Source organism: Mesorhizobium maamorense (assembly GCF_044998965.1).
Classification (GTDB): Bacteria; Pseudomonadota; Alphaproteobacteria; order Rhizobiales; family Rhizobiaceae; genus Mesorhizobium.
Genome location: NZ_CP173356.1, coordinates 6,062,774 through 6,120,077, shown reverse-complemented (window position 1 = coordinate 6,120,077; position 57,304 = coordinate 6,062,774). Strand labels below are relative to the sequence as shown.

General features: G+C 64.2%; 48 protein-coding genes, 1 tRNA gene and 1 pseudogene (2 of these 50 cut by a window edge). 27 read left to right on the top strand and 23 right to left on the bottom strand.

From position 1 onward, the window contains the following. Together ACIU1A_RS30555 and ACIU1A_RS30550 are read right to left on the bottom strand one after the other, a co-directional pair. A protein-coding gene (locus tag ACIU1A_RS30555; protein ID WP_404926025.1) for a hydantoinase B/oxoprolinase family protein crosses the window boundary here: on the bottom strand, positions 1-148 show its beginning. 2,048 nt of this gene lie to the left of the window's left edge; the window shows 148 of its 2,196 coding nt (coding positions 1-148); its start codon is at positions 146-148; its stop codon lies beyond the left edge, outside the window. A 13-nt stretch (positions 149-161) separates the two neighbouring features. Further along, positions 162-2,327 carry a hydantoinase/oxoprolinase family protein gene (locus tag ACIU1A_RS30550; protein ID WP_404926024.1) on the bottom strand — a complete coding sequence of 722 codons (2,166 nt, stop codon included), beginning with the start codon at positions 2,325-2,327 and terminating at the stop codon, positions 162-164. Between the two features lie 86 nt (positions 2,328-2,413). On the opposite strand from ACIU1A_RS30550, the gene ACIU1A_RS30545 reads away from it, so the two are divergent. The 4 genes from ACIU1A_RS30545 to ACIU1A_RS30530 all read left to right on the top strand — a co-directional run bounded on the left by ACIU1A_RS30545 (position 2,414) and on the right by ACIU1A_RS30530 (position 7,207). Beyond that, positions 2,414-3,193 (top strand): helix-turn-helix transcriptional regulator, encoded by a 780-nt coding sequence (locus tag ACIU1A_RS30545; protein ID WP_140497217.1) that lies wholly within the window; start codon positions 2,414-2,416, stop codon positions 3,191-3,193. A gap of 185 nt (positions 3,194-3,378) precedes the next feature. Next, positions 3,379-4,131, top strand: coding sequence for an SDR family NAD(P)-dependent oxidoreductase (locus ACIU1A_RS30540; protein WP_404926023.1), 753 nt, complete (start codon positions 3,379-3,381; stop codon positions 4,129-4,131). Positions 4,132-4,344: 213 nt separating this feature from the next. Beyond that, entirely contained in the window at positions 4,345-5,688 is a 1,344-nt protein-coding gene (locus ACIU1A_RS30535) for a glucoamylase family protein (protein WP_404928039.1), read from the top strand. Next, positions 5,678-7,207, top strand: coding sequence for a mercuric reductase (locus tag ACIU1A_RS30530; RefSeq protein ID WP_404926022.1), 1,530 nt, complete (start codon positions 5,678-5,680; stop codon positions 7,205-7,207). Before ACIU1A_RS30535 ends, ACIU1A_RS30530 begins: the two co-directional genes overlap by 11 nt. Positions 7,208-7,238: 31 nt before the next feature. On the opposite strand, the gene ACIU1A_RS30525 is transcribed toward ACIU1A_RS30530, so the two are convergent. Both ACIU1A_RS30525 and ACIU1A_RS30520 read right to left on the bottom strand, forming a co-directional pair. After that, on the bottom strand, positions 7,239-7,820 hold the full coding sequence (locus ACIU1A_RS30525) for a DUF1349 domain-containing protein (RefSeq protein WP_404926021.1): 582 nt from the start codon (positions 7,818-7,820) through the stop codon (positions 7,239-7,241). A 57-nt stretch (positions 7,821-7,877) separates the two neighbouring features. Next, the gene (locus ACIU1A_RS30520; RefSeq protein ID WP_140512893.1) at positions 7,878-9,317 is read right to left on the bottom strand and encodes an aldehyde dehydrogenase family protein; all 1,440 of its coding nucleotides are present in this window, start codon (positions 9,315-9,317) and stop codon (positions 7,878-7,880) included. A gap of 266 nt (positions 9,318-9,583) precedes the next feature. On the opposite strand from ACIU1A_RS30520, the gene ACIU1A_RS30515 reads away from it, so the two are divergent. The 5 genes from ACIU1A_RS30515 to ACIU1A_RS30495 all read left to right on the top strand — a co-directional run bounded on the left by ACIU1A_RS30515 (position 9,584) and on the right by ACIU1A_RS30495 (position 15,294). Beyond that, positions 9,584-10,243 (top strand): TetR/AcrR family transcriptional regulator, encoded by a 660-nt coding sequence (locus ACIU1A_RS30515; protein ID WP_404926020.1) that lies wholly within the window; start codon positions 9,584-9,586, stop codon positions 10,241-10,243. A 69-nt stretch (positions 10,244-10,312) separates the two neighbouring features. Beyond that, entirely contained in the window at positions 10,313-11,566 is a 1,254-nt protein-coding gene (locus tag ACIU1A_RS30510) for a sarcosine oxidase subunit beta family protein (RefSeq protein WP_404926019.1), read from the top strand. A 71-nt stretch (positions 11,567-11,637) separates the two neighbouring features. Beyond that, positions 11,638-11,904 carry a sarcosine oxidase subunit delta gene (locus ACIU1A_RS30505; RefSeq protein ID WP_140685096.1) on the top strand — a complete coding sequence of 89 codons (267 nt, stop codon included), beginning with the start codon at positions 11,638-11,640 and terminating at the stop codon, positions 11,902-11,904. Further along, on the top strand, positions 11,901-14,783 hold the full coding sequence (locus tag ACIU1A_RS30500) for a sarcosine oxidase subunit alpha family protein (protein WP_404926018.1): 2,883 nt from the start codon (positions 11,901-11,903) through the stop codon (positions 14,781-14,783). Before ACIU1A_RS30505 ends, ACIU1A_RS30500 begins: the two co-directional genes overlap by 4 nt. Beyond that, positions 14,776-15,294 carry a hypothetical protein gene (locus ACIU1A_RS30495; RefSeq protein WP_404926017.1) on the top strand — a complete coding sequence of 173 codons (519 nt, stop codon included), beginning with the start codon at positions 14,776-14,778 and terminating at the stop codon, positions 15,292-15,294. Before ACIU1A_RS30500 ends, ACIU1A_RS30495 begins: the two co-directional genes overlap by 8 nt. On the opposite strand, the gene ACIU1A_RS30490 is transcribed toward ACIU1A_RS30495, so the two are convergent. From ACIU1A_RS30490 to ACIU1A_RS30480, 3 genes are all read right to left on the bottom strand, one after another. Continuing rightward, positions 15,284-15,769, bottom strand: coding sequence for a hypothetical protein (locus ACIU1A_RS30490; RefSeq protein WP_140512885.1), 486 nt, complete (start codon positions 15,767-15,769; stop codon positions 15,284-15,286). The two genes, ACIU1A_RS30495 and ACIU1A_RS30490, sit on opposite strands and share 11 nt — an antisense overlap. Positions 15,770-16,058: 289 nt before the next feature. After that, a tRNA-Ala gene (locus tag ACIU1A_RS30485) sits at positions 16,059-16,134 on the bottom strand. 173 nt (positions 16,135-16,307) lie between these two features. Next, a complete protein-coding gene (locus ACIU1A_RS30480; RefSeq protein ID WP_140497238.1) occupies positions 16,308-16,697 on the bottom strand; it encodes a TIGR02300 family protein in 390 nt (129 codons plus the stop codon). A 207-nt stretch (positions 16,698-16,904) separates the two neighbouring features. Here ACIU1A_RS30480 and aroA point away from each other — a divergent pair, with 207 nt between their 5' ends. From aroA to rpsA, 3 genes and pseudogenes are all read left to right on the top strand, one after another. After that, a complete protein-coding gene (aroA, locus tag ACIU1A_RS30475) occupies positions 16,905-18,263 on the top strand; it encodes a 3-phosphoshikimate 1-carboxyvinyltransferase (RefSeq protein ID WP_140630142.1) in 1,359 nt (452 codons plus the stop codon). A 261-nt stretch (positions 18,264-18,524) separates the two neighbouring features. Next, positions 18,525-19,174: pseudogene (gene cmk, locus ACIU1A_RS30470) on the top strand ((d)CMP kinase). Positions 19,175-19,375: 201 nt separating this feature from the next. Next, on the top strand, positions 19,376-21,073 hold the full coding sequence (gene rpsA, locus ACIU1A_RS30465) for a 30S ribosomal protein S1 (RefSeq protein WP_140497246.1): 1,698 nt from the start codon (positions 19,376-19,378) through the stop codon (positions 21,071-21,073). A 111-nt stretch (positions 21,074-21,184) separates the two neighbouring features. Here the strand turns inward: rpsA and ACIU1A_RS30460 are convergent, their stop codons facing one another. The 4 genes from ACIU1A_RS30460 to ACIU1A_RS30445 all read right to left on the bottom strand — a co-directional run bounded on the left by ACIU1A_RS30460 (position 21,185) and on the right by ACIU1A_RS30445 (position 25,198). Further along, a complete protein-coding gene (locus ACIU1A_RS30460) occupies positions 21,185-21,892 on the bottom strand; it encodes an SDR family NAD(P)-dependent oxidoreductase (protein ID WP_140512879.1) in 708 nt (235 codons plus the stop codon). A 212-nt stretch (positions 21,893-22,104) separates the two neighbouring features. Next, positions 22,105-23,685: a 5-guanidino-2-oxopentanoate decarboxylase gene (locus tag ACIU1A_RS30455; RefSeq protein ID WP_404926016.1), complete on the bottom strand. Its 1,581-nt coding sequence runs from the start codon at positions 23,683-23,685 to the stop codon at positions 22,105-22,107. Next, entirely contained in the window at positions 23,685-24,356 is a 672-nt protein-coding gene (locus ACIU1A_RS30450) for a TetR family transcriptional regulator C-terminal domain-containing protein (protein WP_140497252.1), read from the bottom strand. Before ACIU1A_RS30450 ends, ACIU1A_RS30455 begins: the two co-directional genes overlap by 1 nt. Beyond that, complete coding sequence (locus ACIU1A_RS30445; RefSeq protein WP_404926015.1) at positions 24,326-25,198, bottom strand: dimethylarginine dimethylaminohydrolase family protein; 873 nt, start codon at positions 25,196-25,198, stop codon at positions 24,326-24,328. Before ACIU1A_RS30445 ends, ACIU1A_RS30450 begins: the two co-directional genes overlap by 31 nt. 210 nt (positions 25,199-25,408) lie before the next feature. Here ACIU1A_RS30445 and ACIU1A_RS30440 point away from each other — a divergent pair, with 210 nt between their 5' ends. From ACIU1A_RS30440 to ACIU1A_RS30410, 7 genes are all read left to right on the top strand, one after another. Further along, positions 25,409-26,224 carry an ABC transporter ATP-binding protein gene (locus tag ACIU1A_RS30440; protein WP_140497256.1) on the top strand — a complete coding sequence of 272 codons (816 nt, stop codon included), beginning with the start codon at positions 25,409-25,411 and terminating at the stop codon, positions 26,222-26,224. A 53-nt stretch (positions 26,225-26,277) separates the two neighbouring features. Then, the gene (locus ACIU1A_RS30435) at positions 26,278-27,078 is read left to right on the top strand and encodes a transporter substrate-binding domain-containing protein (protein ID WP_140685099.1); all 801 of its coding nucleotides are present in this window, start codon (positions 26,278-26,280) and stop codon (positions 27,076-27,078) included. A 368-nt stretch (positions 27,079-27,446) separates the two neighbouring features. Continuing rightward, positions 27,447-28,112, top strand: coding sequence for an ABC transporter permease (locus tag ACIU1A_RS30430; RefSeq protein WP_140497260.1), 666 nt, complete (start codon positions 27,447-27,449; stop codon positions 28,110-28,112). Continuing rightward, a complete protein-coding gene (locus tag ACIU1A_RS30425) occupies positions 28,112-28,921 on the top strand; it encodes an ABC transporter permease (protein WP_140497262.1) in 810 nt (269 codons plus the stop codon). Before ACIU1A_RS30430 ends, ACIU1A_RS30425 begins: the two co-directional genes overlap by 1 nt. Positions 28,922-29,023: 102 nt before the next feature. Further along, complete coding sequence (locus tag ACIU1A_RS30420; protein WP_404926014.1) at positions 29,024-30,025, top strand: Ldh family oxidoreductase; 1,002 nt, start codon at positions 29,024-29,026, stop codon at positions 30,023-30,025. A gap of 237 nt (positions 30,026-30,262) precedes the next feature. Beyond that, positions 30,263-30,544: a hypothetical protein gene (locus ACIU1A_RS30415; RefSeq protein ID WP_404926013.1), complete on the top strand. Its 282-nt coding sequence runs from the start codon at positions 30,263-30,265 to the stop codon at positions 30,542-30,544. 258 nt (positions 30,545-30,802) lie between these two features. Then, on the top strand, positions 30,803-31,777 hold the full coding sequence (locus tag ACIU1A_RS30410; RefSeq protein WP_140559777.1) for a complex I NDUFA9 subunit family protein: 975 nt from the start codon (positions 30,803-30,805) through the stop codon (positions 31,775-31,777). A 21-nt stretch (positions 31,778-31,798) separates the two neighbouring features. Here the strand turns inward: ACIU1A_RS30410 and ACIU1A_RS30405 are convergent, their stop codons facing one another. Beyond that, entirely contained in the window at positions 31,799-33,169 is a 1,371-nt protein-coding gene (locus ACIU1A_RS30405) for a cytochrome P450 (RefSeq protein ID WP_140657792.1), read from the bottom strand. A 231-nt stretch (positions 33,170-33,400) separates the two neighbouring features. On the opposite strand from ACIU1A_RS30405, the gene ACIU1A_RS30400 reads away from it, so the two are divergent. From ACIU1A_RS30400 to ACIU1A_RS30390, 3 genes are all read left to right on the top strand, one after another. Further along, positions 33,401-33,970, top strand: coding sequence for an NADPH-dependent FMN reductase (locus tag ACIU1A_RS30400; protein ID WP_140497272.1), 570 nt, complete (start codon positions 33,401-33,403; stop codon positions 33,968-33,970). 345 nt (positions 33,971-34,315) lie between these two features. Next, positions 34,316-36,787 carry a DNA topoisomerase (ATP-hydrolyzing) subunit B gene (gene gyrB, locus ACIU1A_RS30395; RefSeq protein WP_140512864.1) on the top strand — a complete coding sequence of 824 codons (2,472 nt, stop codon included), beginning with the start codon at positions 34,316-34,318 and terminating at the stop codon, positions 36,785-36,787. Between the two features lie 227 nt (positions 36,788-37,014). Beyond that, a complete protein-coding gene (locus ACIU1A_RS30390; RefSeq protein ID WP_404926012.1) occupies positions 37,015-37,932 on the top strand; it encodes a hypothetical protein in 918 nt (305 codons plus the stop codon). Between the two features lie 70 nt (positions 37,933-38,002). Here ACIU1A_RS30390 and ACIU1A_RS30385 read toward each other — a convergent pair whose 3' ends face one another. From ACIU1A_RS30385 to ACIU1A_RS30340, 10 genes are all read right to left on the bottom strand, one after another. Next, positions 38,003-39,403: an NAD(P)(+) transhydrogenase (Re/Si-specific) subunit beta gene (locus ACIU1A_RS30385; protein ID WP_404926011.1), complete on the bottom strand. Its 1,401-nt coding sequence runs from the start codon at positions 39,401-39,403 to the stop codon at positions 38,003-38,005. Between the two features lies 1 nt (position 39,404). Continuing rightward, positions 39,405-39,830, bottom strand: a complete 426-nt coding sequence (locus ACIU1A_RS30380; RefSeq protein WP_140512858.1) for an NAD(P) transhydrogenase subunit alpha — start codon at positions 39,828-39,830, stop codon at positions 39,405-39,407. Continuing rightward, positions 39,830-41,161 carry a Re/Si-specific NAD(P)(+) transhydrogenase subunit alpha gene (locus ACIU1A_RS30375; RefSeq protein ID WP_404926010.1) on the bottom strand — a complete coding sequence of 444 codons (1,332 nt, stop codon included), beginning with the start codon at positions 41,159-41,161 and terminating at the stop codon, positions 39,830-39,832. Before ACIU1A_RS30375 ends, ACIU1A_RS30380 begins: the two co-directional genes overlap by 1 nt. Before the next feature lie 87 nt (positions 41,162-41,248). Then, positions 41,249-41,473 carry an aa3-type cytochrome c oxidase subunit IV gene (locus ACIU1A_RS30370; protein WP_140501115.1) on the bottom strand — a complete coding sequence of 75 codons (225 nt, stop codon included), beginning with the start codon at positions 41,471-41,473 and terminating at the stop codon, positions 41,249-41,251. A 213-nt stretch (positions 41,474-41,686) separates the two neighbouring features. Continuing rightward, on the bottom strand, positions 41,687-41,836 hold the full coding sequence (locus ACIU1A_RS30365; protein ID WP_140501117.1) for a DUF3096 domain-containing protein: 150 nt from the start codon (positions 41,834-41,836) through the stop codon (positions 41,687-41,689). Positions 41,837-41,950: 114 nt separating this feature from the next. Continuing rightward, positions 41,951-42,718 carry an N-acyl amino acid synthase FeeM domain-containing protein gene (locus ACIU1A_RS30360; RefSeq protein ID WP_404926009.1) on the bottom strand — a complete coding sequence of 256 codons (768 nt, stop codon included), beginning with the start codon at positions 42,716-42,718 and terminating at the stop codon, positions 41,951-41,953. Positions 42,719-43,067: 349 nt separating this feature from the next. Then, positions 43,068-45,383 (bottom strand): putative bifunctional diguanylate cyclase/phosphodiesterase, encoded by a 2,316-nt coding sequence (locus ACIU1A_RS30355; RefSeq protein ID WP_404926008.1) that lies wholly within the window; start codon positions 45,381-45,383, stop codon positions 43,068-43,070. Between the two features lie 136 nt (positions 45,384-45,519). Beyond that, positions 45,520-48,996: an indolepyruvate ferredoxin oxidoreductase family protein gene (locus tag ACIU1A_RS30350; protein ID WP_404926007.1), complete on the bottom strand. Its 3,477-nt coding sequence runs from the start codon at positions 48,994-48,996 to the stop codon at positions 45,520-45,522. 220 nt (positions 48,997-49,216) lie between these two features. After that, a complete protein-coding gene (locus ACIU1A_RS30345) occupies positions 49,217-49,756 on the bottom strand; it encodes a hypothetical protein (protein ID WP_404926006.1) in 540 nt (179 codons plus the stop codon). Beyond that, on the bottom strand, positions 49,743-50,357 hold the full coding sequence (locus tag ACIU1A_RS30340; protein WP_140525588.1) for a CGNR zinc finger domain-containing protein: 615 nt from the start codon (positions 50,355-50,357) through the stop codon (positions 49,743-49,745). The genes ACIU1A_RS30345 and ACIU1A_RS30340 overlap by 14 nt, the downstream gene beginning before the upstream one ends. Before the next feature lie 151 nt (positions 50,358-50,508). Between ACIU1A_RS30340 and ACIU1A_RS30335 the strand changes: the two genes are divergently transcribed. From ACIU1A_RS30335 to ACIU1A_RS30320, 4 genes are all read left to right on the top strand, one after another. Next, on the top strand, positions 50,509-51,414 hold the full coding sequence (locus ACIU1A_RS30335; RefSeq protein ID WP_140501129.1) for a branched-chain amino acid ABC transporter permease: 906 nt from the start codon (positions 50,509-50,511) through the stop codon (positions 51,412-51,414). A gap of 291 nt (positions 51,415-51,705) precedes the next feature. Then, on the top strand, positions 51,706-52,290 hold the full coding sequence (locus ACIU1A_RS30330) for a TRAP transporter small permease subunit (RefSeq protein ID WP_140501131.1): 585 nt from the start codon (positions 51,706-51,708) through the stop codon (positions 52,288-52,290). Then, entirely contained in the window at positions 52,287-54,083 is a 1,797-nt protein-coding gene (locus ACIU1A_RS30325; protein WP_404926005.1) for a TRAP transporter large permease subunit, read from the top strand. The genes ACIU1A_RS30330 and ACIU1A_RS30325 overlap by 4 nt, the downstream gene beginning before the upstream one ends. A gap of 19 nt (positions 54,084-54,102) precedes the next feature. Then, positions 54,103-55,131 carry a zinc-dependent alcohol dehydrogenase family protein gene (locus tag ACIU1A_RS30320; RefSeq protein ID WP_140512844.1) on the top strand — a complete coding sequence of 343 codons (1,029 nt, stop codon included), beginning with the start codon at positions 54,103-54,105 and terminating at the stop codon, positions 55,129-55,131. A 147-nt stretch (positions 55,132-55,278) separates the two neighbouring features. Here the strand turns inward: ACIU1A_RS30320 and ACIU1A_RS30315 are convergent, their stop codons facing one another. Further along, positions 55,279-56,388 carry a TRAP transporter substrate-binding protein gene (locus ACIU1A_RS30315; protein WP_140525590.1) on the bottom strand — a complete coding sequence of 370 codons (1,110 nt, stop codon included), beginning with the start codon at positions 56,386-56,388 and terminating at the stop codon, positions 55,279-55,281. Positions 56,389-56,632: 244 nt separating this feature from the next. Between ACIU1A_RS30315 and ACIU1A_RS30310 the strand changes: the two genes are divergently transcribed. Then, positions 56,633-57,304 carry the 5' portion of a gamma-glutamyl-gamma-aminobutyrate hydrolase family protein gene (locus tag ACIU1A_RS30310; RefSeq protein WP_404926004.1) on the top strand. It continues 120 nt past the right edge of the window, so the window shows 672 of its 792 coding nt (coding positions 1-672); the start codon lies at positions 56,633-56,635; the stop codon falls past the right edge of the window.

Below are 57,304 nucleotides of genomic sequence, written 5' to 3'. Positions count from 1 at the left end.
TGGTGTGCAGCGTCTCGAACTTCAGCGGATCCTGGTTGCGCAGTTCGAGATCGGTAATGCCGTCATAGCAGCCGGTCTCGTCCATGAGCCGTTCGGATTCGATCAGCCGCTCGCGGAGGCGCAGGGCGGAGGCGGGTTTGTCCAGCATGGCGTTCGCCCTCTCAAGCGTGGGAGTAGTGGAGCAGCGTCCATTCGTCGACGAAGACACGGTCCCGCGGATGGACGACGAGGGTGGTGGCGGGGTGTTCGATGATGGCCGGGCCGGTCACCTCATGCCCCGGCAGCAGAAGATCCATCTCGTAGAGATCGGCCTTGTGCCAGCGGCCGCCAATATAGGCCTCGCGCACGCCCTTGTGCGCGGATGCGGGGCTTGAGGGGCCGAGCGGCCGCTTGAGCAGCACGGGCTTGACCTTGTCGGCGGTGGCGATCAGGCCGAGCTCGGTGATCGAGAAGCCGGCTTCGCCATAACGCGAGACGCGATGGTTGACCTTGGCGTAGACCGCCTCGAACTCGTCGATGACCTTGCGCATGTCGCCGGCCGAATTGATGGCCGAGAGCGGCGCCATCACCTCGACATCCTCGAGCTGGCCGGTATAGCGCATCATCAGGAACGGCACCGTCCTGATCTTGTCCAGCGCATGACCGTCGGCCACCATCTCGTCGACCGCGGCCCTGGTGAGATCGTCCCAGACCGCGGTCACTCTGGCACCGAAGGCCAGCAGTTCGGCCTCACTCGCCCGCGCGCCGATGTCGATCTGGGTCGATACCGAATGCCGGCGCATGAAATCCGCCGTGGTGCAGCCGAACGCGGAGAAGGCGGCGGCGAACTGGAAGGTGATGATATCCTTGAAGCCGATGCCCCTGGAGCAGCCGGCCAGATGCAGCGGCCCCGAGCCGCCATAGGAAAGCAATGTGAACTCCGAAGGGTGGATCCCCTGGCCGGAGATGACGCGGCGCAGCGCGTTGTTGGCGTCGGCCTCCAGCATATCGATCATGCCTTCGGCGGCTTCCTCCACGCCGACGCCGAGCAGACGGGAGCACTTCTCCTCGAAGGCCTTGCGCGCCTTCTCGACCTGCAGCACGACCTTGCCGCCGAGGAAATAATGCGGGTTCAGCCGACCGAGGATGGCGTCGCAATCGGCGATGGTCGGCTCGGTGCCGCCCCTGGCGAAGCAGATCGGGCCGGGATCGGCACCGGCGCTTTCCGGCCCGAGCGAGACTTTCTTCGTCAGCGGATCGACCTTGAGGATCATGCCGGCGCCGGCGCCGATCGTGTCGAGATGCAGCGTCGGCACGTTCAGCTTGAACCGGTCCATCAGCGGCTCGTTCTCGATCCGTGTCTGGCCGCGCGTGATGACGCCCATGTCGAAGGAGGTGCCGCCCATATCGGAGCAGATCAGCGAGTCATTGCCGATCAGCTTGCCGACATAAGCCGCGCCCAGAATGCCGCCGATCGGACCCGAGATCATGGTTTCGTGCAGGCGCGGATGATTGATCGAGGTGAGGCCGCCGAAGGAGAGCAGCGTCTGGACGCCATATCTGAAGCCGTATTTCTTCGAGACGTCCTCGATCCCCTTGAGCTGCTTGCGGCCGCGCGAGGTGGCGTAGGCCTCGATCAGCACCGAGTTCAGCCGCGACTGCTCGCGGATGACCGGGCGCACCTCATGGCTGCTGTAGACGAGGATGTCGGCTCCGGCGGCGGCGATCTCCTCGCGGCAGATCTCGGCGATGCGCTTCTCATGCACCGGATTGACATGCGAGAAGATCGTCATGATGCAGACCGCCTCGACCTTGTCGGCGATCAGCTTTTTCGCCGCGGCACGGACCTCATGCTCATAGAGCGGCAGGATGATGTCGCCGAACTGGTCGATGCGCTCGGTGACGCCGTGAGTGCGTCGGCGCGGCACCAGCGGATCGGGATGATGATGCGTCACAGCGTGCAGCCGGTCGGCATAGGAATAGTCGGCCCAGGCCTGCAGGCCGCGACCCATCAGGATCATGTCCTCAAGGCCCTTGGTGGTGATCAGGCCGAGTTTCCTGCCGGTGCGCGACAGCAGCGTGTTGAGCATGCCGGTGCCGGAATAGAGCACCACATTGACGCCCGAAAACAGGGCCTCGAGCGAGATGCCCCAGGCGTCCGCCGCGTCCTCGGCCGAGGCGAGGAACCCCTCGGCCTCGTTCTTCGGCGTCGTTGCCGACTTGCCGATCTTGAAGCGGCCGTCCTGATCGACAAGGATGGTGTCGGTCATGGTGCCGCCGGCGTCGATGCCGATGACGATGGGATTGGTAGAGATATGGTCCACGGGTCGCCTTCCCTTGCCGAGCATGACCACAGGCTAGATTCGCGGGACCGGATCGCGCCATATGCCTAAAGGCACAATGACGGACGGGAGCTCGTCGCCGAAAAAGAGGCATGCGCATGGGCAACATCTGGGCGCCGCTCGCCATGGCGATCGCCGCCACCGGCACCGACAGGCATGTCGACTGCCTGATCGACCTGATCGGCGCCGACATCGCGCATGACCTGGTGACGGTGACGCGCTATTCGGCGACGCAGACGCCGCAATTCGTCAAGCACCGGCGCTTCTCCGACGAGATGGTGCGGCGCTATCTTGATAATTACTACGTGTTCGACCCCTTCTACGCTTCCTGGCGGCGCGAGCGCCGGTTGGGCATCATGCCGCTCAAGCGGCTGGCCGACGACGAGGCCAAACGCGGCCAGTACATAGCCGGCTTCCTCGCGCAATCGGAGATCTGCGATGAAGTCGGCATCATGCTGGCCGATGGCGGCGACTGGTGCCTCGGCATTTTCCTCGATCGTTCGACCACGGCGTTCAAGGACAACGAGATCGCCCTGCTGGCTGAGCGGCTGCCGGTGTTCGAGGCGCTGCACGCGCTCGACATCAAGACGCGCGGAAGCGATTTCTCGCGCAGCTCGGCGCCGTCCAGCCCCGGCGCCTCACCGCGCCAGCAGCCCACAATCCCGGCGAGCCTGTGGCCGGAACTGTCGCTCAGGGAAAGGGAGCTCGTGCAACTGATCCTGGCCGGCCATCCGACCGCCAACATTGCCGAGCGGCTCGGCATCACCGTCGGCACGGTCAAGAACCATCGCCGGCGCATCTATGAGAAACTCGACATCACCACCGAGCGGGAATTGTTCCTGCAGTTCTTCCTGTACCGCTCGGACAAATAGGCCTGGCGCTGGTGCAAGCGCTGGACAGGCAGATCGAGGGGAGCCCGGCATAACGCGCCTCAGGGATTGGCCCAGACGATCGAGGTGCATGCCGGCTTGAACTTGGCCGGCGGCGACCTCACAGTCACCCCCGAACATTGTTTCGCCGAGCGGAGCCGATTTGCGCCAGGACAGGGGAAAATGAGATGCCGACGATTTTCGCGGAACGGTTTGCCGGACGCTCGGCGGTGATTACGGGCGGCGCATCCGGCATCGGCCTCGCCGTCGCACAGAGGCTGATCCAAGAAGGCGGGCGCGTTTCGGTTTGGGACCGCGATCCCGCCCAGATCGAAGCGGCCAGGGCTTCGATCCCGGCGCTGCATGGCCAGACCGTCGATGTCGCCGACCCGGCGGCGGTGGATCGGGCGGCGCGGTCGACGATCGAGGCGCATGGCGGGGTCGACATCCTGATCACCAGCGCCGCCATCACCGGTCCCAACATGACCGCCTGGGACTATCCGGTGGAGGACTGGCGTCTGGTCATCGACATCAACATCAACGGTGTCTTCTACTGCAACAAGGCGCTCGTCCCGCACATGCTGGAGCGCAATTACGGCCGCATCGTCAACATCGCCTCGATCGCCGGCAAGGAAGGCAATCCCAACGCTTCCGCCTACAGCACATCCAAGGCCGCGGTGATCGGCCTGACCAAGTCGCTCGGCAAGGAACTGGCCAAGACCGGCATAACCGTGAACTGCGTCACGCCGGCAGCGGTGCGCACGGCGATCTTCAAGCAGATGAGCCAGGAGCACATCGATTTCATGCTCTCCAAGATACCGATGGCGCGCTTTGGCGAGGTCGACGAGGTGGCGGCGCTGATTTGCTGGATCGCCTCGGAGGAATGTTCGTTCACGACGGCTGCCGTCTTCGACGTCTCCGGCGGCCGCGCCACCTACTGATGTGGTGCGGCGCTTTCCGGCTGGCGGCAAGCAACTACAATTGCGCGTGAGGAAGCAACCAACGGAGCTGGACAAGCGTACAATGGCCGAAGCCGGAACCCGGCAACGGCAACAATGAGGGTGAAGACATGACCAGGCGTGACAGTTCGGCCCGCGCGCAATTCCTGCACCTTTCTCCGACAATCGCGACGACCGGACCGGAGCTTGCCGCATTTGCTTAAGGTCGAGCCTGCCATCCTGTCGGACGACGACCTTCTGGATCGTTTCCAGCGCGCGGCCTTCGGCTATTTTCTGGAAAACGTGAACCCCGAAAACGGGCTGGTCGCCGACACGTCGCGGCCGAATTCACCGGCCAGCATCGCGGTCGTAGGCTTTGCGCTCTCCTGCTATCCGATCGGGATCGATCGCGGCTGGATGGAGCGGGAAGCAGCGGTGGAGCTGACGCTCGCCGCGCTGCGTTTCTTCTGGACCAGCACGCAAGGCAGTGGCGCTGATGTCACCGGCCACAAGGGTTTTTACTATCATTTCCTCGACATTCGCACCGGACTTCGGGTGTGGCGCTGCGAACTGTCAATGGTGGATACGGCATTGCTGATGGCCGGCATTCTCGTGGCGGGCGCCTATTTCCGGGGCGACAATGACGAGGAAGCCGAAATCCGCCGGCTGGCCGAGGCGCTCTACCGGCGCGTCGACTGGCGATGGGCGCAAGGCAGTAGTCCGACGTTGCGACAGGGCTGGAAACCGAAGAGCGGCTTTCTCCACTATGGCTGGGAAGGCTACAATGAGGCGACGATCCTCTATGTCCTGTCGATGGCCTCGCCCGACAGCCCGACGTCCGACGACAGCTACGCGGGCTGGACGGCGACCTATCAGTGGGAAAACATCTACGGCTACGACGTGCTTTATGGCGGTCCGTTGTTCATGCACCAGTTCTCACACGCCTGGATCGACTTCGCCGGCATCCGCGACGCTTTCATGCGCGAGAAGAATTCGGACTATTTCGAAAACAGCCGCCGCTCGACCTACCTCCACCGCGACTATGCTCGGCACAACCCCCATGGCTATGATGGATACGGAGAGAACCTCTGGGGGCTTTCGGCCGGGGACGGACCGGGCGGCTTTCGCAGCAGCATACAACGGCGGCGGCGCCGGTTTTCCGGCTACGTCGCGCGCGGTGCGCCCTTCGGGCCGGACGACGGCACGATCGCGCCGTGGTCCTATCCGGCGTCGCTGCCTTTTGCGCCCGATATCTGCATGGCGGCGCTGCGCCATCTCGCGGATCGCTACCCCCAGGTGATCGACAATTTCCGGCTGCCGAGCGGCTTCAACCCGACGCTGGCCAACCGGCGAAAATTTGGCCGCGACGGCTGGGTGTCGGAAGGCCATTTCGGCCTCGACCAAGGCATCGTGGTGATGATGATCGAGAACCACCGCTCGCGCCTGGTGTGGGAGCTGATGCGTTCCAACCAGTACATCCGCCGCGGCCTGAACAAGGCGGGGTTCACAGGCGGATGGCTGTCGCAGTCGGCAAGCCCGGATGGCCGCGATGTCGCTTGAAGGGACGAAAGCTGCCGGTTTTCCGGCCGACCACAATGATGTCGAGCTGGTCAGGGGCGCCCATCCGCCGCATTGGCGAAACCCGCCGCCCACCGGACCATACAATCTCGTCGTCGTCGGCGCCGGGCCGGCCGGCCTGACGGCGGCGAGCGAAGCGGCAAGCCTCGGCGCGAAAGTGGCGCTGATCGAACGCGGGTTGATCGGCGGCACGTGCATCAACACCGGCTGCATCCCGTCCAAGTCGATCATCCGCACATCCAGGCTCTATGCCGACATGCGCGATGCCGAGAATTTCGGAGCCGATGCGCCGGACCATCTTCGCGTCGATTTCCAGCGCGCGATGACCAGGATGCGGCGCATCCGGCAACGGATCAGCCATGCCGACAGCGCAGAGACGCTTGCTGCGCTGGGCATCGACGTTCATTTCGGCGAAGCCCGGTTCGACGGAAGCGATTGCGTGACCGTCGCGGGAACGACGCTGCGCTTTCGCAAGGCGCTGATCGCGACAGGCGCGAGGCCGGAGTTTCCATCCATTCCCGGCCTGATCGAGGCCGGCTATCTCAGCAATGAGACGATGTTCGACCTTATCGATTGCCCGAAGCGGCTGCTGGTCATCGGCGGCGGGCCGCTTGGCTGCGAGACAGCGCAGGCCTTCTGCCTGCTCGGCGCGAAGGTCATCCTGGCGCAGAGCGATCCGATGTTCCTGCCCGGCGAGGAACGCGACGCCGCGCAGATCCTTTCGGAAGCGCTGGCGCGCGAGGGGGTCGAGGTCCGACTGAACACCGAAGTGGTGGCGGTGCGCAGGGACGGCGACAAGAAGCTCGCCGACCTGGTGCGGGACGGCGACACGACGACGATTTCCGTCGACGAGATCATCACCGGCATAGGCCGCTCGCCCAATGTCGACGGTCTTGGCCTCGACGAGGCGGGGGTTGCCCACGATGCCAAAGGCATCAAGGTGGACGACTATCTCAGGACCTCAAACCCGCGCATCTATGCGGCGGGCGATGTCTGCCTCGACTACAAATTCACGCATACCGCTGAAGCAACAGCCCGCATGGTCGTGCAGAACGCCCTGTTTCTCGGGCGCAAGAGGCTGAGCGAATTGGTGGTTCCGTGGTGCACCTACACCGATCCGGAAATCGCCCATGTCGGCCTCTATCCGGTGGAGGCGCGCCGCGACGGCATTCCGGTCAAGACCTATACGGTGCTGATGCACGATGTCGCCCGCGCGGTGATGGACGGCGAGGAAGAGGGTTTCGTCAAAATCCATGTCAGGGAAGGATCAGACCGCATCCTCGGTGCGACCGTGGTCGCCGCCCATGCCGGCGAGATGATCAACGGGGTGTCGCTGGCCATCAGGTCGGGCATGGGATTGCACGCGCTGGCCGACGTCATCCATCCCTTCCCGACACAGGCGCAAGGCATCAAAATGGCCGGCGACGCTTACCGGCGAACGCGGTTCACCCCTTTGTGGAGGCATCTGGCGGCACGCTGGCTGGCGTGGTCCAGGCGATGACACTTGTGTCCCGTCGGCGTTGGCGCGGGCTTCAGCCGTGCAGGTCCCGCGAAATCGGCGGGCCGACCGAAAAGCCGGTGAAGGTGACCTCGAAGCCTTCGCGCTGCGGCGAACAGCACATCATGCCGACATCGACCGCCTTCGAGACCGGGAAGTAGGCGAGCCGCACCGGCTTCCAATGACCGTCGGACACGTCCAGATACTGGACGCGGATAGTCTCGGCATGGCGGGTCACCCGGATCCTAACGCCATCCGGACCGGCTGGAATGGTGGCCAACGACCAGTCCGAGGCATCGTTGGTGACGACAACCGAGAAATACATCACGCCGTCGGTGTATTCGATGCCGGCCTTGATCCAATGCGTTTCGCTGAGGCGGAGCATCAGCCCCGCCTGGTCGTAGAGCGCCTCATAACGTCCGGTGACGGTGACTTCCGCGGTGAAATCGCCCTCTACGCGCTTGTAGAGGAAATGGCCGTTGTCGCGCCAGAAATCATAAAAAGTCTCGCGCCAGAAATCCGTCTCCTTGCCGGTGCGCACATGAACCGCATCGCCGTCGATGGAATGATGCGGCGGCGGATTGAGCCAGGTTAGATCCTTGTCTTGAACTGTCATCGCCTTGTCTCTTGGTGCACGCGAAGGCTTGGCCGGCCCGGTCAGCCGGCGCCCCGATCAGCCTGCAAACGTGTAGGCGGTCTTCACGGTGGTGTAGAATTCCATGGCGTATCGGCCCTGTTCGCGCGGACCATAGCTCGAGCCCTTGCGGCCACCGAAGGGAACATGGAAATCGACACCCGCCGTCGGCAGGTTGACCATCACCATGCCGGCCTCCGAATTGCGCTTGAAATGCGTGGCGTGCTTGAGGCTTGACGTGCAGATGCCGGACGTCAGCCCGAATGGCGTATCGTTGGCGACGGCGAGCGCCTCGTCGTAGTCCTTGACGCGGATGACGCTGGCGACAGGTCCGAAAATCTCCTCTCGCGAGCTGCGCATGGCGTTGGTGGCATCGGTCAGCAGCGCCGGCCGCAGGAAGAAGCCCGGCGTCTTGCGGTCGAGCCGCTCGCCGCCGAAGGCGAGCGTGGCGCCTTCCCTGACGCCGATGGCGATATAGTCTTCGTCCTGCTTGAGCTGTGTCGCATCGACAACGGGACCGATCTGGGTCTGCGCGTCGAGCGCATCGCCGACGACCAGTTTGTCCATCCGTTCCTTGAGCGCTTCGACGAAACGGTCATGAATGCCGTTCGTCACGATCAGCCGGGACGAAGCCGTGCAGCGCTGGCCGGTCGAAAAGAAAGCGCCGTTGATCGCGCAATCGACAGCCGTAGCGAGGTCGGCATCATCGAGCACCACCAGCGGGTTCTTGCCGCCCATTTCGAGCTGGAACTTGCGCATGTGCTCGACGCTCGCCGCGGCGACGCGCTTGCCGGTGCCAACCGAGCCGGTGAAGGTGATGGCGTTGATGTCCGGGCTGTCGAGCATCGCCTGGCCGACCACCGAGCCCTTGCCCATGACGAGGTTGAGCACGCCCTTGGGCAGGCCGGCACGGTGCAGTATGTCGACGATGGTCCAGGCGCTCTCGGGAACGAGATCCGCCGGCTTGAAGACGATGGTGTTGCCGTGGGCAAGCGCCGGAGCGATCTTCCAGGCGGGAATGGCGATCGGGAAGTTCCACGGGGTGATGATGCCAACCACACCGACCGCTTCGCGCGTGATCTCGACACCGACGCCCGGCCGCACGCTAGGCACGACTTCGCCCGAGAGGCGCAGTGTCTCACCGGCGAAGAAATCGAAGATCTGGGCGGCTCGAATGGTCTCGCCAATGCCTTCGGCCAGCGTCTTGCCTTCCTCGCGCGCAAGGTTGCGGCCGATCTCGTCCTTGCGCGCCAGGATCTCGTCCGACGTCTTCTTCAGCACCGCGTGACGGACCAGCAGACCCGAGCGCGACCAGGCGGGAAAGGCCGCCTTGGCCGCGGCGATCGCCTGTGCCGCCTGTTCGACACCTGCGGAAGCGTATTCGCCGACGATGTCGCCGGTATCGGACGGGTTGATGTTGCGGGAGCCGGCATCGCCGACCCACTCGCCGTCGATGAGGTTCTGTCGAAGCGGTGCCATGTCGTGTCTTTCCTGCTGGTTCGCCGCGCGGCGGCATCTGTGTAATTTGTATTTGCCAGACAATTGCTCTGCGGGAAAGCACGCTTTGCGCGGACGGCCGCGACAAAGTCTCTCGGTTCGCGGCCCCGGGCGACCTGCTGCCCGCAGGGCATCGCCCTTGGCCCAACAGCTTCGGCGACACATCGTTCCAATCACCGCGAAACGGGTCTGTACATATATGTCCATAGTCTTGATTTGCCCGGGGCGGCGTGTCATGCGTCGTGCCGATGGAAGCCACCGACACGACAACCCAGCGCGCCGGCGCCACCGGCAACATCAAGGTCACCCGGGAAGACTGGCTCAAGCTCGCGCTTGAAACGTTGATTTCGGACGGCGTCGAAAGCGTCCGTGTGCAGACGCTCGGCCAGAAGCTCGATGTGTCGCGTTCCAGTTTCTATTGGTACTTCAAGAGCCGCCAGGACCTGCTCGACCAATTGCTGGATTATTGGCGGCAGACCAATACAAGGTTCATCGTCGAACGCGCCGCGCGGCCTTCCGCGACCGTCATCCGCGGGGTGATGAGCATCTTCGAGTGCTGGGTGGACGAGAAGCTGTTCGATCCGCAGCTGGATTTCGCGATCAGGGCGTGGGCCCGGCGATCGCCCGCCATCAGGCGGGCTCTCGACGAGGCCGACGAGGAGCGCGTCGACGCCATTCGCGACATGTTCAGGCGCCACGGCTATGACGAGGAAGACGCCTTCGTGCGCGCCCGCGTGCTCTATTTCATGCAGATCGGCTACTACTCGCTCGAGCTCGACGAACCGATGAGCAGCCGCCTGCCGCACGTCGCGTCTTATCTGCGCAGCTTCACCGGCCAGGAGCCCACGGCGCAGGATGTCGAGGATTTTTCACGCTATGTCGAGGCAACGCTTTCGCGCAGCCGTTAGCGACAGCCGCCGCTTTCACACCACGGCACGAACTAGACATATATGTACAATCGCGTTACGCCTCACGCCATGACCAGACGCTATTCCGCTTTGTCGCTCTTGAAGGAAGGCCTCGCCGGCCAGACCGGCTGGCAGCCGGCCTGGCGCTCGCCCGAGCCGAAGCCGTCCTACGACGCGATCGTCATCGGCGGCGGCGGTCACGGGCTGGCGACGGCCTATTACTTGGCAAAGAATCACGGCATCGCCAGAGTAGCGGTTTTGGAAAAGGGCTGGATCGGCGGCGGCAATACCGGCCGCAACACGACCGTGGTGCGCTCCAACTATTACTATCCGCAGAGCGTCGAGCTCTATGGGCTGGCGCACCGGCTCTATGAGGGACTGTCGAAGGACCTCAACTACAACGTCATGCTGTCGCAGCGCGGCATGGTCAGCCTGTGCCACTCGACCGCCGAAATGGAGATCGGGGCACGCACAGTCAATGCCATGCAGATCAACGGCATCGATGCGGAGCTGTTTTCGCCCCAGGATGTGCGCCGGGTGGCGCCGATCTACAATTTCACGGCCAATGCGCGCTTTCCCGTGTTCGGCGGCATCTGGCAAAGCCGGGCCGGCACCGCGCGCCACGACGCGGTCGCCTGGGGTTATGCACGGGCCGCGAGCCGACTCGGCGTCGACATCATCCAGAACTGCGAAATCACCGACTTCATCGTCGAGGGCGGGCGCTGCCGCGGCGTCCAGACGACGCGTGGCGCCATCCGCGCGGACCGCATCGGCATGGCCGTGGCAGGACATTCCTCGGTGCTGGCGGCCAAGGCCGGCTTTCGGCTGCCGATCAATTCCTATGCGCTGCAGGCCTGCGTAACCGAACCGGTCAAGCCGATCCTCGACACGGTGGTACTGTCGCCCGGCACGGGCGTCTATGTCAGCCAGTCCGACAAGGGCGAGATCGTCATCGGCGGCGGGCTCGACCGCACTCCCTCCTATGCCCAGCGCGGTAACCTGCCGACGCTGGAGGGGGTGATCGCGGGGCTGTTGGAAATGTTCCCGATCTTCGGCCAGTTGAAGCTGATGCGGCAATGGGCCGGGATCGTCGACGTCGTGCCCGACTCCTCGCCGATCATCGGTCAATCGCCACTGCCCAATCTGTTCCTCAATTGCGGCTGGGGCACGGGCGGCTTCAAGGCGATCCCCGCCGGCGGCACGCTTCTGGCGAACCTTTTGGCAACGGGCAGGCACAACGACATCAGCCGCCCCTTCGATCTCGACCGCTTTGCCAGCGGGCGGCTGATCGACGAAGCGGCTGGTTCCGGCATCGCGCATTGATGCATGTCGCGCAAAAGCGCCGAGCGGCCTTAGGGCGACGACATGCATAAAGACGAAGACTGAGGTTTGCCATGCAGCTTTTCCCTTGCCCGTTCTGCGGCCCGCGCGACGAGACCGAATTCCACTATGGCGGCGATGCCGGCAATGTCAGGCCTGAGGGCGCCGAGGTGCCGATCGAGCATTGGGCCAACTATCTTTATCTGCGCTCCAACCCAAAAGGCGCGGCGCGCGAGATATGGGTGCATATGAACTGCGGCGAATTCTTCGTCATGGAGCGGGACACGGTTACGCACAAGGTGCTGTCTTCGGCTGCCCTGGGCGGGGAGCACGCGGCGTGACCGCCTCGCGCCTTAGCACGGGTGGCAGCGCCATCGACCGCTCGCGCCCGATCCGCTTCAGCTTCGACGGCGCCACCGTGCAGGGATTCGCCGGCGACACCATCGCCTCCGCGCTGCTGGCCGCCGATGTCGCGGTCGTCGGCCGCAGCTTCAAATACCATCGGCCGCGCGGCATCTGGGGCGCGGGCGTCGAAGAGCCGAACGCGCTGGTGGATATCAGCGGCCCGCAGACGACGCCGAACACGCGCGCGACGACCGAGCCGGCGCGCGACGGGCTGGTCGCCAAAAGCGTCAACGCGACACCCAATGCGCTGGCCGACCGCAACGCCTTCCTCGACCGCTTTTCCCGCTTCATTCCGGCCGCCTTTTACTACAAGACCTTCATGTGGCCGGACTGGCACATGTTCGAGCCGCGCATTCGCGCCATGGCGGGACTGGGTCAGGTCGACAAGGACTGGGCGTCGCCCGGCCCGGCCGACCAGATCAACCATCATTGCGACGTGCTGGTGATCGGCGCCGGACCGGCCGGGCTGGCAGCGGCAAGGCTGGCGGCCGGCGCGGGCCGCTCCGTCATGCTGGTCGACGACCAGCCAAAGCCCGGCGGGTCGCTCGGGCACCGCGCCGGCGAGGTCGACGGCAAGCCGGCGGCCGTGTGGGTCGAGGAGACGGTTGCGGGGCTTTCCGCCGGCGGTCACCTGGTCCTGCCTTCGACCACCGCATTCGGTATCTACGACCATAATCTGGTCGGGCTTAACCAGCGTCATTTCGACGGCCGGCCGGACACGCTGTGGCGGGTCAGGCCGCGCCGGATCGTGCTGGCGACGGGCGCCATCGAGCGGCCCCTGCCATTCGCCAACAATGACCTGCCGGGCATTCTCTCGGCGGACGCGGCGCTCAGCTATCTCAGGCGCCATGCGGTGCTGGCCGGCCGCCATATCATCGTCGCCGCAAACAATGACAGCGCCTATGAAGTGGCGGAGGCGGCCGCCGAGGCCGGCGCCGACGTCACGCTTGTCGACATCAGGCGCGACGGTATGCCCGCCGCGCCCGCCAAGGTGCGAATGCTCAAGGGCCGCGCGCTCACCGCCGCGGCCGGCAAGCTGCGCGTCGAGGGTGTGATGCTGGACGACGGCACCAGGCTCGACGCCGATTGCGTGCTGGTGTCGGGCGGCTGGACGTCGACCATCCATCTCTTCGGCCAGGCCAAGGGCAAGCTCGCCTGGAGCGAGGCGCGCGCGGCCTTCCTGCCGGGCGACCCGGTCGAGGCCATAGCGGTGGCCGGAGCTGCCGCCGGCGCGGTTTCGTTGTCGGAGGTATTCGCCGGTTCGCAGAAAGCCGTCGCGTCGCTCGGCCCGACGAAGGCAGCAGTGCCGCGCAGCAGCGGAACGGAGGCGACCAGCGGGATAGTAGCGGCATGGCCAACGCCGGGTTCGAAGGGACGCATCTGGATCGATTACCAGAACGACGTGACGGTGAAGGACATAGAGCTGGCGGCGCGCGAAAATTTCGTCTCGGTCGAACATCTGAAGCGCTACACGACGCTCGGCATGGCGACCGACCAGGGCAAGACCTCCAACCTGCCGGGCCTGGCGCTGATGGCCGGGATCACCGGCCGCACGGTGCCGGAAGTCGGCACCACGACCTATCGTCCGCCGTTCACGCCGGTTCCGCTGGCGAGCTTCGCCGGCGCGCGCAGCGGCGAACTGATGGCGCCGGTGCGGCGGCTGCCGCTGGAGAGCGTGCATCGTGCCAGCGGCGCCGTGTTCCAGGAGTATGGCGGCTGGCTGCGCCCGGCCCACCACGGCGGCGGCGGCGATGCGGATCGCTCGATCCAGGACGAGGCCCGCCGCGCCCGCCAGTCCGTCGCATTGTTCGATGGCTCGACGCTGGGCAAGATCGAGGTGATCGGACCCAAGGCGGCCGCGTTCGTCGATTTCGTCTATTACAACACGATGTCGACACTGAAGCCGGGCCGCTGCCGCTACGGCTTCATGCTGTCCGAGAACGGCGTGGTCTTCGACGACGGCGTGCTGCTGCGGCTGGACGAGCATCGCTTCGTCGTGTCGTGCTCGTCCTCGCACGTGGCCGCCGTGCATGCGCGGCTGGAGGAGTGGCGCCAGGACCGGTTCGGGCGCGGCGCGGTCTACATCCACAACGCCACCGCGGAAATGGCGACCGTGACCGTTTCGGGACCGAACGCCCGGAAACTGCTCGAGACGGTTGATCTCGGCCTTTCGCTCGAGGATGGCGAGCTGCCGCACATGGCGGTCGGCCAGGGCAGCTATGACGGCGACGAGGTGCGCATCACCCGCGTCAGCTTCACCGGCGACAGAAGCTACGAGATCTCCATCCGGGCCGATCGCGCCGAGCCTTTGTGGGCGCGCCTGCGCGACGCCGGGCAGGCGTTCGATGCGGTTGTCATCGGCCTCGAGGCGCTGATGATCCTGCGCGCCGAGAAAGGCTTCATCGTGATCGGCAAGGACACCGACGGCACCACGCTGCCGCACGACCTCGGCGTCGAGGGCCCGCGGGCAAAGCGCCAGACCGAATTCGTCGGCCGCCGCTCGCTGTTCACCGAAGAGGCTTCGCGCGGCGACCGCATGCAGCTGGTCGGGCTGGCGGTCCCGTCCGGCGAAGCGCCGCTGCCAACTGGCGCGCATGGCATCAAGCGTAGCGGCGGCAAGCTGCGCAGCCAGGGCTTTGTCACATCGAGCTACCGGAGCCCTACGCTTGGCCGGCCGGTTGCGCTCGGCCTGATCGAGCGCGGTGCGGCCCGCCACGGCGAAACGATCGAAATCCAACATCTCGGCAAGGCGATGACGGCGACGATCGCCGCTCCTTGCGCCTTCGACCCGGCAGGAGACCGGTTCAATGCGTGATCTCGCCCAAAAATGGCCGGTAGCGCCGGACTGGCAGTCGGCAACCATCGGTGCACCGGGTCTCGAGGCGCGCACGATCCCCGGCCTTCACCAATTGCTGGTCAGCGGCGATCTCGACGCCTGGGCGCGGATATCCGGCATGGATGGCAACGGCGTGGGCGCCTTTGGCAGCGCGCAAGGTGACCGCTATGCGGCGCGTCTGGCGCGCGACCGCCTGCTCGTCGTGTCGAGCACGCCGCTCGCCATCGCCGCGGGTTGGCACGCGGAAGGTTTCGCGGTGACGGCGATCAGCGCTGGACTTCATGTGTTCGAGGTCAAAGGGTCGGCCATCGACGCTTTCATCGCGCGCGGATCAACGCTTGACCCAAAGCAGGAAAGCGCCAGTGCCGCACTTTCCTTCGCCGGCGTCAGTGCCATCGTCTACCGCCACCGGGACAGACTGCGCATCCATGTCGATCGCGGCCTGGCATCCTATCTCTGGACGTGGATCGAAACGGCTCTCAGAGCGTGAACGACCAGAACAGGCAGGCCAGCGTGGCCGCCGCGAAGACAACGAAAAACAGACTGCGCAAGAGCACGTTGCGGCGAAGCTCGTTCATGACGAAGTGGCAACCGACGATAGCCGCCGCAAACAGGAACCGCCAGTTCAGAAGCGCCCATAGGGCGTCGCGCTGGCCGAATGCCCATCTGGCGACGAGACAGCCTACGATGGAGGCAAGGAGCACGATCACGGTCCAGAAGATGGCATCGGCTGCATGGGTGAGCACGATGCTGGCGGCCCTGATCGGCAGGATCATCATCAGCAGCGCGCTGAAGAAATAGACGGCGGCGAGTGGTATGAACATCCCGGCATCGGCAATGCCGTCGAGGCGCCTGACGCCGATCGCACCGTAGGGGTAGCCGTGCCTGGCCACCACCAGGCTCAAGGCCATGAGCAGCGCTGTCAGCACCGCGACCAGGGCGAAGGACGTGAGGGCTTTGCTCATGACGGTCCCGTTCAAAGCGAATCAAACAGGAACCGTTTTAGTCAATGGCCGCATATTGCGTAAGCACCGGCGCGCCCGACGGCAGCGAAATCGGCAGCCGGCACCGCGCTGCGCCGCCGGCTCATCCTCACTTGCCAATCTATTCGGCGACGACGCTGCCCCTGGAGCGGGCGGCCAGAACGAAATCGACCCGTCGACCACTTGAGCGGCGCGCATCAGCCTACCGCGCGCAGCGATGTCCGACGCTAAATCCGGTTTCTAAAACCTGAAAATTGGAAAAGAGACTGTTTGGTGGAGCCAATCGGAATCGAACCGACGACCTCTTGAATGCCATTCAAGCGCTCTCCCAACTGAGCTATGGCCCCACTTCCGGCAGTCAACCGGCGCCGTTTCCGGCGAAGAGATCCGGCGCGGGTTGGAGACCGCGCCGTTAGTGCAGGCGGCTTCTAACCCCGCCCTTCGTCAATATCAAGCCTTCATCAGCGGCTTTTTCTTCACAAGCTGCGAAAGCCGGCAAACGCTTGCGTTCCCGGCCTTGTCAGACCTCGTCGTCGTCGTCGCCGACGCCGATCATGTCGGCGACATCGTCGTCCTCTTCCTCTTCGTCGGCGAGGAACGTATCGTCCTCGTCGTCGCCCAGGTCGACATCATCCTCGTCGTCGCCGAGATCGGGCAGATCGTCGCCCTTGACGTCTTCGTCAGCCTCTTCGAGCGAGACGACTTCAACGCCCTCCTCGTCCTCGGCGTCCACTTCCTTCTCGGCCACTTCCTCTTCCTCCTCGAGGGCGGCGATCTTGCCTTCCTCGAAATAGGAACGCGGATAGGTCTTGCCGGTATAGGGCGAGACGATCGGGTCCTTGTTCAGGTCGTAGAATTTTCGACCCGTTTCAGGGTCGATACGCTTTGTGCCAAGTTCGGTTTTTGCCACGGCAAGCCTCGTCGATAAAAGAGTGGTCCCCTTAACCACTGTTTGCAGCGCTGTCAAAGCCAAAAGCCGGCGTCACAAAACCATGCGTTGAAAGGCCTAGCGTCAAGTGACGACCATGGGGGATGACCATTTCGGCCCACCGTGATACGAGACCGCCGCAACAAATGAAAAGCGCCGGCCCGCCGGCATTCCGTCCAGGGAAATTCCATGTCTCACGCCGCCGCTTCCAAGCCGGCCACCGCCCGCAAATGTCAAGCGCTTTCCGGTACGGCGCGCGTGCCGGGCGACAAGTCGATCTCGCACCGCTCCTTCATGTTCGGCGGGCTCGCCTCCGGCGAGACCCGCATCACCGGCCTGCTCGAAGGCGAGGACGTGATGCGCACCGGCGCCGCCATGAAGGCGATGGGCGCACATATCGAGAAGCGCGGCGACGAATGGGTGATCCGCGGCACCGGCAACGGCGCGCTGCTGCAGCCGGAAGGGCCGCTCGACTTCGGCAACGCCGGTACCGGCTCGCGGCTGACCATGGGGCTGGTCGGCACCTATGACATGGAAACGACCTTCATCGGCGATGCTTCCTTGTCAGGCCGGCCGATGGGCCGCGTGCTGGAGCCGCTGCGCCAGATGGGCGTGCAGGTGCTGAAGGCAACGCCCGGCGACCGCATGCCGATCACGCTGCATGGGCCAAAGCATGCCGCCCCGATCACCTATCGCGTGCCGATGGCCTCCGCGCAGGTGAAATCGGCGGTGCTTCTCGCCGGCCTCAACACGCCCGGCATCACCACCGTCATCGAGCCTGTCATGACGCGCGACCACACCGAAAAGATGCTGAAAGGCTTTGGCGCCAATTTGTCGGTCGAGACCGACGAGCGCGGCGTGCGCCATATCTTCATCGAGGGCCAGGGCAAGCTCACCGGCCAGACGATCGCCGTGCCGGGCGACCCATCCTCGGCCGGCTTCCCGCTGGTGGCCGCGCTGATCGTGCCGGGTTCCGACATCGTGATCGAAAACGTGCTGATGAACCCGACCCGCACCGGGCTGCTTTTGACTTTGCAGGAGATGGGCGGCCAGATCGAGATCTTGAACCTGCGTAACGCCGGCGGTGAGGATGTCGCGGACCTGCGCGTGCGTTACTCCGAACTCAAGGGCGTCACCGTGCCGGCCGAGCGGGCGCCGTCGATGATCGACGAGTATCCGGTGCTGGCCGTTGCCGCCAGCTTCGCCGAGGGCGAGACCCTGATGCAGGGGCTGGAGGAACTCAGGGTAAAGGAATCCGACCGGCTGTCGGCGGTCGCCAATGGACTGAAGCTTAACGGCGTCGACTGCACAGAGGGTGAGGCATCGCTCGCGGTGCGCGGAAAGCCCGGCGGCAAGGGGCTCGGCGGCCATCCCAATGGCCCGGACACGACCGTGCAGACGCATCTCGACCACCGCATCGCCATGAGCTTCCTGATCATGGGGCTGGCGACCGAGAAGCCGGTGACCATCGACGACGCCAACATGATCGCGACAAGTTTCCCGGAGTTCATGAGCCTGATGACGGGGCTTGGGGCGGAGATCGGGTGAGAGTTGATGGGTTGGGGCCAAACTGAAATGCCGGCAGGACAGCGCCCCCCTCTGTCCTGCCGGACATCTCCCCCACGAGGGGGGAGATCAGCCGTCACAGCGGCCTTCGCAAATCGCCCGCGTTGCAGAAGTGAGCGAGGCGTCGGAACTGCCAATCTCCCCCTTGTGGGGGAGATGTCCGGCAGGACAGAGGGGGCGCGACGGATCGCAAGCTCTCTCCGGACCGCTACGCTGTTCGGTTTCAGGTATGCTGGCCTGCCAATGACACACGTCTTCACCATCGCCATCGACGGTCCGGCCGGAGCCGGCAAGGGCACCCTCGCCCGGCGTCTGGCCGATCACTACCGACTGAACCTGCTCGACACCGGCCTCACCTACCGTGCCGTCGCCCATGCCTTGCTGCGGCTTGGCTTGCCGCTCGACAATGTCTCGGCGGCCGAGACGGCCGCGCGCCAAGTCGACCTGGCGAAGCTCGACCGGGCCGTGCTGTCGGCGCATGCGGTTGGCGAAGCTGCCTCGAAGGTCGCGGTGTTTCCGACCGTGCGGCGCATCCTGGTGGAGAAACAGCGCGAGTTTGCCAAATCCCCCCGGGCGCCGTGCTCGACGGTCGCGACATCGGCACCGTGGTGTGCCCCGATGCCGACATCAAACTCTATGTGACCGCGAGCGCCGAGGTGCGGGCGAGGCGCCGGCTGGCGGAGATCGAGAGCATCGGCGGCACGGCTGATTTCACCGAAATCCTCGCCGATATCCGGCGCCGCGACGAGCGCGACATGGGCCGCGCCGACTCGCCCTTGAAGCCTGCCCCCGACGCGCACTTGCTTGATACCAGCGAAATGGCTATAGAAGCCGCGTTTCTCGCGGCCAGAGCTGTCATCGACGACGTCCTGGCCAAGAGAAACAAGGCCTGATCCGGGTTTCTCTCGAGTTTCCGTTGCCGGAAGCGCAGAAAATACCCATATCGGGCACGAACCAGCCTGCCAGCATTCTTCATGCGCCGGACTTGCCGCCTTAAGCGGCCAAGGGCTCTTTGCCCGGAACGCCGGCAGGCCAACGCAACGCTAACCCACGGCGCACGCTCCGCTAAGATGCGGGGCATTCCAGGAGAAACAATGTCTGTAGCAAATCCCTCTCGCGACGATTTCGCGAGCATGCTCGAAGAATCATTCACCGCCGGCCATTCCGGCGAGGGCCAGGTTGTCCGGGGCACGATCACCGCGATCGAAAAGGACATGGCCATCATCGACGTCGGCCTCAAGGTCGAAGGCCGCGTGCCGCTGAAGGAATTCGGCGCCAAGGGCAAGGAATCCACCCTCAAGGTCGGCGACACGGTCGAAGTCTATGTCGAGCGCATCGAGAACGCGCTTGGCGAAGCCATGTTGTCGCGCGAGAAGGCTCGCCGCGAAGAGAGCTGGGTGCGTCTCGAAGAGAAGTTCACCAAGGGTGAGCGCGTCGAAGGCGTCATCTTCAACCAGGTCAAGGGCGGCTTCACCGTCGACCTCGACGGCGCCGTGGCGTTCCTGCCGCGCAGCCAGGTCGACATCCGCCCGATCCGCGACGTCTCGCCGCTGATGCACAACCCGCAGCCTTTCGAGATCCTCAAGATGGATCGCCGCCGCGGCAACATCGTGGTGTCGCGCCGCACCGTGCTCGAGGAGAGCCGCGCCGAACAGCGTTCGGAAATCGTGCAGAACCTCGAAGAAGGCCAGGTGGTCGAAGGCGTGGTCAAGAACATCACCGATTACGGTGCGTTCGTCGACCTCGGCGGCATCGACGGCCTGCTGCATGTCACCGACATGGCATGGCGCCGCGTCAACCATCCGACCGAGATCCTCAACATCGGCCAGACGGTCAAGGTGCAGATCATCCGCATCAACCAGGAAACGCATCGTATCTCGCTCGGCATGAAGCAGCTCGAGAGCGATCCTTGGTCGGAGATCGGCACCAAGTTCCCGATCGGCAAGAAGATCAAGGGCACCGTCACCAACATCACCGACTACGGCGCGTTCGTCGAGCTGGAGCCGGGCATCGAAGGCCTCATCCACGTTTCGGAAATGTCGTGGACCAAGAAGAACGTGCATCCCGGCAAGATCCTGTCGACGACGCAGGAAGTCGATGTCGTGGTGCTCGAAGTCGATCCGGCCAAGCGCCGCATCTCGCTCGGTCTCAAGCAGACGCTGGAGAACCCGTGGGAGGCTTTCGCTCGCAGCCATCCGGTCGGCAGCCAGGTCGAGGGCGAGGTCAAGAACAAGACCGAGTTCGGCCTGTTCATCGGCCTGGAAGGCGACGTGGACGGCATGGTGCACCTTTCCGACCTCGACTGGACCCGTCCGGGCGAGCAGGTGATAGAGGAGTACAATCGCGGCGACATGGTCAAGGCGCAGGTGCTCGACGTCGACATCGAGAAGGAGCGCATCTCGCTCGGCATCAAGCAGCTGGCCCGCGACACGGTTGGCGAAGCGGCGACTTCAGGCGAACTGCGCAAGAACGCCGTCGTCACCTGTGAGGTCATCGGCGTCAAGGATGGCGGTCTGGAAGTGCGGCTGGTGGAAAGCGGCATCGAGACCTTCATCAAGCGCTCCGACCTTTCCCGTGACCGCGACGAGCAGCGCCCCGAGCGCTTCACCGTCGGCCAGAAGGTCGACGCCCGCGTCATCGCCTTCGACAAGAAGACCCGCAAGCTGCAGGTCTCGATCAAGGCGCTGGAAATCGCCGAGGAGAAGGAAGCGGTCGCCCAGTACGGCTCGACCGACTCCGGCGCCTCGCTGGGCGACATCCTGGGCGCCGCGCTGAAGAAGCAGGGCAGCTAATCGCCCTTTCGCACAGGCCCGAAACAAAACCCCGCCGGAGCGATCCGGCGGGGTTTTTCTTTGTCGGAAACTCGGACGCAGCCCGGGGATCGTCGGAATCAACTATGCGCCTTATGCGCGACCGTAGAGCGGCACCAGCGTGCCGCTCATCGCCTGGTTGGCGGGCGAGGCAAGGTAGGCGATGGCCTCGGCCGCCGCTTCGAGGCTGACCCATTTGCTGAAATCGGCATCCGGCATGTCGGCACGGTTGGCCGGCGTGTCGAGCGTCGAGGGGGCCACCGCATTGACCAGGATGCCCTGGTGCTTCAGCTCTTCCGCCATGGCCACCGTCATCGCCGCGACCGCTGCTTTGGAGGCGGCATAGGCGACCATGCCCGAGCCGCGGCGCGGATCAAGCCCGGCGCGTGCCGTGACATTGACGACGCGGCCGGCGGTGCCCGCCGCCAGCATCGAGCGCACCGCCGCACGGCTGCACAGGAACGCGGTGCGGGCATTGGTGTCCATCATCTCGGCAAAGGAGGCGGATTCGATCTTCTCCACCGGCGCCATGGCAAAGCCGCCTGCCAGATGGATCGATCCCCACAAGGCGGGAACCTGGGCATAGAAGGCTTCGACCTTGGCGGAGTCGGAGAGGTCGACATTGTGCGCCAGCCTGACGTTCTCGTGCGTGGTGAAAGGGAAATGCGAAGGTGCCGCGGCATGGGCGTTCGGCACATGGCAGACCGCGCCCTCGCCCAGCAGCTTGCCGACGACCGCGCCGCCGAGCGCACCGGTTCCACCGGTCACAACGATATGCCTGCCCTGAAGTGTTTCCGTCATCCTGGACCGCTCCTGTCTTTTTTTGATTATGTCGCTTGTTTCGCCGCGCCGACGCGAAGCGTCGCGCCTTTCGTGCGATCACTCAATTGATATCTCGACATGGCAGCCGTCGCGTCTTTGCATGTGTCGGGCAGCGGCGATTGTTGCCGCGCAAAAGCCAAGCCGGCGAATGACCACGATGCAGGTAGGAAAATCGACGCCGGCGTGAAGCTTCAATCGACCGTGATTTCGATGACGCGCGGCAACCCCGTTGCCCGGGCGCGCTTCAGCGCGAGTGGCAAGGCGCCGGTATCGGCGAGCCGTTCGGCGCCGATGCCATAGGCCTCGGCCAGTTTGCAGAAATCCGGCGGTGCCGGGGACACGCCGACGGGTTCCACGCCGACGTCGAGCATCGAAGTCTCGATCTCGCGATAGCCCCTGTTATTCCAGACGACGAAGATAACGGGTGCCGCGGCATCGAGCGCCGCGCCAAGCTCGGGCAAGGTGAACTGGAAGCCACCGTCGCCGGTGAGGCAGACGATCGGCGCGTCTGGCATGGCGAGCGCCGCGCCCACCGCCGCCGGCGGGCCGTAGCCCAGCGCGCCGAAGCCGGTGGCGGCGTTGAACCAGCCGCCCGGCCGGTCGTGATCGTAATAGAGGTTGGCGGCGTAGACGGGCTGGGTGGAGTCGCCGACGATGATCGCGCCCGGCAAGGCGTCGCGGATGGCTTCCACCGCATGGACCTGCGCCGCATGGACGGGGGTCAGTTCGGCGCGAGCCGCCTTTCGCGCCGCCGCGGCGCGGTTCTTCCCGTCCTGCCTGGCCGCGCCGGCCGATCCGAGCGCAGCAAGCAGGGCTTCGATCGCCTCGGCGCAGTCGGCCTGGATGACCACCGTCGCCGGACGGCGCGCCAGCTGATCGGCGCCGATGTCGATGCGGATCAGATTGGCCGGCAGGACAAATCCGCCATCGCCATAGCCGTCATAATCGGTAGGGCCGAACTCGGTGCCGGCGGCAATGACCAGATCGGCCTCGCCCATCAGCGCGCGCACGGCTTTCAGGCTGGGACTGGCCGGTACGCAGAGCGCATGACGGTGGAGGAGGCCGCGCGCATTGGTCGTCTCGACGACCGGCGCGCCCAGCCTTTCGGCCAGGCGCCGCAGCGCATCCTCGGCGCGCTTGGCGCCGCCGCCGGCCAGGATGAGCGGGAGCCTGGCCGCCGCACAAAGGTTGGCCGCCGCGGCGATGGCCGTCGCCCCGGCAGCCGGTGGCGGGGCATTGCTCAGCACCGCCGCGATCCCATCGGCAGGCCTGACCATGACGTCGGTCGGAATCTCGATATGCACCGGGCCCGGTCGCGATGAGGAAAACAGCGCGAAGGCACGGGCGAGCGCGCCGGGCAGTTCGCCGGCCTCGGTGATGCGTTGCGAGAACAGCGCCACCTTTTCCATCATGCCGCGCTGGTCGGGCAGTTCGTGCAGGAAGCCCAGGCCCTTGCCTAGCGTCGGCGTGGCGTTGACGCCCGAGATCACCAGCATCGGCACCGAATCGGCGCGCGCCTGCCCCATGGCGGTGATGGTGTTGGTCAGCCCCGGGCCGGTGATGACGAAGGCCACGCCCGGCCGGCCGCCGGCCCGCGCATAGCCGTCGGCCATGAAGCCTGCGCCCTGTTCGTGGCGCGGCGTGACATGGCGGATCTTCGAACGCGCCAGCCCGCGATAAAGCTCGACCGTGTGGACGCCGGGAATACCGAAGACGGTGTCGACGCCATGCGCCTCGAGCAGTGAAATCAACGCTTCGCCAATGGTGGTCATCAGTGTTCTCCCCTTTCCGGCTCGAGGCCGAGCTCGGCTTCGACAGCCTTGATCCCAATCGCCGCCAATTCGCCGGGCGAGAACATCTCGCCGGCCAGGCACCCTTCGATCCAGAGTCCGTCGATGATCGCGTTGATCGCGATGGCATGGTGGCGCAACTGGCTTGCGTCCGGCTTGCACTGTTCGGCAGCGAGCACTTCGGCCACAACCGCCTCCACCTCGTTGCGAAAGCCGAGATAGCCTTCGCGGTGGGCACGGGCCAGGGTCGGATCCGCACCGGCGCGGCCGATGAAGGTTGCCCAGAGCGAAAAAACCCGCGCGTCGATGATCGGCGCGTTGAGGTTGGCGGTGACGAAAGCCGCAAGGCGTTGCCGCGGCGAGGCATCTTCCATGACCAATGCTGCTTTCGCCTGCTCCGTCATGCGGCCGACCAGTGCCGTATAGGCCTCCTGCAGCAATTCTTCCTTGCCGGGGAAATAGTGCCGGATCAGCCCGGCGGTGACGCCGGCACGCAATGCGATGGTGCGCAAGGTGGCGCCCTGCAGCCCATGTTCGGCCACGCTGTCCAGAGTCGCCTCGATCAGATCCTGCCGCCGCCGCTCCTCGCCCTCGCGACGGAACTTGCGGCGGGATGGCGCATTCATTGGCGCAGGATCGGCCGCGTCAGGCATGTCGGCCCACCTTCGCAGGCGATGCAGAGCGCATCCGCCTCGAAGACTTCAACCATGCAGCCGGCGGCCTCCATCGCGGCCTTGGTCTTGGGAAAGCCTGCAACGGCAATGACCTTGAGCGGGCTGGTCGGCAGTACGTTAAGGCTGAGGCCGTTGGAAGCAGCGAACTCCTCGGCATCGCCTTCGACCAGCCGGATGCCGCGTGCCTTCAGCATTTGATAGAACGGGGCCGGCAAAAGCGGCGAATAAACCAGCGCGAGGTCGTCCGCCAACGGGCTGATCACCGACATCAGGTGCAGGCACGCCTCTTCGCCCTGCCACAGCGGCAGATCAAAGCCGTAGACGGAAACGCCCAGCGGCGTCAGCAGGTTGGAAACCTGCTGGATGCCTTCCTGGTTGGAGCGGACACCGCGCCCGATCGCCAGCGTGTGGGCGTCCACCCAGACACAATCACCGCCTTCTACCTGACCAGGAGCCTCGACGCGGCCGAGGATCGGAATGCCCAGCCTTGTGTAGGTTTCCTCATGCAGCGAGGGCTCCCTGGCGCGCAATGGCTTACCCATGGACAGGATCAGCGCGCCGCGACCGGTCATCAGCGATGGGTCGTGCGTGAACACCGAATCCGAAAGTCTGTCGGCCTTGTCTTCGATCCATTCGATTTCAGCGCCGGAAGCCGCTACCAACTCAGCAAGGGCCGCGTGCTGCGAGGCAGCTTTCGCCGGATTGAACCCCGGGCCATAGTGCCAGGCAAATCTGTCGGCGTCGCGCATGGCGTTGGCCGCCGACCGCATCAGCACGCGCCGCAGCGTCGCCGCCATGGACTGTGATCCGAAAGCGCTCATCGGTGCCCTTTTTAGCTGAAAAAATCGAGAAAATTTCATGAAAGGCTATTTATACACTTGCACAACAAGGCCGCAAGTGCCGTAATGAGCGGGATTGACGGGCTCGCGCTGTTGGGTCCATGCTGAAGTCTGGAGCGGGGCAGTACAGCGTATGTTGATTAGCCGGGTAGACGTTCGACGAGCTGCCATCGACTACACGGAGGTCACCTGTTGAGCACGGCGGGAGTTGCCGCAGCCCCATCCGGTGAGGCGCAAAATGGCGCCGCCGAAGCCATCCACGTCGAGAACCTGCACAAGAAATTCGGTGAGCTGCACGTGCTGAAGGGCGTCTCGCTGTCGGCGCGCGACGGCGAGGTCATCGCCATCATCGGCGGTTCGGGCTCAGGCAAATCGACGCTGTTGCGCTGCATCAACTGCCTGGAGAATCCGACCAGCGGCATCATTCGCGTCAATGGCGAGGAGATCAAGCTGAAGGCGGACAGCCACGGCCATACCGTGCCGGCCGACCGCAGGCAGATCGAACGCATCCGCTCCAAGCTCGGCATGGTGTTCCAGAATTTCAATCTGTGGAGCCACATGACGCTGATCGAGAACGTCATCGAGGTTCCCGTGCATGTGCTGGGCGTCAAGCGCGACGCGGCGATCGCCCAGGCCGAAAAACTGCTCGTCCGCGTCGGCCTCGCCGAAAAGCGGGATGTCTATCCGGCCTATCTGTCGGGCGGCCAGCAGCAGCGCGCCGCGATCGCTCGCGCATTGGCGATCAATCCGCGCGTCATGCTGTTCGACGAACCGACCTCGGCGCTCGACCCCGAACTGGTCGGCGAGGTGCTTAGAGTGATCGGCGATCTGGCGCGCGAAGGCCGCACCATGGTGCTGGTCACCCACGAGATGAAGTTCGCGCGCGAGGTCGCGACGCATGTCGTCTATCTCTACAATGGACTGGTCGAGGAGGAAGGCCCGCCGGAGCAGATCTTCGGCGCGCCCAGATCCGAAAGGCTCAAGCAATTCATTCGCAACATCGGCTAGCAAACCGAGGGCGGAAGAAAACCGGGAACCAACAACAAACTGGGAGTCGTGAAATGAAGACTGTTCTGAAGACGTTCGCCGCAGCGCTGCTGCTCGGCGTCGCCGCCATGGGCGTAGCCAAGGCCGATCCGGTCAAGATCGGCATCGCCGCCGAGCCGTATCCGCCGTTCACCTCGCCGGATGCTTCGGGCAAATGGGTCGGCTGGGAGATCGAGTTCATCGACGCCGTCTGCGCCGAGGAGAAGCTCGACTGCGTCATCACGCCCGTCGCCTGGGACGGCATCATCCCGGCGCTGACCACCAAGAAGATCGACCTCATCGTCTCTTCGATGTCGATCACCGACGAACGCAAGAAGACGATCGACTTCTCGGATAAGTACTACAACACGCCGACGGCGATCATCGGACCGAAGGACCAGAAATTCGGCTCCGCGCCGGACGATCTCAAGGGCAAGATCCTGGGCGTCCAGGTCTCGACCGTGCATGCCGTCTACGCCAAGAAGCATTTCGGCGCCACGGCGTCCGAGATCAAGGAGTACCAGACGCAGGACGAGGCCAACAACGACCTTGCCGCCGGGCGCCTCGATGCGGTGCAGGCCGATTCCATCGCGCTTGGCGAGTTCCTCAAGACCGACCAGGGCAAGGCCTGCTGCGACCTGAAGGGCATGGTGGCTCCGGACGACGAAGTGCTCGGACCGGGCGTCGGCGCCGGCGTGCGCAAGGAAGACACCGAGCTGAAGGAAAAGATCAACGCCGGCATCAAGGCGATCCGCGCCAATGGCAAGTATGACGAGATCTCGAAGAAATACTTCGATTTCGACATATATGGTGGCAGCGGCACCCAGTCGAACTGACGTGGCGATGCCACGCAGTCGAACTGACGTGGCGATGCCACGCAGTCGAACTGACGTGGCGATGCCACGCAGTCGGACTGACGCGGCGGTGCCACGCAGTCGGACTGACGCGGCGGTGCCACACAGTCGGACTGACGCGGCGGTGCCACGCAGTCGGACTGACGACCTTCGCATGGGCTGGAAGACAAGGCGCTGACGCCAAGTCCTCCAACCCGACCTTTCCCACGCACCCTTGCCGCCGGCGGCTTGCGCCGGCGGATTGAGCCAGCAATCCGGGGGCGAAGCTGATCGATTCATTTCTTCCGGCCTCGGCGGCCGGCATCATCGAACTCCTGTCGCCCGCGCCCGTCGGCTGGGGCGGGACGCTCATGCTCGGGCTGCTGCATTCGCTTGAGATTGCCGTCGGCGCCACGATCGTCGGACTGTTGATCGGAACCGGCGGTGCCTATGGCAAGCTTTATGGCGGCCCCGTGGTGCGCGACCTGCTGGCGGTCTACACGACCATCGTGCGCGCGGTACCGGAACTGGTGCTGATCCTGCTCCTCTACTACGCCGGTACCGACCTGATAAACCAGATGCTGACCGCCATGGGCTATCAGCGGGTCGACATCAGCGGGCTGGTGGCCGGCATCGCGGTGCTCGGTTTCGTCCAGGGCGCCTACTCGACCGAGGTCATACGCGGCGCCATCCTTGCCGTCCCGCAAGGCCAGATCGAAGCCGCCCGCGCTTACGGCATGTCTCCCGGCCTTCTCTTGCGGCGCATCACGTTGCCGGCAATGCTGCCCTTCGCCATTCCGGGTCTCGCCAATCTCTGGCTGATCGCCACCAAGGATACGGCGCTGCTGGCCGTGGTCGGTTTCTTCGAACTGACGTTGGCGACGCGGCAGGCGGCGGGCGTCACCAAGGCCTACCTGATATTCTATCTCGCGGCCGGCATGCTCTATCTGGCCGTGACGCTGTTTTCGAACCTCGTCCTTGGTCGCGTCGAGAAATGGGCGCGGCGCGGCATGCCGTCGATCAAGGAGGCGCGCTGATGGCGAGCGAAGCGGCCATCATCAACAGCGCGGCTCGCGCCTCGCTCTGGCTGCAGCCGCATCGTATCGTGCTGATCCTGATTGCGCTCGGGCTGGTGCTGTCCGCGGCCTTCTTCATGCGCTGGGACTGGCTGCCGCAATATTACGGCCTGGCCCTGCTCGGCATCTGGCGCGCGCTGTGGATCCTGGCCGTTACCTGCCTGTTGGGCTTCCTGATCGCGGTGCCGGTCGGATTGGCACAGGCTGGCGGCCCGATCTGGTTCGCGGCGCCGGCGAAGGTCTTCTGCACCGTCATCAGGGGAACGCCGCTGCTGTTACAGCTGTGGCTGCTCTACTACGGGCTGGGTTCGTTGTTTCCGCAATATCCGTGGATCCGCGAATCCTGGATGTGGCCCTATCTCAGGCAGGCATGGCCTTATGCCGTCCTGGCGCTGACGCTCTCATTCGCGGGCTACGAGGGCGAAGTGATGCGCGGCGCCTTTGCCGGCGTGCCGAAGGGGCAGCTCGAAGCCGCACGTGCGTTCGGCATGAGCCGCTGGAAGATCTTCCGGCGTATCTGGCTGCCGCAGGCCTTCTACCGGGCGCTGCCGACGCTGACCGGGGAAACCGTGCTGCAGCTGAAGTCGACGCCGCTGGTGGCTACCATCAGCGTCATCGACATCTTCGCCGTTTCGTCGAAGGTCAGACAGGACACTTACCTCACCTATGAGCCCTTGCTGCTGCTTGCCTTGATCTATATGGCGATCACCGGCATTCTGGTCTTCGCCTTCGGCAGGATCGAGGCGCGGATTCCGAACAAGATCGGCTAGGACCTAGTGAGTAGGGATTAGTGAGTAGGAAGTGGCTAGCCGCCACCACCCATTGCTGACTACTCACTACTCACTACTCACTACTCACTAAAGGCAATCGCCATGCAACTCAGTCTCGAACAGGCAACCGGGCTGTGCCGCATGGCGGCGCTCGGTGCGGGCGCCAACGAGGAAGTGGCCCAATCGCTGACCGCCTCGATCATATCGGCCGAGGCGGAAGGCCTCTCGACCGTCGGGCTGTCACATTTCATCGACTATCTCGAAGCGCTGGAGGCCGGCCGCATCGACGGCAATGCCGAGCCGGTGATCACCCGGCCGGCGCTCGCAGTCTATCTTTCCGATGCGCAAGGCGGGCTGGCGCATACCGGCTTCGACCGCACGCTCGACGAGCTCGCCAAGGCGGCAAGACTGTTCGGCGTCGCCATCTTTTCGCAGAAGAATGCCTATACATGCGGCGCCCTCGGCTACTTTACCGGAAGGCTGGCAGCGCAGGGGCTGGTCTCCTTCGCCGCCACCAACGGTCCCGCCGTGCTTGCCGGTTCGGGCTCGGTCAAGCCGGTCTATTGCACCAACCCGATGTCCTTCGCCGCACCCGCCGCCGACGGCCCGCCGCTGGTCATCGACCAGTCATCGAGCGCCACCGCCTTCGTCAATATCCGCAAGGCGGCCGAGGACGGCAAGAAGATCCCCGAAGGCTGGGCGCTCGATGCCAGCGGCAATCCCACTACAGATCCGGCCGCAGCCATGAAGGGCGCCATGCTCGCCTTCGGTGGCCAGCGCGGCGCCAACATCGCGCTGATGGTCGAGGTGCTGGCGGCGGGTCTATCGGGGGCAAACTGGTCGCTCGATGCGCCCTGGTTCACCGGCGGCCCGGACAATCCCGGCACTGGCCTGTTCGTGCTGGCCGTCGAGCCCAAGCTGCTCGATCCGGATTTCGAGCAGCGGATGAAGGATCAACTCGATCGGCTGCGCCGGCGCTACGGCGTGCACATACCGGGCCGCTCCCGGGCCGAGGCGGCGGAGAAGGCCGCGGCACGGGGCATCAAGGTCTCCAAGGCCGTGGTGCAGCGCATTTCCGAATTCGCCGAGCGCTATTCGGCCTGAAATAATCTCTTCTTTTCAGCTCATCAGCTGCCGGCGCCTGCCCGCGGCATGGCTATGCGCGTTTTTTTCGCGCGCGGTCTGAACCTTTTCGAGCGTCGGGGCGACCAATGCTTGTCCAGGGCAGGATGAGCTTGCCCGATTCAGACCGGGGGAACAGCACGTCACACCGAAACCTGCTCCACGCCAGGGCATGCCCTTCGCGTCCCGGAAACCCAACCTCAATGAAAGGATACCACCATGACCAGCACCAAGACCACCATTGTGACCGCAGTCCTTCTCCTCGGCTCGTTCATGGGCGCGACCCAGGCGGCCAACCTGAAAACCGCGCCGGTCAAGCCGTCCAGTCCGGGCGTCATTGCCGCGCCGGGCGGCGGCGCCACCGAGGACCACTATTGCAAGAACGGCCACGCGAAATTCGCCAGTTGCAGCGCCGATTTCATCGCGGCCTGCAAGAAGGTCGGTGGCACCATGTCGGATGTCCAGGGCTGGGGTGGGCGTACTTGCTTCACGCCCTCCTGAATACCGTCTCAGGTCAGGCCGCTCCGTCGGCCCCTGGCTTCGCATGGATGCTTCGCATGGATGTCATCCGGAAAACCCCGCCTCGGCGGGGTTTTCTGCGTCAGGCAAGGCGTTCTGAAGCGCTTTTGTCCTGATGCAATTCCCAAGCTGTTTTTCCTGGGAAAGCCGCTTCACAGCGACGACGCGTCACCCTTTGCGTTTGACGCGAAACGGATTATGAAACGGCTTCAGCCAAGCTTTCGAGCGCCGGAGCCAGCCATGACCGAAATCCTGCAGACCCCCAAGCTCGTCGTCATTTTCGGCGGGTCGGGCTTTGTCGGCCGCCACGTGGTGCGGGCCTTGGCCAAGCGCGGCTATCGCATCAGGGTCGCCTGCCGCCGGCCCGATCTCGCCGGCCATTTGCAGCCGCTCGGCAATGTCGGCCAGATCCAGCCCGTGCAGGCCAATGTGCGCGTGCGCTGGTCGGTCGACCGCGCCGTGCAGGGCGCCGATCATGTCGTCAACCTGGTTGCCGTGCTGCATGAGAGCGGGCGGCAGAAATTCACGGCCGTGCACGAATTCGGCGCTCGCGCCGTGGCCGAAGCGGCACGCGCAGCGGGCGCCGGCCTGACCCATATTTCGGCCCTGGGCGCCGACCTGGAAGCCGCATCCAACTATGCACGCACCAAGGCGCTTGGTGAAAAGGCCGTTCTGGAGACGATCAAGGACGCCGTGATCCTGCGGCCGTCGATCAATTTCGGACCGGAAGATAGTTTCTTCAACCGCTTCGCCAACATGGCGCGTTATTCGCCGGCACTGCCGCTGATCGGCGGCGGCCATACCAAGTTCCAGCTGGTCTATGTCGGCGACGTCGCCGAAGCGGTGGCGCGCTCGGTCGATGGCAAGGTCAAGGGCGGTCAGATCTACGAGCTTGGCGGCCCGCAGGTGCTTACTTTCAAGGAAAGCATGCAGGAAATGCTCGCGGTGATCGAGCGCAAGCGCCTGCTGGTTCCGGTGCCGTGGTGGGTGGCGAACCTGCAGGCGTCGATCCTGGGCCTCTTGCCCAACCCGCTGCTGACCAAGGATCAGGTGCTGCAATTGCGCGAGCACAATGTCGTGTCGGAGGAGGCCGCCAGGGCCAACCGCACGCTTGCCGGCCTCGGCATCCAGCCGCAGGCGCTCGGCACGATCCTGCCAAGCTATCTCTGGCGTTTTCGCGCGGCCGGCCAGTTCCAGCGCAAACCGGCGGTCTGAACATAGGCCGACGACGGGCGATTACAGGCGCGAGGTGATCCGCATGGGCAGCCCGCCTTGCGGCTGGGTGGTCAGCTTCTGGACCGGCCACGGCCTGGTTTGCGCGATGGAATCGAAGCGGAAACGCGACAGCAGGACGGCGAGCGCGATGATCGCTTCCTGCATGGCGAAGCTGGCGCCGATGCAGACGCGCGGCCCGGCGCCGAACGGCAGATACTGAAAGCGGTCGATCTTCTCGCGGTTTCCCGGATGGAACCGCTGCGGCATGAACGCGTCCGGCCTGTCCCACAGCTTCCTGTGACGGTGGACGACCCAAGGCATGACCAGCACGGCCGCGCGCCTCGGGATGTGGAGATCCCTCCAGTTCTCCGGCTCGATCGGCTCGCGGTTGATCGACGGCGCCGGCGGATAGAGCCTGAGCGCCTCGTCGAAGGCGGCGCGGGTGAGCGGCATGGCGTCCAGCCATCTGGTCGGATCGGGCTCGCGCGCCAGCACGGCATCGATCTCGCGCTCGATCTTTTCCCGCTCCCATGGCGCCTCGGCCAGGCAATAGAGCGTCCAGCCCAAGGCTCGCGCCGTGGTCTCATGGCCGGCACCGATGAAGGTGATGATGTTGTCCTCGACTTCCGAGCGTGTCAGCCCGTCCGGCCCCTCGGCCTTGAGCAGGAGGGTCAGGAAATCCTGCGGCACGGCATCGGCATCGCGCCTGAGTTTCTGTTCGCGTATCTTGACCGTATTGCTGACGATCTTGCGGAAATAGGCCATGGTCTTGCGGCCGCGGATGCGGGTAAGCCGTGGCAGCCATTCGGGCGCGCGCAGCAGGTCTAGCGGATCGACGCGGCCCATGGTCTCGAACAGCCGGTCGATCTCCTTGGCGAAACTGCCCGGCTCCCCCGCGATTTCCCCGGAGAACAGCGTCTCGGCCAGGATGTCGTAGGTCAGCAGCGTCATGTCGTGGGCAATGTCGGAGGTGCCGCCATCCTCGTAACGGGAGGCGAATTCAAGCGTGCGCTTGAGCATCGGCCCCGCGAAACCAAAGATGTGACGCGGCGTGAACACCGGCGCCATCGCCTTGCGCGAACGCTTCCAGACCTCGCCTTCGGCCGTCAGCAAGCCGTCGCGCAGGATCGGCCGCAGGATGAGCTGGCGCACCGTCGCCATCTTGTAGTTCCTGGCATTGTCGACCAGGACATGGCGAATGAGGCCCGGGTCGTTGGCGATGACCAGCGGTCCGCCGACGCCGTTCACCGAGATCCAGGGCTCGTTGTAGGTCGGCTCTCCCCACAGCTCGAGCGGGTTGCGGTAGACGATGCGCATCATCTCCAGCGTCGAGGGCGGCGATGTGCGCGGCCTCGGCGCCGGCGGAACGAAGGGGGCGGGCTGAGTGTCCATGGCTGCTCCGTTGGCAAGCGCGTCGCGCTAGTCCTTGCCTCCGTTCGATGTAGTGACTGACGCACGGCGCGTCCATGTGGCCTGACGGTAAAAGCCCGTGCCCCGACGGGACGGAGCGATGCTCCCATCATCCGATTGTGACCGCGCGCCAAACGGCGCGGTCTTGTCCATGACGGCGCTCTGCCGTAGGTCACAGTCACCAACAGATACCGTCAATCGAAGGAGCCCGCCTTGAAGCACCAGTTGAACATCATCATCGGCAGCACCCGGCCGGGCCGGGCCGGGCCGGTTTTCGCTCACTGGCTGGAGCGGTTCGCGCGCGAGCACGGCAAGTTCGAACCGGTGCTGACCGACATCGCCGCCTTCGATCTGCCGGTGCTGGACGAGCCGCACCATCCCAGGCTCGGCAACTACCTGAACGATCATACCAAGGCCTGGTCGAAGGCCGTCGATGCCGCCGACGCTTTCGTCTTCGTGGCACCGGAATATAATTACTTCGTCGCACCGGCCATCGTGAACGCGATCGACTATCTCTCGCGCGAATGGAAATACAAGCCCGCCGCCATCTTCAGCTATGGCGGCGTTTCCGGTGGCCTGCGCGCAGCACAGGCGCTCAAGCCGCTGCTGACCTCCGTCGGCGTCATGCCGGTTCCGGAAGGCATCGCGCTGCCGCTGTACCAGAAGCTGCTGGGGACCGACGGCTCCTTCGAAGCGAGCGAGCAGGTGCAGGGCGGGGCAAGAACCATGCTGGAGGAGTTGCTGCGCTGGAGCGAGGCGCTGAAGCCGATGCGCGCCGGCTGATGCAAGCCGGCTCGCCCGCGCCGTAGACAGGCGGAATGTCGGCAAACGACCGAACCGTGGGCGGTTCGGCCTGCGTTTGCCATGCGCTTTGCTGCTGATGCTTTTGATGGCCGCCATCGCGGCAGCCGGCGCCAAGATAGAAGTTCACGATCAAAATTCCTGCGCGACCGGCTGGCTAAGGTCAAAGCCTCTCGCCAATAGCTGGCCGACAGTGCGCTTTTCCGCCGGAAATGCCTGCAAACCTTGGAAAAACCACCTTTAACGCCTATATCTAGGCCATATTGAAAGCGCGATTCGGGGGCGATTTTTCGCGCTCCACCAGCCGCCTCTAGACAACAGGTTTTCATGAGCGACCAGACTGAGAACGCCAACGGCGCCGAAGCCGAATACGGCGCAGATTCCATCAAGGTTTTGAAGGGCTTGGATGCCGTTCGCAAACGGCCCGGCATGTATATCGGCGACACCGATGACGGTTCGGGCCTGCATCACATGGTCTATGAGGTCGTCGACAACGCCATCGACGAGGCACTGGCCGGTCATGCCGATCTCGTCACGGTGACGCTCAATCCCGACGGTTCGGTCACCGTCATCGACAATGGGCGCGGCATTCCCACCGATATCCATCCCAGCGAAGGCATTTCGGCAGCCGAAGTGATCATGACGCAGCTGCATGCCGGCGGCAAATTCGACCAGAACTCCTACAAAGTGTCCGGCGGCCTGCACGGCGTCGGCGTCTCTGTGGTCAACGCCCTGTCGGCCTGGCTGAAGCTCAAGATCCGCCGCAATGGCAAGATTTTCGAGATGAGCTTCACACACGGCAATGCCGACGCGCCGCTGAGCGTCACAGGCAGCTATGAACAGGACAAGCAGCCCGGCACCTATGAAGGCCGCAGCGGCAGCGAGATCACCTTCTTTCCGTCGTCCGAGACCTTCACGATGGTCGAATTCGATTTCGGCACGCTGGAGCATCGGCTGCGCGAGCTTGCGTTCCTGAATTCGGGCGTGCGCATCGTGCTGACCGACGCCCGCCACGCCGACGTCGTGCGGCATGAGCTGCACTATGATGGCGGCCTGGAGGAATTCGTCAAATATCTCGACCGGGTCAAGAAACCGCTGATCGACAAACCGATCGCCATCAGAGCCGAGCGCGACGGCATCACCGTCGAAGTGGCCATGTGGTGGAACGACAGCTACCACGAGAATGTGCTGGCCTTCACCAACAACATCCCGCAGCGCGACGGCGGCACCCATCTCGCCGGTTTTCGCGGCGCCCTGACGCGTCAGATCACCGGATATGGCGATTCCTCGGGCCTGACCAAGAAGGAAAAGGTCTCGCTGATCGGCGACGATTGCCGCGAGGGGCTGACGGCAGTGCTGTCGGTCAAGGTTCCCGACCCGAAATTCTCCTCGCAGACCAAGGACAAGCTGGTCTCCTCGGAAGTCCGGCCCGTGGTCGAAGGGCTGGTCAACGAGGCGCTCGGCACCTGGCTCGAAGAACATCCGAGCGAAGGCAAGGTCGTGGTCGAGAAGGTGATCCAGGCCGCGGCGGCGCGCGAGGCCGCGCGCAAGGCGCGCGACATCACCCGCAAGACCTCGCTGGGCGTCACCTCGCTGCCCGGCAAGCTTGCCGACTGCCAGGAACGCGATCCGGCGAAGTCCGAGATCTTCATCGTCGAGGGCGATTCGGCCGGCGGCTCCGCCAAGGGCGGCCGCTCGCGCCAGAACCAGGCCATCCTGCCGCTGCGCGGCAAGATCCTCAATGTCGAGCGCGCCCGCTTCGACCGCATGCTCAGTTCCGACATGATCGGCACGCTGATCACCGCGCTCGGCACGTCGATCGGCAAGGACGAATTCAACGCCGACAAGCTGCGCTACCACAAGATCATCCTGATGACCGACGCCGATGTCGACGGCGCGCATATCAGGACGTTGCTGCTCACCTTCTTCTTCCGGCAGATGCCGGAATTGATCGAACGCGGCCATCTCTATATCGCCCAGCCGCCGCTTTATAAGGTGACGCGCGGCAAGAGCTCGCAATACATCAAGAACGAAAGCGCGTTCGAGGAATTCCTGATCGGCTCGGGACTGGAAGAAGCCTCGCTCACGCTCGGCTCCGGCGAGGTTCGCGCCGGACAGGACCTGCGGGCGGCGATCGACGATGCCCTCGCGGTGCGCCAGCTCATCAACGGCCTGCACACGCGCTACAACAGAGGCGTCGTGGAGCAGGCGGCGATCGCCGGCGGGCTCAATGCCGACGTCGTCGCCGATCTTGGCCGCGCCAATGCGATGGCGGAGCGGATCGCGCAACGTCTCGACATCATTGCAGAGGACACCGAGCGCGGCTGGACCGGCCGGATGTCGACTTCGAATGAGGGTATCGGCGGCTATGTGTTCGAACGCACGGTGCGCAGCGTCAAGGAATACGCCCATCTCGATATGGCGTTGATCAATTCAGCCGATGCGCGACAGCTCGACCGCTACGCGCAGCGGCTCAGCGACGTCTATGGAGCGCCGCCCGTGCTGCGCCGCAAGGATGTCTCGGAACCCATCTCGGGACCGTTGGCACTGCTCAACGCGGTGTTCGCGACCGGCCGCAAGGGCCTGACCATGCAGCGCTACAAGGGCCTGGGCGAGATGAACGCCGAGCAGCTTTGGGAAACCACGCTCGATCCGAACGTGCGTTCGCTGCTGCAGGTCAAGGTAAACGACGCCACCGACGCCGACAGCCTGTTCTCGCGGCTGATGGGCGACGAGGTCGAGCCGCGGCGCGAGTTCATCCAGGACAACGCGCTGTCGGTGGCCAATCTGGACATTTAATCCGGAGTCATCCCGGGACCATTGGCGCGCGTCGGTCGCGCCAGTGTTTCCCTTGCGAGATTCATTCGAACCGCCGGAACGGAAGCTTCTTTCCAGCATTGTGACAGTATCGATCACAATTCCTGGCGAAGGAGGCTCCCATGGGACGTGGCATCTTGCTCTGGTTACTCGGGGTTCCAATCCCGATCATCCTTCTCATCATGCTTTTCGCGCGATAGGGGGCTGTCATGCAGTCCACCCTGTCGATCACGGATGATCCCGGCGCGGTGGAATCGTCCGCCACCGCTATCAGCTGGGGTCCGATCATCGCCGGTGCCTTCGCCGCCTCGACATTGACCTTCATCCTGATGCTGCTCGGCTCCGGCCTGGGGTTGAGCATGGTCTCGCCATGGTCGGGCTCAAGCGCCTCTATCACCAGCTTCGCGGTTTCGACCGCGGTCTGGCTGATCGTCGTGCAATGGCTGTCATCCGGCCTCGGTGGCTATCTTGCCGGCCGGCTGCGCACCAAATGGGTGGGCGTGCATACCGACGAGGTTTATTTCCGGGATACGGCTCATGGCTTCCTGGCATGGGCGCTGGCGACGCTGCTGGTCGTCGGCGTACTCGGCTCGGCGCTGTCGGCGGCTGTGGGTTCCGGCGTCCAGGCTGTATCCAGCGTGGCCGCCGGCGCCGCCCAGGGCGCTTCGGCCGGTGCATCGGCCAATGCAGGCGGGGCATCGACGGACAATGCCACATCCTATCTGGTGGACTCGTTGTTCAGGCCGGCGGACGCGGCGAGACTGGCGGCAGCCAATCCGCAAAACGACGCGGCGGCGGCGGCGCAGGCATCGCGCATCCTGGTCGCCAGCGCTGCGGCTGGCGAGATTTCGCCCGAGGACAAGACATACCTGTCGCAGCTGGTCGCGGCACGCACCGGCCTGTCGGAAGCAGACGCCAAGACGCGTGTCGATACGCTGCTGGCAAAGGCGCAGGACGCCAAGGCCAAGGCCCAGCAGGCGGCCGATACCGCCAGGAAGGCGAGCGCCACATTTGCGCTTCTCGGCGCCCTGTCACTGGTCATCGGCGCCTTCATCGCCAGCGCCGCGGCCGCCCTCGGCGGCAGGCAGCGCGACGACGAGGAGGCTGTGTTCCTGACCAGCCGTTGAACATCGTTTCAAGCCCGAAACTGAAGAAGCCCGGCGAGCCGGGCTTCTTCATGCGGACGATGTGACCGGGTCAGTGATCCATGGCCTTGACGATTTCCTCGGTCATCTTCTTGGCGTCGCCGAGCAGCATCATGGTGCCGTCCTTGTAGAACAGCGTGTTGTCGATGCCGGCATAGCCGGAGCCGAGCGAGCGCTTGACGAACAGGCAGGTGCGCGCCTTGTCGACGTCGAGGATCGGCATACCGTAAATAGGTGAGCTCTTGTCATCCCGCGCCGACGGGTTGGTGACGTCGTTGGCGCCGATGACATAGGCGACGTCGGCCTGCGCGAATTCGGAATTGATGTCCTCGAGCTCGAACACTTCGTCGTAAGGCACGTTGGCTTCGGCCAAGAGCACGTTCATGTGGCCCGGCATGCGGCCGGCCACGGGGTGGATGGCGTATTTGACGTCGACGCCATTGGCCTTGAGCTTGTCGGCCATCTCGCGCAGTGCGTGCTGCGCCTGGGCGACGGCCATGCCGTAGCCGGGGACGATGATGACCTTCTGCGCGTTCATCATCAGATAGGCCGCATCGTCGGCCGAGCCCTGCTTGACCGTGCGCTCGATCCCATCATCAGCGCCCGCGGCCGCGGTCTCACCACCGAAGCCGCCGAGGATGACGGAGATGAAGGAGCGGTTCATGCCCTTGCACATGATGTAGGACAGGATGGCGCCCGACGAGCCGACCAGGGCGCCGGTGATGATCAGCGCCAGATTGCCGAGCGTGAAGCCCAGAGCCGCGGCCGCCCAGCCCGAATAGGAGTTGAGCATCGACACCACCACCGGCATGTCGGCGCCGCCGATGGGGATGATGAGCAGCACGCCCAGCACCAGCGATGCGGCAACGATGAGCCAGAAGACGAGCTTCGATTCGGTGGTGACCAAAAGCACGATCAGCACGACCAAGGCGATGCCAAGCGCGATGTTGATGAAATGGCGGCCGCCGATCATGATCGGCTTGCCGGACATGCGCCCGTCAAGCTTCAGGAAGGCGATGACCGAGCCGGTGAAGGTGATGGCGCCGATGGCCACACCCAGGCTCATTTCGACCAGCGCCTGGGCGTGGATGTCGCCCGCCGTGCCGATGCCGAAGCTTTCCGGCGCATAGATGGCGGCGGCCGCCACCATCACGGCGGCAAGGCCGACGAGCGAGTGGAAGGCGGCGACCAGTTGCGGCATCGAGGTCATGGCGATGCGCCTGGCCGTGACGGCGCCGACGACGCCGCCGATGGCAAGGCCGAGCACGATCAGGCCGAAGCGTCCGGCCGATGGCGTGGCCAGCGCCAGCGTGGTGGCGATGGCGATGCCCATGCCGATCATGCCGTAGAGATTGCCCTGGCGGCTGGTGGTCGGATGCGACAGGCCGCGCAACGCCAGGATGAAGAGAATGCCGGAGACCAGATAGAGGAAGGAGGCGAGATTGACGGTCACGTCACTTGTCCTTCTTCTTGTACATTGCCAGCATGCGCTGGGTGACGAGGAAGCCGCCGAAGATGTTGACCGACACCAGCATCAGCGCGACGAAGCCGAAGCCCGCGGCGACACCGGAGGCGGCGATGCCGACGGCAAGCAGCGCGCCGACGACGATGACCGAGGAGATGGCGTTGGTGACGGCCATCAGCGGCGTGTGCAGCGCAGGCGTCACCGACCAGACGACGTAATAGCCGACGAAGATCGCCAGCACGAAGATGGCCAGGCGGAAGACGAAGGGATCGATGGCGCCGCCCGACAGCGCGTGCGCGGCGTCGCCCGCCGCCTCGGCGCCTCCGGGAGCATTTGCCAGGTTCTGCACCGCCAGCCGGACGGCGGCACTTGCCTGATCGAGCTGGTCGAGGGCTTTCTGCAAGGTCTGATCCATCACGCGGTCCCTTTCGGCTTGGGCGAGGGCGACTTTGGCGAGGGCGACTTGGGCGGCGGGGGCGACTTGGGCGGCGAGGGCTTGGATGCGGCAGCTTTCCTGGGCGCGGCTTTCTTGGGCGCCGAAGCATCGGCGACCATTGTGCTGGCCGGTATCGCCGGCGGTTCGATATATTGGCCCTTTGGCGGCTGCTGGTCGGCCTTGGCGAAGGCCGGATGGACGATCTTGCCGCCGTCGGTCAGCATGGTCGCCTTGACCAGATCGTCGTCGCGGTTGATGGCAAGCGTCTTCGTCGCCTTGTCGACCAGGGTCTCGAGGAAAGCAAAAAGGTTCCTGGCGTAGAGCAGCGAGGCGGAGGCCGCGACGCGGCCCGGCACGTTGAGATGGCCGACGATCTTGACGCCGTTGGCCGTCGTCACGACCTTGCCAGGCACAGCGCCCTCGACATTGCCGCCGCGCTCCACAGCAAGATCGACGATCACCGAACCGGGCTTCATCGAGGCGACCATGTCAGCCGACACCAGCCTCGGCGCCGGGCGGCCGGGGATCAGCGCCGTGGTGATGACGATGTCCTGCTTGGCGATGTGCTCGGCGGTCAGCGCCGCCTGCTTGGCCTGGTAATCCCTGGACATCTCCTTGGCGTAGCCGCCGGCGGTCTCGGCCGCCTTGAACTCTTCGTCCTCGACGGCGAGGAACTTTGCGCCAAGCGAGGCGACCTGTTCCTTGGCGGCGGGGCGAACGTCGGTCGCGGTGACGACCGCGCCGAGCCGGCGCGCTGTGGCGATCGCCTGCAGGCCGGCGACGCCGACGCCCATGATGAACACCTTGGCGGCAGGAACAGTGCCGGCCGCCGTCATCATCATCGGCAGCGCCCGGTCATATTCGGCTGCGCCGTCGATCACCGCCTGGTAGCCGGCAAGGTTAGCCTGCGAGGACAAGACGTCCATCGACTGGGCGCGCGTGATGCGCGGCATGAATTCCATCGCAAAGGCGGTCACCCCGGCCTTGGCCAGCGCCGCGACGGCGGCGTCATTGCCATAGGGATCCATGATAGCGATGACCGCAGCGCCTGACTTGTAGCTTTTCAGCTCCGCATCGGTCGGCCGGCGCACCTTCAGCACCACGTCGGCCTTGGCAACATCGCCGGCCTCGCCGATCGAAGCGCCCGCCTTGGCGAACTCCTCATCGGGAATGCGCGATCGCGTGCCGGCACCGGCCTCCACAACCACTTCAAGACCCAGGCCGGCCAGCCGTTTCACCGTATCGGGCGAAGCCGCGACGCGCGGCTCGTTCGCATCGAGCTCACGAGGGATGAAAACCGTCTGTCCCACCGCATGATCCTTTCGGCTGGAACCTGTTTGCGCAAAATGTCGGCCGGGGCATCCGGCGACGTCAAAGGCAATGGGGTTTTGGAAAGACTATCGCAGAATGAAGGCGCCGACGGCCATGATCAGGACGAACAGGATAGTCGCCGAGAAGAAGCCGCCCGCGAAGAAACCGAAAGCCATCGCCAGAAGTATGGCGCCGCAGAAGAGTGATCCGTATTTGGCCAGCATGAGGAAGCCCGCATAGGTGCGGTCGTGCTCGGCATAGTCCATCTTCGCGCCCAGTTCGACAGGACCGGTCGGCGTGTGCTCAGCCATAGGAATACCCCTTCGAAGACATCTTTCAGGCACATAGCGAAAAGCCGCGCCGAGAGCAATGGCGCTATTGCCGCATCGCAGCCTACAACTGCCTCAAGGGAAATTTGAAGCAAAGCGCCCCTGCGTTCGGCAGAATCGCCGAACCGCTCCGGCTGCTTGTTTTCGCGCAATCCCGGACGAAGCCGGCTGGCGCGTCAACCGCGCTGTCCGTCTTTAGCCGGCGAGGTGCGGAAACAATCCAAGCAGGCCGGCTATGATCAGGTAGAGCGCGACGATGTAGTTCAGCAGCCGTGGCATGACCAGGATCAGCACCCCGGCGATCAGCGAGATAAGCGGCGTGAGCGCGAGCTGGGAAATATGCATGTCGGGGTCCTTTTGGCAGATACGTCGAAATGAAGACGCGGAGCGTCAACGCGCCGCCGTCATCAAAACGCGGATCTGGCCGGAAAGCTCCGGAGCTTTGCAAAATCAGGGGCCTCAGGCGGCCTCACGATAATATTTCGCCGTCGGCACGATAGACAAGGGCGTCAGCCGATTGATGGCCGGATTGGCGAACATCAACCGCTGTTCCATGGGCGTCGACCTGAAGAATGGGAAACGTTCGAGCGTCAGGCGCATATTTTCGCCGGCGGGGATTTCGAACAGGGCGATCCGGGTAAGAACGCCCGGAAACTCCTTAGCCTCGGTCCTCTGCACGGCATTGAAGTAACGAGAATAAAAATTGGAATGCTCGACCTTGACCGGCGTCAGCACAGAGTTCTGGCCAAAATAGAGCGAGGCCACCATGGCAAGCCTGAGTGTCAGAAACGGCAGCACTCCGGGTGCCGGCGCGGCGTCAGGATCGGTTGCGAAGCGGGTTCCGTCGATGAAGGTTTCTCCGCGGGCAAGCCGCTCGATCAGTGTTTCCGGATAGGCATCAACGGAGGGCGAATTCGGGTGCTCGATGGAAATGTAATGGAAGCGGATTGTGCTCACCAATTCGCCGTAGCAATAGACACCGAATCGGTAGGAATTGGGTAGATTGTCCCAGCGATCCTCGAACATGCCGCTGGCGAGCGGGCCGCACATACCGGAGCGCAGATAGGACTTATAGCGAAGCCGGTAAATCGCTTCCAAATCCTCGCCCCCGGTAATGAGGCGATAATCGACATGCTCAAGCAGTTGCATCATCGATCGATTCAGCACCGAATCCCCGGCTGTGCTTACCCCGCCAGACGCATTCCTTGTAGCTGTTGCAGCATCCATCGTCTGTCCTCGAATTCGACCTAGGATAGGCTATTCGAGTTGAAATGAGACACAAGCCGAAATTTAGATCTTGTTGATTTACATTCCGTTAACCTTAATGGCCGGGAGTCGCCCGAGAATATCTTACTGAGCAATCGTCCGAGCGATTGCCGCTGAGAGGACGTGGATCATGCCTCCGAATACATCTGCATACTCTGAGGAAGACCCTTTCAGCTGCATTGCGCAAAGGCAAAATCGCGGCGGAACCGTATCCTGACACCGAACGATTGAGTTCGACATCAAAGAGCGTCGTGCGATTCGCAACGCGCGGGGAATCTAATCTGGCGAAGTCGAAAATTACGGCGCTAGTCTAACGGACCGTCCGTTTACCGGTGCGACGCAGGTCTGCGGCGAATGGCCAGGTGACATTCGACATCGTCTCGATACCCGACGCACTGAGCGCGGCACCGAACAGGAAGCCCTGCACGAGATCCGGTTTCACTTGCAAGGCCAGGATCTTGAGCTGCTCAAAGGTCTCGACGCCTTCGACAGTCACCGAAAGTCCAAGCGGCCGCGACAGATTGACAATGCCCTTCAGCAGCTCCAGCGAACGCTTGCTCTGGGTGACGTCCATCAAGAAGGAGCGATCGATCTTGATCTTGTCGAGCGGCAGCTTGTGCAGATAGCTCAGGCTCGAATAGCCGGTACCGAAATCGTCAAGTGCGATGCGTACACCGATCTGCTTCAGTTCCTCGATATATTGACGTGTCAGCGACTTGTCATCGAGCAGCGCCGTTTCGGTGACCTCGATCTCCAGCCGGCCGGCGGCAAGGCCGGAGTTGGCCAGAGCGTCGCGAACCTTCTGGATGACGTCCCGGTTGCGGAAATCCTTGGCGGAGAGATTGACCGAGACGCTGGTGTGGTCCGGCCATTTGGCGCATTCGGTGCAGGCTGCCTGTAGCACGAAGGTGCTGATCTCGGAAATGATGCCCATTTCCTCCGCCAGCGGAATGAAGATGCCGGGCGAAATCGGCCCGAGGTCGGGATGGTCCCAGCGGCACAGCGCCTCGCAGCTGGCGATGCGCATCGTGCTCATCGCCACGATCGGCTGGTAGACGACGCGCAGGGCCTTGCCTTCCACCGCGCTGCGCAGATCCGCCTTCATCAGCTGGCGGTTGCGGAACGCAGCGTCCATGGCGGCCTCGAACAGCCGCCAGCCGTTCTTGCCGAGCTCCTTGGCCTTATAGAGCGCCAGGTCCGCCTTGACGATCATGGCGTCGACGTCGGTATCCCTGACCCGCGACAGCACGGCGCCGGCGCTGGCCTGGATGCGCAGCCCGTGGCCGGCGACGTCCACCTCCCCTTGCAACGCTGCAAAGATCTCGTCGATCTGAAGGGTCAGATGGCTCTCATCCTCTATACGGTCGAAGAAAACCATGAATTCGTCGCCGCCGAAGCGGCTGACGGTGATGCCTTGTCCCGCAATGGCGGCAAGACGCTCGGCCACCGCGTAGATCAATCCATCGCCGATCGGATGCCCGAGCGTGTCGTTGACGCTTTTGAAATCGTCGAGGTCGAGCACGGCAAGGCCGCAGAGGCGGTCACGGTCGCCTGACGCCATCGCTTCGCCGATCAGTTCGTGGAAATAGGCGCGATTGGGCAGGCCGGTGAGATTGTCATAGCGCGCCATGAAGCGGATCTTGTCTTCCGCCTCGACGCGCGCCGTCACGTCCTCGAAGGTGATGACCCCGAGTTCCTGGCTGCCTTCGCGGGCGGAAAATTCGTAGTGCTGGCCATTGGCGAGCGAAACCAGGACCTTACGGTCGCGGCCCTCGCGCAACGCACGCGTCAGCTGGGCTTCGATGTAGCGGCAGTCCTTTGGAGCCAGCATGCCGCCCACGACGCCGCGCATCAAGAGACCATGGATTGACCGCCCAAGCAGCGCATCGGCCGATTTGAGCGACATCAGATGCGCGGCCTCGGCATTGGCGACCGCCACCCGACCGTCCGGGCCAAGCATGACGAGGCCATGCGACATGGTATTGAGCGCGCGATCGAATCTGAGCGCGAGCTTCCTCGCTTCCTTGTGGCCGATGACGGCCGAGAAAAGCACATCGCGGACGTGGTCGGCGCTGTTGATCGTGACGAAAGTCAACGGGATGATCATCAGCCCGAGAATGACCGAAGGCACATCCATGCGCAGCAAAAGTGCAAGTGCTGCCGGACCAATGAAGGTCACGGAAAAAACCCGCACCATAATGGGAGAGCCGTAGTTCCGGCCAACAACCGTCACCAAGGTCGCGATGGCCAGCGACGTCGCGGCCAGTTCGGCAAAGGGATCGGGATAGACATAGATCGATATGAAGCACAGCGCGCCCAGCGTTAGGCCCTGCACGCTGCCCTTGAGGATGTAGTTGCGCTCCCACCGATGCGCCTCCTGGACGTCGGCTATTACACCGCCTGCCCTCCGGAAGGCGCGAATGCCGAAATAGCGGTAAAGGCAGATGGACAGCAGAACAAAAGAGAAAGCCAGGAACAACGGATTGTTCGTGCGCAAGTAGATCATTAGTCCGAGGATCCAGTAGCACACGCCACCGATCACCAGCATGTGGGCGTTGTCGAACAACGACCGCACAAACTGGATATAAACATCCGCTGGGATGTTTTCGGTCTTTGTCCTGCCCATGTCGTCGGCCCAACGCTAGGCCTCGTCATCTCACATCCGCCTTAAGAAAGGCTTAGAACAGCGGTTTTGGGCGGCTTGCCGAGGGTGCGCAAAGCAGGACAGACTGGGAGAATTGGGCTTTAGGTAAACAAGGCCATCACTCGGCGGCCTGGAGTTCCGCCTTCGCTGACGTGCCGGACAGGCGCTCGAGCAGCCTTTGGCGTTCGCCGGCCGCCTTTTGAGCGCTGGCTTGCCGAACATGGCCGTAGCCGCGGATGAGTGCCGGCACGGAGACGAGGGCCGTGGCGGCCTCGATGGTGTCCGGCGCCAGCGAGTTGGCGACGCGTTGCAGGTCGGCCTCATATTGCGCCAGCAATTGCCGCTCCATGCGCCGCTCGGCGGTGTAGCCGAACAGGTCGAATGCTGTCCCGCGCAGGCCCTTCATCGCCGCCAGCATGCGGAACCCTTTCATCATCCAGGGACCGAAGCTCGATTTCCTCGGTTTGCCGTCATTGCCGCGACGGCCCAGAACCGGCGGCGCCAGGTGGAATTCGAGTTTTTCGTAACTCTGGAACTGCTTGCCGAGTTCGGCGGCGAAGGAGCCGTCGGTATAGAGCCGCGCCACCTCGTATTCGTCCTTGATCGCCATCAGCTTGAACAGGTTCCTGGCCGCCGCTTCCGTCACGGCGCTCGAACCGGGCGCTGCCTTGGCTTCGGCCGCGCGCAGGGCAGCGATCCTGCCGGCGTAGCGCTTGCCATAGGCGGCGTTCTGATAGGCGGAAAGGAAAGCGATCCGGCGGGCAATGATTTCGTCCAGCGTCTGGGCAATCGTGGCGGGTTGGCTGTCCTTGTCCGGCTGGACGAGGCCACGCACGAAATCCGGCTGATGCGCGGCGCGGCGGCCCCAGCGGAAGGCGGCGATGTTCATCCCCACCGCCTCGCCGTTCAATTCGATCGCCTTTTCGACGGCTTGCGCCGACAGCGGCAGACCGCCATGCTGGAAGGCGAAGCCGAGCATGAACATATTGGCGCCCAGCGAATTGCCGAACAGGGCGGTGGCTGTGCGGGTGGCGTCGAAGAAATGCGCCTTGTCGTCGCCGGCAGCAGTGCGGATCGCCTTCTTCAAGCGCTCGATGGGGAGCGAGAAATCGGCCGAGCGGGCAAACTCGCCCGGCATGATCTCGGCAGTGTTGGCGAGGAAGATGGTGTGGCCCTCGCGCACCGCGGCCAGCACCTTCTTGGCGCCCGACACGACGAGATCGCAGCCGAGCACGAGATCGGCTTTGCCGGCCGAGACACGGATGGCGTGGATGTCATCGGGCGTGCGGGCGATGCGGACATGGGTGAACACCGAACCGCCCTTCTGGGCAAGCCCGGCCATGTCGATCATGCCGCAGCCCTTGCCTTCGAGATGAGCCGCCATGCCGAGCACGGCGCCGACGGTGACGACGCCGGTACCGCCGACGCCGTCGATGATCGCCGCCCAGCCCTGTTCGCCGAGCGGGAATTCGGCGGCTGCTGGAACGCCGTCGAGCGGATCGGTCTTGCCGGCGATGCCTTCGGCCTTGCGGATCTTGGCGCCATGCACGGTGACGAAGGACGGGCAGAAGCCATTGACGCAGGAAAAATCCTTGTTGCAGCTCGACTGGTCGATCCGGCGCTTGCGGCCGAACTCGGTCTCGACCGGCTGGATGGAGACGCAGTTCGACTGGACGCCGCAGTCGCCGCAGCCCTCGCAGACCAGTTCGTTGATGAAGACCCGCTTGTCGGGGTCGGGAAAGGTGCCGCGCTTGCGGCGGCGGCGCTTTTCGGCGGCACAGGTCTGGTCGTAGAGCAGGATCGAAACCCCGCTGACGCCGCGCAGCTCACGCTGGACGAGATCGAGATCGTCGCGGTGATGGATGGTGGCGCCGGCCGGGAACTCGACCTTGCCGGCATATTTGTCAGGCTCGTCGGTGACGATGGCGATGCGCTCGATCCCTTCGGCTCGCACCTGCCTGGCGATCATGTCCACCGTCAGGCCGCCTTCATGCGGCTGGCCGCCGGTCATGGCCACCGCGTCGTTGTAGAGTATCTTGTAGGTGATGTTGGCGCCGGACGACAGCGCGAAGCGGATCGCCAACGTGCCGGAGTGGTTGTAAGTGCCGTCGCCGAGATTCTGGAAAATGTGATCGCGCTTGGAAAAGGGCGCCTGGCCGACCCACTGCGCCCCCTCGCCGCCCATCGCGGTGAAGCCGACGGTGTTCCTGTCCATCCACAGCGCCATGAAATGGCAGCCAATGCCGGCCGCGGCGATCGAGCCGTCCGGCACCTTGGTGGAGGAATTGTGTGGGCAGCCGGAGCAGAAGAAGGGCGTGCGGGAGCCGATGTCCGACGCGTCTGCGAGCATGGCCTGGAACTGGCGCAGCTTCGCCACCCGCGCTGAAATCTCTTCCGACGGACCGATGGTTTTCACGATCCTTTCGCCAAGGGCAATGGCGATTTCGTTGGGGTCGAGCGCGCCCTTGGCCGGAAACAGCCAGTCGCCGCGCTCGTTCTTCTTGCCGACGATGACGGGCTGCGTGGCGGTGCCGTAGAGGCTCTCGCGAAGCTGCACCTCGATCAGCGAACGCTTCTCCTCGACGACGACGATGGTGTCGAGGCCGCGCGCGAACTCGGCAATGTGCTGGAAATCGAGCGGCCAGGGGCAACCGACTTTGAACAGCCGCACGCCGATGCGGCCGGCGGCCGCCTCGTCGATGCCGATATCCTCGAGCGCCTGGCGGACGTCGAGATAGCTTTTGCCGATGGTGATGATGCCGATCCTGGGATTGCGGCCGCCCGAATAGACGACGCGGTTCAGCCCGTTGGCATGGATGAAGGCCGACGCGGCGGCGCGCTTGTACTCATGCAGCCGCTCCTCCTGGCCGAGCATGTCGATCTCGTGGCGGATGTTGAGGCCGCCGGGCGGCATGTCGAACTCGGGATTAACGATGTTCAGACGCTCGATCGAGGCATCGACCGAGGCCGTCGATTCGATGTTGTCCTTGACGCATTTGATGGCCGCCCATGTGCCGGCGAAGCGCGACATGGCAAAACCGTAGAGCCCGTAATCGATTATCTCCTGGACACCGGCCGGGTTGAGGATCGGCACCATGGCGTCGACGAACAGGAATTCGGTGGCATGCGCGTTGGTCGAGGATTCGGCCATGTGGTCGTCGCCCATCAAAGCGAGCGCACCGCCATGTTTCGACGAGCCGGCCAGATTGGCGTGGCGGAAGACGTCGCCGGAGCGGTCGACCCCCGGACCCTTGCCGTACCAAACCGAAAAAACGCCGTCATGGGTGCCTTCGCCCAGCAGTTCCGTCTGCTGCGATCCCCAGCAGGCGGTAGCGGCGAGTTCCTCGTTAAGGCCGGGCTGGAAGACGATGTCGGCCTGGGCGAGCTGTTTTTTTGCCTTCCACAGCTGCATGTCGAGGCCGCCCAGCGGCGAACCGCGATAGCCGGAGACGAAGCCGGCCGTGTTCAGGCCCGCGCGGCGGTCGCGCTCGCGCTGCATCAGCAGCATGCGGATGACCGCTTGGGCGCCGGACAGGAAGATGCGTTCCTTCCCCAGGTCGAACTTGTCGTCGAGCGCGACGTCGTGCAGCGTCATCAGGCATTTCCTCTGCGGAGGCCGCGCGGGGGCAGGCAGCCAGCGTCGGGATCGGATGACGCATCCTTTCTCCCCTTGCAAGACAGGTCAAACGAAATCGGACGTGCCAGGCAACGCGCAACGAACGATCCGCCGTCATCCCTTGCCCGGTATGAAATCGCCCCGCGAGCAATGTCCGGCGTACGAAAATTTCGCTTGCCTTTCGGCTTGGCGGCGAGCGTCAGGTGCCCTTGGAGCAGTCGGGCTTCGGCTCGCCCGGCAGCTTGCCGTCGGGGTGGCCGACGAGATCGGGATTGGCGGTGTAGAGCTGGTCAATGACGAGCGGCCGATCGGGCAGGATGGACTGGTCTTCGGTGGACATCAGCGTGGTGTCGATCTTCTGCAGGACCGCGCCGTCGGAGCCCTTGATGGCGATGGCGATCGTATAAGGCTTGTTCTTGACGACGCAGGTCAAAGCCGGGCTCTCCAGCGTCACCTTGTCGAGCTTGGGCCAGACCTTCTGCTCGACCACCAACGGCGCGCCGCCGGCCGGATCCTGGAAGCTGGCGACCGCGACCTGGCCCTCTCCCATCGGCCGCAAGGGCCGCAGCGTCACGACATAAGTCGCCCTGGCGAGACGATAGTTGAAGACGAATATCTTGCCCGAAATCTCGAACAACTTGCCTTCACCGTCCTTGCCGGTGTCGCGGCAGGCGCCGAGCGCCATCGCCGCGATCAGCGCCATGCCGAGCAGGGCTGAACGAGAGCTAGTCCTGGACATTGTTGACCTCATTGGCCGCCCTGCGGCGGCGATAGTGGCGGCTTGCCTTCTGGCGGTTGCCGCAGACCGCCATGTCGCACCACAGGCGGCTGGAATTGCGGCTGCGGTCGACGAACAGCCAGGAGCAATTGGGGCAGATCCTGAGCCTGGCGACCGTGTCCTCGCGCAGCAGCGACAGGGCGGAAACCGCCAGTGCCGCTTCGAATGCGATCGGCGTTGCCGGATCGCCGAACGGCTTTCCGGGCGTTGCGATCTCGGTCCGACTGCCGGCAAGACCGTCGGCGCAGGCCGCCAGGAGGCCGGAGAGATGATCGGTAGCGACCGTGCCTTTCGACACCGCGTGGCGAAACAACCGGTCCGTCGCCTCGCGGATCGCCAGCACGACAGGCGCGATTGCAGCCGGCGCGGAGACCGCCAGCCGCCTGCCGCCAAGCTCGGCGGCGCGAAAGCCGCTCGCCGCGTCCGCGAAGTGGGCGATCTCGCGCGGATCGTCAAAACGGTCGAAGGTCCTCTCCGGATCGGCACGCAGCACGACGGTGTTCGCCGTGTCGAGCGCGAGCAGGCCGCCGGTGAAGCGGTGCGGAGTCCAGGATACCGTCATGTCCGAAATCTAACCGATAAATGGCATTTGACAAGTTAGATTCGAAGATGCAAGTCTGCCCTGAAGCGGGTATTGCCGCTCTCTGTCTGGAGCGTATCGTCGTCCCAAAACCGCTATGCGCTTTGGGCGACATGCCCCCGAGGATTTTCGCATGCTGTATCTGTTCCAGCAGGTCCTGAACGGGCTGCATTCAGGCGCACTCTATGCGCTGCTGGCGTTCGGCTATGTGCTGACCAACGGCATCCTGCACCGCACCAACCTGGCCTATGGCGCGCTGTTCGCCTTTTGCGGACAGACGATGATCCTGACCGCCGCCTTCGGCTATCAGGTGCTGTGGCTGACGCTGACGGCGGCGGTGGTGCTCGGCGTCGCAGCGGCTTTCCTCTACGCCGCGCTCATCAGCCGCGTCCTGTCGCGCAGCGTCTTCGAACCGCTGGCCGACCGCTCGCCCAATGCGATCGTGGTGACCACGCTTGGCATCCTGCTGGTTTTGTCGGAAGCAAGCCGCATCGCGGCCGACACGCATGATCTGTGGCTGCCGCCTATGCTGGCGCAGCCTGTCGTTTTCGCGCAGGATGCCCGCTTCAAGGCGACATTGACGCTGATCCAGCTGCTCGATTGCGCCGTGGTGCTGGCGGCGGTGGCGCTTGCGGCATGGGCTTTTGCCCATTCGAATTTCGGCCGGCGCTGGCGCGCCGTCTCCGACGATCCCAAGGCGGCCGCCATGTGCGGCGTCGATGTGCGCGCCGTGTTCCGCCACGCAGTGCTGTTCGGCGGTTTCTGCGCCGCGCTGGCCGGCGTCATGGCCGGCCTCTATTACGGCAATGTCAGTTTCGGTTCCGGCCTCGTCTACGGGCTGAAGATCCTGTTCGTGACGGCGGTCGGCGGCTATCTCTCACCGCCGCGGGCGGCCCTGGGCGCTGCCGCCTTCGGCATGGCCGAGTCGCTGTGGGCCGGCTATTTCCCGGTGGAATGGCGCGACGCATGGATGTACCTGTTCCTCGTCGCCATGCTGGTGCTGATCGGCGCTGGCCGCGACCAGACCAAGATCGCGTGATCAGCATCAGACTTTGGTTGCATGACGCCTGCCACCGATGAGCCTGTTTCGGCAACGAAACGATCTCCTTAACGCTTTGATTTTGCCCACGAACCCTGCCGGAAGCCGGTTCCGGTTTTCCGAGCCCTGCGCCGCAGCCCTGCGCTTCGTCGGCTTCCTCGTCTCACAACCGCGTTGACAGCGCCGCTCCTGTGTTGACCCGTCCTGCCACGCACGGCATACGGTTAGGCCACAGCGGCGCGGCGTAAAACAACGGGGAGCCGTCGCGCCTCGGACAAAAGGGAGGAATGCATGGCAGGGCTTCTCGCTCTATCCAGGACGATCGACCGTGTGAACGAGTTCATCGGCAAATGGATATCGTGGTTGATCCTGCTGGCAATCCTGGTGAGCGCCGCTAACGCGACCATCCGCAAGGTGTTCGACACCTCGTCGAATGCGTGGCTGGAGCTGCAATGGTACCTGTTCGGCGCCGCCTTCATGCTGGCGGCGGCCTACACGCTGAAGCAGAACGACCATATCCGCATCGACATCGTCTATGGCCTGTTCCCGCGCCGCGTGCAGCACTGGATCGACCTTTTCGGCCATGTCTTTTTCCTGATGCCGTTCGTGACGCTGATGGTGATCTATTTCGTCCCCTACGTGTCGCTTTCGTTCCGCAGCGGTGAAATGTCGAACAATTCCGGCGGGCTGATCATCTGGCCGGCAAAGGCGATCCTGCTGGTCGGCTTCTTCCTGCTAGCGCTGCAGGGCATCTCCGAGATCATCAAGAAGATCGCCATCATGCGCGGCGACATGGACGACCCGACCCCGTTCATATCGGCGCATGAGCAGGCGGAACTCGAAGCCAAGGCACTGGCCGACGAGGTGCGCTCGTGATCGAGTTCATCGCCCAGAACATGGCGCCGATCATGTTCGCCTCGCTGGTCCTCTTCCTGCTGATCGGCTATCCCGTCGCCTTCTCGCTCGCCGCCAACGGACTTTTGTTCTTCTTCATCGGCGTGCTGGTCTCACCCTATTCGGGCGGCTCGATCAATCTCGCCTGGCCGCTGCTGCATGCGTTGCCGGATAATTTCTACGGCAGCCGGGTGATGTCGAACGACACGCTGCTGGCGATCCCTTTCTTCACCTTCATGGGCATCGTGCTCGAGCGATCGGGGATGGCGGAAGACCTGCTCGATACGATCGGCCAGCTGTTCGGGCCGATCCGCGGCGGGCTTGCCTATGCCGTGATCTTCGTCGGCGCGCTGCTGGCCGCGACGACCGGCGTGGTGGCGGCATCGGTCATCGCCATGGGGCTGATCTCGCTGCCGATCATGCTGCGCTACGGCTATGACCGCCGGCTGGCGTCCGGCGTCATCGCCGCGTCCGGAACGCTCGCCCAGATCATCCCGCCGTCGTTGGTGCTGATCGTGCTCGCCGACCAGCTCGGCCGCTCGGTCGGCGACATGTATGCGGGCGCGCTGATCCCCGGCATCGTGCTGACCAGCCTCTACATGCTCTACATCCTGATCATGACGATCGTCCGGCCGAATTCGATGCCGGCGCTGCCGCTGGAAGCACGCACGCTCGGCCATGGCGTCGTGTCGCTGCTGGTGGCATTGCTGGCGGCGGTGGCGATCTCCTACGCGGCCTACCGCTATCTCGCACCGACCCATGGCGACAATGCCGACATCCTCGGCGCCAGCATCGGCGTGGCCGTGATCTATATCGTTGCGATCGCCGATCAGCGCCTGAAAATCAACATGATGTCGCGGCTGGCGCAGCAGGTCGTGATCGTGCTGATCCCGCCATTGGCGTTGATCTTCCTGGTGCTGGGCACCATTTTCCTTGGCATCGCCACTCCAACCGAGGGCGGCGCCATGGGCGCTGTCGGCGCGCTGGCGATGGCGGCGATCAAAGGCCGGCTGTCGCTCGACGTGGTCAAGCAGGCGCTCGCTTCGACGACAAGGCTGTCGTCCTTCGTGCTGTTCATCCTGATCGGCGCGCGCGTCTTCTCCCTCACCTTCTACGGCGTCAACGGCCACATCTGGGTCGAGCATCTCTTGACCTCGCTGCCGGGCGGAGAGGTCGGCTTCCTGATCGGCGTCAACATCCTGGTCTTCGTGCTTGCCTTCTTCCTCGATTTCTTCGAACTGGCCTTCATCATCGTGCCGTTGCTGGCACCGGCCGCCGACAAGCTCGGCATCGACCTGATCTGGTTCGGCGTGCTTCTGGGCGTCAACATGCAGACCAGCTTCATGCATCCACCCTTCGGCTTCGCGCTGTTCTACCTGCGCTCGGTCGCCGCCCGGGTGCCCTATCTCGACCGCTTGACCGGCAAGCAGATCGCGCCGGTGACCACGGGCCAGATCTATTGGGGCGCCGTGCCATTCGTCTGCATCCAGGTGATCATGATCGGGCTCACCATCGCCTTCCCGCAAATGGTGATGCACTACAAGGGCACAGCGGTCGATTCCGGCACGATCGACTATACGGTGCCGGAGGTGCCGGGACTGACGCCGCTCGGCACGCCGCCGGCCGGGAGCGGAACCGCACCTGCCACTCGCGCCCCGCCGCCCGCCGCGCCTGCCGCGCCCGACCTGTCGCAACCGCCGAACTTCGGCGACACGGCGCCCGCCAAACCGGCGGCACCACAGCCGGATCTGTCGCAGCCGCCGAATTTCAACTGATGCCGGAGGTCGCAAAACCATGAAAGCGGTACGGCTGGAAGCGGTTGGCAGCATCACGCTGCGCGAGGTCGCCGAGCCGGTTCCCGGGCCTGACGATCTGCTGGTGCGCATCGAGGCCTGCGGCGTCTGCGGCACGGACCGGCATCTCTTCCACGGCGAGTTTCCCTGCCGGCCGCCGGTAACGCCCGGACATGAGTTCTCCGGCATCGTCGAGGCAATGGGACATTCCGTGAGCGGCTTCTCGATCGGCGACCGCGTCACCGGCGATCCCAACATCGCCTGCGGACGCTGCCGCCATTGCCATGCCGGCCGCATCAATTTGTGCAGCAATCTCAATGCCATCGGCATCCATCGCGACGGCGGCTTCGCCGACTACGTCGTGTTGCCGCAGAAACAGGCCTTCATCCTGCCCGCGGACTTGAAGCCGACGCACGGCGCCTTCTGCGAGCCTCTCGGCTGCTGCCTGCATGGCGTGGATCTGGCCGAGATCAAGCCCGGCTCCTCGGTCGCCATACTTGGCGGCGGCGTGATCGGCCTGCTCACAGTGCAACTGGCAAGGCTTGCAGGGGCGACGACCATCATCCTGTCGACGCGACAGGCATCACGGCGCGCACTGGCCGAGGAGCTCGGCGCGACGGCAACGGTCGACGCAAGCGCCGCCGACGTCATCGATGCCATCTCCGGGCCAGCGGGACTGGTGCCCGGCGGTGTCGACGTGGTGCTCGAATGTGCCGGTGTCCAGGAAACGGTCGAGCAGTCGCTGCGGCTGGCGAGGGCCGGCGGTACGGTCGTCATTGTCGGCGTGGTGCCGCAAGGCATGAAGGCGGCGTTCGAGCCCTTCGATCTTCTGTTTCGCGAGTTGAAGGTTCTCGGCTCCTTCCTCAACCCCTACACGCACCGCCGCGCCGCCGAGCTGATCGCTTCGGGCGCGATCGAGATCGACCGGCTGATCTCCAGGCAGGTGCCGCTGGAAGAGGCCGCCGCGGTAATCGCCAACCCGCCTGCCGCCGGCGAGGTCAAGGTGGTGGTGGTGCCGGACCGAGGCTGAGTGCCGCTGTCGCTTCGAACCCGTTCGACCCCCGGCGCTGCGGCGCAAGTTTCGACGCCTTCGACTATCGATGTTTCCAGCACCGACGCCCAACGAATAAACCCCGGACTACCGAGTCCGGGGTCTTCGAAATAAGGCAGAAAAACCTTACAGCTTGCCGTTGCGCTGCTGGACCATCATGAAGGTGTCGTAATTGTACTCGGCCACCTGCGCCCAGAGATAGTGCTCCTTACGGAAGCCCTTGATCGAGTCCCAGATCTTCTTAAACGGCGCGTTCGAGGCTTCCATTTCGGCGTAGACCTCATTGGCCTTCTCGAAGCAGGCGGACATGATCTCCTGGCTGAACGGACGCAGTTTGGCGCCGCCGGCCACCAGCCGCTTCACCGCCGCAGGATTGAGATAGTCGTATTTCTGCAGCATGTTGGCATCGGCGGCTTGCGCGGCGGTATGCAGCAGCGACTTGTAAGTCGGCGAAAGTTCTTCGTATTTCGCCTTGTTGAACATCAGGTGGACGGTCGGGCCGCCTTCCCACCAGCCTGGATAGTAGTAGTAGGGCGCAACCTTATAGAAGCCGAGCTTCTCGTCGTCATAGGGGCCGACCCATTCGGCTGCGTCAATGGTGCCCTTTTCGAGCGCCGGGTAGATGTCGCCGCCGGCGATCTGCTGCGGCACAACGCCGAGCTTCTGCACAACCTTGCCGGCGAAGCCGCCGATGCGCATCTTGAGGCCGGAAAGGTCGGCCACCGTGTTGATCTCCTTGCGGAACCAGCCGCCCATCTGCACGCCGGTATTGCCGCCAGGCAGGCCGAACAAGCCTTGCGTGGCGAGAAATTCGTTGAACAGGTCGATGCCGCCGCCATGATAGTGCCAGGCATTCATGCCGCGCGCGTTGAGCGAGAACGGAACCGCCGCGCCCAGCGCCCAGGTCGGATCCTTGCCCCAGTAATAATATGCCACCGTGTGGCAGGCCTCGACCGTGCCGGCGGTCGTGGCGTCGGCCGCCTGAAGGCCGGGCACCAGCTCGCCAGCGGCGAAGACCTGTATCTGGAAGTTGCCGTCGGTGGCTTCCGAAAGCATCTTTGAGAAGACCTCGGCGCCGCCATAGATCGTGTCGAGCGATTTGGGAAAGGACGACGCCAGCCGCCACGTCACCTTTGGATTGGACTGGGCTATGGCCGGCGCGGCGAGCGTGGCGGCGGCCACAGCGGCGCCAACGCCGGTCGTCCCGGCCTTGCGGATGAATGAACGACGATCCATGAAGTCCTCCCTTTTGGATCAACAAACCGACGTGCGGCGCATGCTCGATGCCCCGCACGGCTGGGCGAAACAATACACGGGCAAGGAGTCGAGTCCAGCGTGGCGGCCTGATTTGACGGCGTGTGCGCAGGGCCTTGCAACTATAGTCTAACGGGCCGTTTGGTGGCCCATCCGACGGACCGAAACTTGTCATGGAAAAATGTGCTGGGATCGCCTATTTTGAAGGCAGGATTCCCCGGCCCAGATGGAAAACAAAGCCAAAATGCAGCAGCCGCTCGTCGCCATATCGACCGACGTCCGTCAATTCGACAACTACACCTGGCATGCCGCCCCACAGCAATATCTGGAGGCGGCGATCGCCGGCGCCGGCGTGTTTCCGGTGCTGGTGCCTTCGTTCGGCGAGCGGCTCGATTTCGATGAGCTGCTGTCGTCGGTCGACGGCGTCATGCTGACCGGCTCGAAATCCAATGTCGACCCCTCGCTCTATGGCGGCGATGCCAGCGAGGCGAACGGCCCGTATGATCCGGCACGCGACGCCACCACCTTGCCGCTGATTCGCAAGGCGATCGAGCGTGGCGTGCCGCTGCTTGCCATCTGCCGCGGCATCCAGGAGATGAACGTGGCGCTGGGCGGCACGCTGGGCACCGAAATCCAGGAGCGTGAAGGCTCGCTCGACCACCGCGCGCCGGTGACCGACAATCAGGACGAACGTTTCGCGATTCACCAGACCGTTTCGATCAAGGCGGGCAGTTGCCTGGCCGGTGTGTTTGGGGCCGGCGACATGAAGGTCAACTCGTTGCACCGCCAGGCAATCGGCCGGCTTGGTTCGAAGCTGCAGATCGAAGCCGTGGCCGACGACGGCACCGTCGAGGCGGTCTCTGTAAAGGATGCCCGCGCTTTCGCGGTCGGCGTCCAG

Coding starts and splice junctions, on each gene's coding strand:
- ACIU1A_RS30520 (WP_140512893.1), bottom strand. CDS start 9,317: ATGGCACCGCTTCGACAGAACCTCATCGACGGCGAGTGGGTCGGCGAT.
- ACIU1A_RS30355 (WP_404926008.1), bottom strand. CDS start 45,383: ATGGGCAGGACAAAGACCGAAAACATCCCAGCGGATGTTTATATCCAG.
- ACIU1A_RS30455 (WP_404926016.1), bottom strand. CDS start 23,685: ATGACCACCATTGGCGAAGCGTTGATTTCACTGCTCGAGGCGCATGGC.
- ACIU1A_RS30350 (WP_404926007.1), bottom strand. CDS start 48,996: ATGACGCTGCACGACGTCGCGCTCGACGACAAGTTCGACCTGGGGAAG.
- ACIU1A_RS30360 (WP_404926009.1), bottom strand. CDS start 42,718: ATGGATGCTGCAACAGCTACAAGGAATGCGTCTGGCGGGGTAAGCACA.
- ACIU1A_RS30320 (WP_140512844.1), top strand. CDS start 54,103: ATGAAAGCGGTACGGCTGGAAGCGGTTGGCAGCATCACGCTGCGCGAG.
- ACIU1A_RS30315 (WP_140525590.1), bottom strand. CDS start 56,388: ATGGATCGTCGTTCATTCATCCGCAAGGCCGGGACGACCGGCGTTGGC.
- gyrB (WP_140512864.1), top strand. CDS start 34,316: ATGAGCGACCAGACTGAGAACGCCAACGGCGCCGAAGCCGAATACGGC.
- ACIU1A_RS30425 (WP_140497262.1), top strand. CDS start 28,112: ATGGCGAGCGAAGCGGCCATCATCAACAGCGCGGCTCGCGCCTCGCTC.
- ACIU1A_RS30430 (WP_140497260.1), top strand. CDS start 27,447: ATGCTCGGGCTGCTGCATTCGCTTGAGATTGCCGTCGGCGCCACGATC.
- ACIU1A_RS30340 (WP_140525588.1), bottom strand. CDS start 50,357: ATGACGGTATCCTGGACTCCGCACCGCTTCACCGGCGGCCTGCTCGCG.
- ACIU1A_RS30390 (WP_404926012.1), top strand. CDS start 37,015: ATGCAGTCCACCCTGTCGATCACGGATGATCCCGGCGCGGTGGAATCG.
- ACIU1A_RS30420 (WP_404926014.1), top strand. CDS start 29,024: ATGCAACTCAGTCTCGAACAGGCAACCGGGCTGTGCCGCATGGCGGCG.
- ACIU1A_RS30410 (WP_140559777.1), top strand. CDS start 30,803: ATGACCGAAATCCTGCAGACCCCCAAGCTCGTCGTCATTTTCGGCGGG.
- ACIU1A_RS30335 (WP_140501129.1), top strand. CDS start 50,509: ATGCTGTATCTGTTCCAGCAGGTCCTGAACGGGCTGCATTCAGGCGCA.
- rpsA (WP_140497246.1), top strand. CDS start 19,376: ATGTCTGTAGCAAATCCCTCTCGCGACGATTTCGCGAGCATGCTCGAA.
- ACIU1A_RS30545 (WP_140497217.1), top strand. CDS start 2,414: ATGCGCATGGGCAACATCTGGGCGCCGCTCGCCATGGCGATCGCCGCC.
- ACIU1A_RS30445 (WP_404926015.1), bottom strand. CDS start 25,198: ATGAGCGCTTTCGGATCACAGTCCATGGCGGCGACGCTGCGGCGCGTG.
- ACIU1A_RS30365 (WP_140501117.1), bottom strand. CDS start 41,836: ATGCATATTTCCCAGCTCGCGCTCACGCCGCTTATCTCGCTGATCGCC.
- ACIU1A_RS30330 (WP_140501131.1), top strand. CDS start 51,706: ATGGCAGGGCTTCTCGCTCTATCCAGGACGATCGACCGTGTGAACGAG.
- ACIU1A_RS30530 (WP_404926022.1), top strand. CDS start 5,678: ATGTCGCTTGAAGGGACGAAAGCTGCCGGTTTTCCGGCCGACCACAAT.
- ACIU1A_RS30435 (WP_140685099.1), top strand. CDS start 26,278: ATGAAGACTGTTCTGAAGACGTTCGCCGCAGCGCTGCTGCTCGGCGTC.
- ACIU1A_RS30495 (WP_404926017.1), top strand. CDS start 14,776: ATGCGTGATCTCGCCCAAAAATGGCCGGTAGCGCCGGACTGGCAGTCG.
- aroA (WP_140630142.1), top strand. CDS start 16,905: ATGTCTCACGCCGCCGCTTCCAAGCCGGCCACCGCCCGCAAATGTCAA.
- ACIU1A_RS30460 (WP_140512879.1), bottom strand. CDS start 21,892: ATGACGGAAACACTTCAGGGCAGGCATATCGTTGTGACCGGTGGAACC.
- ACIU1A_RS30540 (WP_404926023.1), top strand. CDS start 3,379: ATGCCGACGATTTTCGCGGAACGGTTTGCCGGACGCTCGGCGGTGATT.
- ACIU1A_RS30405 (WP_140657792.1), bottom strand. CDS start 33,169: ATGGACACTCAGCCCGCCCCCTTCGTTCCGCCGGCGCCGAGGCCGCGC.
- ACIU1A_RS30510 (WP_404926019.1), top strand. CDS start 10,313: ATGACCAGACGCTATTCCGCTTTGTCGCTCTTGAAGGAAGGCCTCGCC.
- ACIU1A_RS30515 (WP_404926020.1), top strand. CDS start 9,584: ATGGAAGCCACCGACACGACAACCCAGCGCGCCGGCGCCACCGGCAAC.
- ACIU1A_RS30415 (WP_404926013.1), top strand. CDS start 30,263: ATGACCAGCACCAAGACCACCATTGTGACCGCAGTCCTTCTCCTCGGC.
- ACIU1A_RS30550 (WP_404926024.1), bottom strand. CDS start 2,327: ATGCTCGGCAAGGGAAGGCGACCCGTGGACCATATCTCTACCAATCCC.
- ACIU1A_RS30370 (WP_140501115.1), bottom strand. CDS start 41,473: ATGGCTGAGCACACGCCGACCGGTCCTGTCGAACTGGGCGCGAAGATG.
- ACIU1A_RS30345 (WP_404926006.1), bottom strand. CDS start 49,756: ATGTCCAGGACTAGCTCTCGTTCAGCCCTGCTCGGCATGGCGCTGATC.
- ACIU1A_RS30380 (WP_140512858.1), bottom strand. CDS start 39,830: ATGGATCAGACCTTGCAGAAAGCCCTCGACCAGCTCGATCAGGCAAGT.
- ACIU1A_RS30525 (WP_404926021.1), bottom strand. CDS start 7,820: ATGACAGTTCAAGACAAGGATCTAACCTGGCTCAATCCGCCGCCGCAT.
- ACIU1A_RS30505 (WP_140685096.1), top strand. CDS start 11,638: ATGCAGCTTTTCCCTTGCCCGTTCTGCGGCCCGCGCGACGAGACCGAA.
- ACIU1A_RS30450 (WP_140497252.1), bottom strand. CDS start 24,356: ATGCCTGACGCGGCCGATCCTGCGCCAATGAATGCGCCATCCCGCCGC.
- ACIU1A_RS30490 (WP_140512885.1), bottom strand. CDS start 15,769: ATGAGCAAAGCCCTCACGTCCTTCGCCCTGGTCGCGGTGCTGACAGCG.